Source organism: Pseudomonas corni (assembly GCF_057128765.1).
Genome location: NZ_JBSKHW010000003.1, coordinates 1 through 57671 on the forward strand (window position 1 = coordinate 1; position 57671 = coordinate 57671).

Annotated in this window: 51 protein-coding genes; 21 read left to right on the forward strand and 30 right to left on the reverse strand. The window is 58.8% G+C overall.

Translation table 11 applies throughout. The features are described from left to right. Both ACWKV9_RS07180 and ACWKV9_RS07185 read left to right on the forward strand, forming a co-directional pair. Positions 1-2188, forward strand: a 2188-nt coding sequence (locus tag ACWKV9_RS07180; RefSeq protein WP_483835401.1) for a glycoside hydrolase family 19 protein, incomplete at its 5' end; no start/stop codon positions are given. Continuing rightward, complete coding sequence (locus tag ACWKV9_RS07185; protein ID WP_483835402.1) at positions 2189-2968, forward strand: hypothetical protein; 780 nt, start codon at positions 2189-2191, stop codon at positions 2966-2968. Positions 2969-3382: 414 nt separating this feature from the next. On the opposite strand, the gene ACWKV9_RS07190 is transcribed toward ACWKV9_RS07185, so the two are convergent. The 6 genes from ACWKV9_RS07190 to ACWKV9_RS07215 form a co-directional block, all read right to left on the reverse strand. Continuing rightward, positions 3383-4102, reverse strand: coding sequence for an SDR family oxidoreductase (locus ACWKV9_RS07190; protein WP_483835403.1), 720 nt, complete (start codon positions 4100-4102; stop codon positions 3383-3385). A gap of 6 nt (positions 4103-4108) precedes the next feature. Then, positions 4109-4675, reverse strand: a complete 567-nt coding sequence (locus ACWKV9_RS07195) for a phosphoheptose isomerase family protein (RefSeq protein WP_483835404.1) — start codon at positions 4673-4675, stop codon at positions 4109-4111. Position 4676: 1 nt separating this feature from the next. Then, entirely contained in the window at positions 4677-5657 is a 981-nt protein-coding gene (locus ACWKV9_RS07200; protein ID WP_483835405.1) for a sugar-binding transcriptional regulator, read from the reverse strand. Positions 5658-5693: 36 nt separating this feature from the next. Next, the gene (locus tag ACWKV9_RS07205) at positions 5694-6557 is read right to left on the reverse strand and encodes a carbohydrate ABC transporter permease (RefSeq protein ID WP_483835406.1); all 864 of its coding nucleotides are present in this window, start codon (positions 6555-6557) and stop codon (positions 5694-5696) included. Between the two features lies 1 nt (position 6558). Next, the gene (locus tag ACWKV9_RS07210) at positions 6559-7464 is read right to left on the reverse strand and encodes a carbohydrate ABC transporter permease (RefSeq protein ID WP_483835407.1); all 906 of its coding nucleotides are present in this window, start codon (positions 7462-7464) and stop codon (positions 6559-6561) included. Between the two features lie 209 nt (positions 7465-7673). Then, a complete protein-coding gene (locus ACWKV9_RS07215) occupies positions 7674-9029 on the reverse strand; it encodes an ABC transporter substrate-binding protein (RefSeq protein WP_483835408.1) in 1356 nt (451 codons plus the stop codon). 214 nt (positions 9030-9243) lie between these two features. Here ACWKV9_RS07215 and ACWKV9_RS07220 point away from each other — a divergent pair, with 214 nt between their 5' ends. From ACWKV9_RS07220 to ACWKV9_RS07245, 6 genes are all read left to right on the forward strand, one after another. After that, positions 9244-10374, forward strand: coding sequence for an ABC transporter ATP-binding protein (locus tag ACWKV9_RS07220; RefSeq protein ID WP_483835409.1), 1131 nt, complete (start codon positions 9244-9246; stop codon positions 10372-10374). A gap of 155 nt (positions 10375-10529) precedes the next feature. Beyond that, entirely contained in the window at positions 10530-11576 is a 1047-nt protein-coding gene (locus ACWKV9_RS07225; RefSeq protein ID WP_483835410.1) for a class I SAM-dependent methyltransferase, read from the forward strand. A 327-nt stretch (positions 11577-11903) separates the two neighbouring features. After that, entirely contained in the window at positions 11904-14099 is a 2196-nt protein-coding gene (locus tag ACWKV9_RS07230; protein ID WP_483835411.1) for a TonB-dependent receptor, read from the forward strand. Between the two features lie 251 nt (positions 14100-14350). Continuing rightward, entirely contained in the window at positions 14351-15190 is an 840-nt protein-coding gene (yghU, locus tag ACWKV9_RS07235) for a glutathione-dependent disulfide-bond oxidoreductase (RefSeq protein WP_483835412.1), read from the forward strand. Between the two features lie 121 nt (positions 15191-15311). Continuing rightward, on the forward strand, positions 15312-15692 hold the full coding sequence (locus tag ACWKV9_RS07240) for a RidA family protein (RefSeq protein WP_483835413.1): 381 nt from the start codon (positions 15312-15314) through the stop codon (positions 15690-15692). A 64-nt stretch (positions 15693-15756) separates the two neighbouring features. After that, on the forward strand, positions 15757-16149 hold the full coding sequence (locus ACWKV9_RS07245) for an ester cyclase (RefSeq protein ID WP_483835414.1): 393 nt from the start codon (positions 15757-15759) through the stop codon (positions 16147-16149). 18 nt (positions 16150-16167) lie between these two features. Here ACWKV9_RS07245 and ACWKV9_RS07250 read toward each other — a convergent pair whose 3' ends face one another. Next, on the reverse strand, positions 16168-16392 hold the full coding sequence (locus ACWKV9_RS07250) for a DUF6555 family protein (RefSeq protein ID WP_483835699.1): 225 nt from the start codon (positions 16390-16392) through the stop codon (positions 16168-16170). Positions 16393-16949: 557 nt separating this feature from the next. Here ACWKV9_RS07250 and ACWKV9_RS07255 point away from each other — a divergent pair. Continuing rightward, positions 16950-17273: a helix-turn-helix domain-containing protein gene (locus ACWKV9_RS07255; RefSeq protein WP_483835415.1), complete on the forward strand. Its 324-nt coding sequence runs from the start codon at positions 16950-16952 to the stop codon at positions 17271-17273. 225 nt (positions 17274-17498) lie between these two features. Here the strand turns inward: ACWKV9_RS07255 and ACWKV9_RS07260 are convergent, their stop codons facing one another. Then, complete coding sequence (locus tag ACWKV9_RS07260; protein WP_483835416.1) at positions 17499-18800, reverse strand: Nramp family divalent metal transporter; 1302 nt, start codon at positions 18798-18800, stop codon at positions 17499-17501. Between the two features lie 346 nt (positions 18801-19146). On the opposite strand from ACWKV9_RS07260, the gene ACWKV9_RS07265 reads away from it, so the two are divergent. Continuing rightward, positions 19147-20139: an MBL fold metallo-hydrolase gene (locus ACWKV9_RS07265; protein WP_483835417.1), complete on the forward strand. Its 993-nt coding sequence runs from the start codon at positions 19147-19149 to the stop codon at positions 20137-20139. A 274-nt stretch (positions 20140-20413) separates the two neighbouring features. Here ACWKV9_RS07265 and ACWKV9_RS07270 read toward each other — a convergent pair whose 3' ends face one another. The 5 genes from ACWKV9_RS07270 to ACWKV9_RS07290 all read right to left on the reverse strand — a co-directional run bounded on the left by ACWKV9_RS07270 (position 20414) and on the right by ACWKV9_RS07290 (position 25785). Next, on the reverse strand, positions 20414-21832 hold the full coding sequence (locus ACWKV9_RS07270; RefSeq protein WP_483835418.1) for an alginate export family protein: 1419 nt from the start codon (positions 21830-21832) through the stop codon (positions 20414-20416). A 25-nt stretch (positions 21833-21857) separates the two neighbouring features. Next, positions 21858-22757, reverse strand: coding sequence for a glyoxalase (locus tag ACWKV9_RS07275; RefSeq protein WP_483835419.1), 900 nt, complete (start codon positions 22755-22757; stop codon positions 21858-21860). A 479-nt stretch (positions 22758-23236) separates the two neighbouring features. Further along, positions 23237-24325 (reverse strand): alkene reductase, encoded by a 1089-nt coding sequence (locus ACWKV9_RS07280; RefSeq protein ID WP_483835420.1) that lies wholly within the window; start codon positions 24323-24325, stop codon positions 23237-23239. Positions 24326-24475: 150 nt separating this feature from the next. After that, positions 24476-25159 (reverse strand): type 1 glutamine amidotransferase domain-containing protein, encoded by a 684-nt coding sequence (locus ACWKV9_RS07285; protein WP_483835421.1) that lies wholly within the window; start codon positions 25157-25159, stop codon positions 24476-24478. Between the two features lie 20 nt (positions 25160-25179). Continuing rightward, on the reverse strand, positions 25180-25785 hold the full coding sequence (locus ACWKV9_RS07290; RefSeq protein ID WP_483835700.1) for a TetR/AcrR family transcriptional regulator: 606 nt from the start codon (positions 25783-25785) through the stop codon (positions 25180-25182). Between the two features lie 223 nt (positions 25786-26008). Between ACWKV9_RS07290 and ACWKV9_RS07295 the strand changes: the two genes are divergently transcribed. From ACWKV9_RS07295 to ACWKV9_RS07305, 3 genes are all read left to right on the forward strand, one after another. Then, complete coding sequence (locus ACWKV9_RS07295; protein ID WP_483835422.1) at positions 26009-26956, forward strand: GlxA family transcriptional regulator; 948 nt, start codon at positions 26009-26011, stop codon at positions 26954-26956. Between the two features lie 191 nt (positions 26957-27147). Then, entirely contained in the window at positions 27148-27600 is a 453-nt protein-coding gene (locus ACWKV9_RS07300) for a DUF2231 domain-containing protein (protein ID WP_483835423.1), read from the forward strand. Then, on the forward strand, positions 27597-28898 hold the full coding sequence (locus ACWKV9_RS07305; RefSeq protein WP_483835424.1) for a PQQ-dependent sugar dehydrogenase: 1302 nt from the start codon (positions 27597-27599) through the stop codon (positions 28896-28898). The genes ACWKV9_RS07300 and ACWKV9_RS07305 overlap by 4 nt, the downstream gene beginning before the upstream one ends. 37 nt (positions 28899-28935) lie before the next feature. Here ACWKV9_RS07305 and ACWKV9_RS07310 read toward each other — a convergent pair whose 3' ends face one another. After that, the gene (locus ACWKV9_RS07310) at positions 28936-29340 is read right to left on the reverse strand and encodes a RidA family protein (RefSeq protein WP_483835425.1); all 405 of its coding nucleotides are present in this window, start codon (positions 29338-29340) and stop codon (positions 28936-28938) included. Positions 29341-29484: 144 nt separating this feature from the next. Between ACWKV9_RS07310 and ACWKV9_RS07315 the strand changes: the two genes are divergently transcribed. After that, positions 29485-30393: a LysR family transcriptional regulator gene (locus ACWKV9_RS07315; RefSeq protein WP_483835426.1), complete on the forward strand. Its 909-nt coding sequence runs from the start codon at positions 29485-29487 to the stop codon at positions 30391-30393. 238 nt (positions 30394-30631) lie between these two features. On the opposite strand, the gene ACWKV9_RS07320 is transcribed toward ACWKV9_RS07315, so the two are convergent. From ACWKV9_RS07320 to ACWKV9_RS07365, 10 genes are all read right to left on the reverse strand, one after another. Then, positions 30632-31594, reverse strand: a complete 963-nt coding sequence (locus ACWKV9_RS07320) for a GNAT family N-acetyltransferase (protein ID WP_483835427.1) — start codon at positions 31592-31594, stop codon at positions 30632-30634. Positions 31595-31819: 225 nt separating this feature from the next. Then, complete coding sequence (locus ACWKV9_RS07325) at positions 31820-32203, reverse strand: YkvA family protein (protein ID WP_483835428.1); 384 nt, start codon at positions 32201-32203, stop codon at positions 31820-31822. Positions 32204-32741: 538 nt separating this feature from the next. Continuing rightward, complete coding sequence (locus ACWKV9_RS07330) at positions 32742-33863, reverse strand: ABC transporter substrate-binding protein (protein ID WP_483835429.1); 1122 nt, start codon at positions 33861-33863, stop codon at positions 32742-32744. Further along, positions 33860-34642, reverse strand: coding sequence for an ABC transporter ATP-binding protein (locus ACWKV9_RS07335; RefSeq protein ID WP_483835430.1), 783 nt, complete (start codon positions 34640-34642; stop codon positions 33860-33862). Before ACWKV9_RS07335 ends, ACWKV9_RS07330 begins: the two co-directional genes overlap by 4 nt. Further along, the gene (locus ACWKV9_RS07340; protein ID WP_483835431.1) at positions 34639-35697 is read right to left on the reverse strand and encodes a FecCD family ABC transporter permease; all 1059 of its coding nucleotides are present in this window, start codon (positions 35695-35697) and stop codon (positions 34639-34641) included. The genes ACWKV9_RS07335 and ACWKV9_RS07340 overlap by 4 nt, the downstream gene beginning before the upstream one ends. Beyond that, entirely contained in the window at positions 35694-36536 is an 843-nt protein-coding gene (locus tag ACWKV9_RS07345; protein WP_483835701.1) for a TonB-dependent siderophore receptor, read from the reverse strand. The genes ACWKV9_RS07340 and ACWKV9_RS07345 overlap by 4 nt, the downstream gene beginning before the upstream one ends. Further along, positions 36537-38057 carry a TonB-dependent siderophore receptor gene (locus tag ACWKV9_RS07350; RefSeq protein ID WP_483835432.1) on the reverse strand — a complete coding sequence of 507 codons (1521 nt, stop codon included), beginning with the start codon at positions 38055-38057 and terminating at the stop codon, positions 36537-36539. Positions 38058-38162: 105 nt separating this feature from the next. Further along, positions 38163-39107 (reverse strand): FecR family protein, encoded by a 945-nt coding sequence (locus tag ACWKV9_RS07355; protein ID WP_483835433.1) that lies wholly within the window; start codon positions 39105-39107, stop codon positions 38163-38165. Continuing rightward, positions 39097-39642, reverse strand: coding sequence for a sigma-70 family RNA polymerase sigma factor (locus ACWKV9_RS07360; protein WP_483835434.1), 546 nt, complete (start codon positions 39640-39642; stop codon positions 39097-39099). The genes ACWKV9_RS07355 and ACWKV9_RS07360 overlap by 11 nt, the downstream gene beginning before the upstream one ends. A 138-nt stretch (positions 39643-39780) precedes the next feature. Continuing rightward, positions 39781-40977 carry an MFS transporter gene (locus tag ACWKV9_RS07365; protein WP_483835435.1) on the reverse strand — a complete coding sequence of 399 codons (1197 nt, stop codon included), beginning with the start codon at positions 40975-40977 and terminating at the stop codon, positions 39781-39783. A gap of 163 nt (positions 40978-41140) precedes the next feature. On the opposite strand from ACWKV9_RS07365, the gene ACWKV9_RS07370 reads away from it, so the two are divergent. From ACWKV9_RS07370 to ACWKV9_RS07380, 3 genes are all read left to right on the forward strand, one after another. Continuing rightward, a complete protein-coding gene (locus ACWKV9_RS07370) occupies positions 41141-42034 on the forward strand; it encodes a LysR family transcriptional regulator (RefSeq protein WP_483835436.1) in 894 nt (297 codons plus the stop codon). 319 nt (positions 42035-42353) lie between these two features. After that, entirely contained in the window at positions 42354-43724 is a 1371-nt protein-coding gene (locus tag ACWKV9_RS07375) for a hypothetical protein (RefSeq protein ID WP_483835437.1), read from the forward strand. A 78-nt stretch (positions 43725-43802) separates the two neighbouring features. Next, positions 43803-45152 carry a GntT/GntP/DsdX family permease gene (locus tag ACWKV9_RS07380; protein ID WP_483835438.1) on the forward strand — a complete coding sequence of 450 codons (1350 nt, stop codon included), beginning with the start codon at positions 43803-43805 and terminating at the stop codon, positions 45150-45152. Between the two features lie 365 nt (positions 45153-45517). Here ACWKV9_RS07380 and ACWKV9_RS07385 read toward each other — a convergent pair whose 3' ends face one another. Both ACWKV9_RS07385 and ACWKV9_RS07390 read right to left on the reverse strand, forming a co-directional pair. Continuing rightward, a complete protein-coding gene (locus ACWKV9_RS07385; protein WP_483835439.1) occupies positions 45518-45655 on the reverse strand; it encodes a hypothetical protein in 138 nt (45 codons plus the stop codon). A gap of 154 nt (positions 45656-45809) precedes the next feature. Then, positions 45810-46322, reverse strand: a complete 513-nt coding sequence (locus ACWKV9_RS07390; RefSeq protein ID WP_483835440.1) for a peptidylprolyl isomerase — start codon at positions 46320-46322, stop codon at positions 45810-45812. Positions 46323-46862: 540 nt separating this feature from the next. On the opposite strand from ACWKV9_RS07390, the gene ACWKV9_RS07395 reads away from it, so the two are divergent. The 4 genes from ACWKV9_RS07395 to ACWKV9_RS07410 all read left to right on the forward strand — a co-directional run bounded on the left by ACWKV9_RS07395 (position 46863) and on the right by ACWKV9_RS07410 (position 52193). Continuing rightward, the gene (locus ACWKV9_RS07395) at positions 46863-47915 is read left to right on the forward strand and encodes a LacI family DNA-binding transcriptional regulator (RefSeq protein WP_483835441.1); all 1053 of its coding nucleotides are present in this window, start codon (positions 46863-46865) and stop codon (positions 47913-47915) included. 263 nt (positions 47916-48178) lie between these two features. Beyond that, positions 48179-49495, forward strand: a complete 1317-nt coding sequence (locus ACWKV9_RS07400) for an MFS transporter (RefSeq protein ID WP_483835702.1) — start codon at positions 48179-48181, stop codon at positions 49493-49495. Positions 49496-49525: 30 nt separating this feature from the next. Then, on the forward strand, positions 49526-50686 hold the full coding sequence (locus ACWKV9_RS07405; RefSeq protein WP_483835442.1) for an L-talarate/galactarate dehydratase: 1161 nt from the start codon (positions 49526-49528) through the stop codon (positions 50684-50686). A gap of 238 nt (positions 50687-50924) precedes the next feature. Next, entirely contained in the window at positions 50925-52193 is a 1269-nt protein-coding gene (locus ACWKV9_RS07410; RefSeq protein WP_483835703.1) for an MFS transporter, read from the forward strand. A gap of 562 nt (positions 52194-52755) precedes the next feature. On the opposite strand, the gene ACWKV9_RS07415 is transcribed toward ACWKV9_RS07410, so the two are convergent. From ACWKV9_RS07415 to yghX, 4 genes are all read right to left on the reverse strand, one after another. Further along, entirely contained in the window at positions 52756-52962 is a 207-nt protein-coding gene (locus ACWKV9_RS07415) for a DUF6434 domain-containing protein (protein ID WP_483835443.1), read from the reverse strand. A gap of 199 nt (positions 52963-53161) precedes the next feature. Continuing rightward, positions 53162-54208: an alpha/beta hydrolase gene (locus ACWKV9_RS07420; protein ID WP_483835444.1), complete on the reverse strand. Its 1047-nt coding sequence runs from the start codon at positions 54206-54208 to the stop codon at positions 53162-53164. Positions 54209-54571: 363 nt separating this feature from the next. Continuing rightward, positions 54572-56383, reverse strand: coding sequence for an ABC transporter ATP-binding protein (locus ACWKV9_RS07425; protein WP_483835445.1), 1812 nt, complete (start codon positions 56381-56383; stop codon positions 54572-54574). Between the two features lie 121 nt (positions 56384-56504). Then, complete coding sequence (yghX, locus tag ACWKV9_RS07430; RefSeq protein ID WP_483835446.1) at positions 56505-57392, reverse strand: YghX family hydrolase; 888 nt, start codon at positions 57390-57392, stop codon at positions 56505-56507. Between the last annotated feature and the right edge of the window lie 279 nt (positions 57393-57671).

A 57671-nucleotide genomic window follows, 5' to 3' on the forward strand; every position in this document is an offset into this window, starting at 1 on the left:
CATACCACCGAGCCTGATCGTCTACAGCCTGTACATGCACCTGCAGGATTGGGCCGTTTATCAAGATAACCCGGAGATAGCGCGTCCCGGATTCTGGCCCGAGGGTGTGACGCGGCAGGTCAAGGCGAAGGTCAACGATGTCGATCTCGACAATCTCAATGACCGCGGCTTGAACATTCGCAATCTGGCGCACAAAGGCAAGATCAGTGGCTTTCTGCCACGGGGCGCGAAGGTAACCGTCAGCGGCAAAGGTGACTTCCGCAGGCTTGAAAACAACCTCGGCCCGGACAAACTCAAAAACACCGACGGCTCGTTAAAGGGCTATGTCGCCGTCAGTCATCTGCACCCCATCAACACGGGCGAATACCGCGTCGTCACGCAAAGCGGCCCACTGACCGTGCGCGCAGAAGCGAATCGGCAGAGTCCTTCGATTGGTGCGCTACAGCAAGGCACCGAGGTGAAAGTCAGCGGCGAAGGCGACTACCGCAAGCTGGAACTCGTCAATCAGTACGTGCATTTTGACTCTCTTGAAGGCGTGCCGGAGCCGTTGGTGCAAGATCGGGTGGTCGTGCTTGATCAGCCGGTGCCGATCAAGGCCGGGGACCTGATCGGCCACATCGGCTTGTATCAGGACAGCCACGACGACCCGGAAAGACGCCTGCATCTGGAAGTGTTCAGCGGCGACCGCCTGAAACCCTTCATCGAAGCCAGCCGCGCCTGGGCGCAGCGCCTACCTGCTTCCAGCAGGACCTGGCTGAAGCTGGTCAAAGGCACCCCGGTAGTGGCCCATCAAGAGGGGTTCAGTGACAAACAGCCACCGACGTTGAAAGCGGATTACACCCTGAGTGACGCTGATCTGCTGTTGCCCAAAAGCTTGCTCGATGGCTTGTCCGCGGCCAAGAAAATCAAAGTCGCCGCCGCCAGCGGACGCGCCGCCTGTATCTGGTACCGGATTGAGGGTCTGCTGCATGACGCCGAGCAGACGCTGCTCGACGGCTGGGTGTGTGAGGAGGTCGGCGTCACCCCCTGGGTCAGCCCCTGGTCGTGGGAAAACTATGACCTCATTTACAACAACGACGGTCCGCGACATTTGCTGACGTCGTATCTGCGGGCAACCGGCCAGTTCAATGACGCCCAACTCGAACGCTGGGGCCCCGTCGCTGACATGGCCGACACCGGCCCGCTGAAAAGTCGCCTCTTCGACATCCTCGACCGCAACCGTGACGGCGCCATCACCGCCAAAGAAATCCAGACCGCGATCAGCCTGCCCGCTCACGCGCAATCTATCGCGCAACTGATCATCTACGCCGAAAGCGAGTGGTGTTACACCCAACACAAATGGGACAGCCTCGACGAACCGTCCGGCCACACCTCATCAACGCCGCACCTGAACTGGTTCTCGGAGAAAGAGCGGATCAGGGAAATCAGCTGGTGGGGGGATGTGGCAGAAAAGCTAGGGTTAAGGGCGGATGGGAAGGTGTACCACTTTCATCCGGTGGGGTTGGTGGGAGCCTTCAAAAATAAAGAAAGAAGGATCAGTGTTGAGCTTTTAGAGAAGGTTACCGGTAAGTCAGGTGACTGGTTTACAGGTAAAGGAGGGGGCCGTAGATTCGCCAATGAGTTCGCAGAGAAATACCCGAATATATACAACTATGATAAGTTCGCATTTGTTGAGCAGCTAAACAACGCCCTCGACAGGTACGCAATACGAACCCCTTATCAGCAAGCGCATTTTATCGCTCAGTGTTTTCATGAGTCTGCTGCATTTGAGACTACTGTGGAATTTGGGTCGGGTGCGCAATACGATCCGGGGCGACATGCAGGTGCCATAGCTAACGGAAATACTGAGCAAGGAGACGGCGCTAAATACAAAGGCAAGGGACTAATACAGCTAACTTGGAAAAATAATTACTTTTCCTACTCCAAGTACCGAGGAGTTGACTTCGTCAAGTTTCCCGATGCTATTGCTGCTGATATGTTCAATGCCATAGATGTTTCGTGTTGGTATTGGCGTCACAATGGGGCCATAAGTAGAAAATATAACTCCCTTGGCGACATAAATGTTCTGATTGATAACGAGCCGTCTAATGTCAAGCTCGTAACCCTGGCAGTCAATGGAGGAGATAATGGTCTTCACGAGCGAGAGTCTGTGTACGACGCTCTGCGGAGAGAATGGGGGCTTGTATAAGTGAATACTGCCAATCGACTGCTCGCAGTTGCTTTGTTTTTTTTTAGTTGTTCGGAGTCAGCTCCAGCAACACAAAAGCTACCGTCTGTAATGTTAAAGGTGGATAGTAGCAACCCGCTTGAAGTGTCGGCCTCGGTGCAAGGGAAATCATATATGCTTTCTCTTCCTGTTGACTTCATGTCTCAGGTCTACGGGCTTTACAGTGATGTGTACGTAGATGACTTGAACGGCGATGGTAAGTGGGAGTTGGTGTTTGATCTAATTGGAAATGATGTAAATCACTGCTTCAAAGTTCTGCATTATAATGAGGATGATCGTTCGTTTTCAGAGTGGCTGTTTAAGGGGCTGGGTTTATGTAATCCCATAAGAAGAGGACGCTTCCTCATAAGTTCTTATCGAGAAGGGGCGAGTTGGACTGAAGATGTTTACGCTATGAAAAATGGCAAGCCTGAGATCCATATTACCGACCGCTGCGTAGGGTGTTATGAGGTCCGGCGGAAGATTTACATCCCAGGAAAACAGCCTGTAAAAGTGCTTGTATCAAACGATATTGAATTTGAGAGGCGTATCTCATTAAAGGCGAGTGTAACTTCGCTTCGCGCAAGGATATTTTCTTTTCCTGATTCAGGTTGGCCAACAGAAAAATATTTGATTCGGGGTGATGAAATTACGCTCGTCGATTTCGACAAGTCCAAAGATGGCCAAGACTGGGCTGAGTTCAATTTTATTGGTGATAATGTCAAAACTGACGGTTGGTTGAAGTACAGCGATTTGGAGTAGTGTGATTTTCATAAATCTGGATTTCAATACTGCCACATCTGGCGGCAATAAATTTAGTATCGGAAGTTTTGCAGGTAAGCATATTTAAGGGTATGACGGAGTCTTATGCATTAATCGATGTGCAATTGAACGAGTAGTATCGGCAAATGACAAAAAATTCAAGATTTTTATAGGAAATTGCTATTTGATTGAGCGCGATTGTCGATAAATATTGTGAGCTTACTTTTGCTCGATTTAAAAAGTCTCGGGAACACTGCCTTGCGTGACTCATGCTCAAAAATATGGAGTCTTAAATCAGTTCGGATTTACTGCAGGACCTTTATCATTCGCAGTAGTCATCCAGGTCGCGGGTTAAGTCATACCATCTCGCGAACAAGTTCGCTCCTACGTATACCCTGTGGCGAGAGAACCACTTCACCCCGCACTAAACCCCCCATCTACCGTCAGTGTAGTGCCGTGAATCATCGCCGCGTCGTCGCTCAACAAAAACGCAATCGCTGCCGCCACTTCGCCGGGTTGGGCGAAGCGGCCGAGGGGGATGCGAGCCAGCATCGGGGCGGCTTTGGCGGGGTCGCTCCAGGCTTTGTCGGCCATGGGCGTGAGGGTGACGATGGGGTTGACGCTGTTGACACGGATGCGGTGGGGGCCGAGTTCCAGGGCCATGACCTGGGTGATTGCGTCGAGCGCGGCTTTGGATGCGCAGTAGGCCACATGGTCACGGGTGGCGACTTTGGCGGCCAGACTGGAGACGTTCACAATCGCGCCTGGCTGGCCGCGTCGCACCAGATCCTGCGCCACCAGTTGCGCAACCAGCAACGGTGCGCGGGTATTGATGGCCAGGGTGCGATCGAATGTTTCCATGCTGGTTTCCAGCACCGATTCAAGCTCGACGATGCCCGCGCAGTTGACCAGCAGGTCGATTGGCAATACCGACGTGACGGCAGTGCGGGTGGCATCGATATCAGCCAGATCGACCATCAGGGGATTGTCGCTGTAACTCAGGTCGGCAGCGGTACGGCCCAGCGCAATGACATCGGCGCCGAAGCGGGTGAGCAGTTGTGCGGTTTCGCGACCGATGCCTTTTCCGGCCCCGGTGACCAATACGCGTTTGCCGCTGAAATCATGCACCGCCATCAGCAGTCACTCCAGGTTGGTGTGCCGGGCGCGCATGGCCTCGGCGCTGATGCCCAATCGCTCGCGCAGGCGCAGCAATAGGATTTCGAACAGCACGTATTGCGCGCCCTCATAAGCGCTGCCCATCGACAGCACTGTGCTGGCGGCGGGGCCGGTGTCGTTGAGCATGGTTTGCGCGGGGAGCGTCAGCACCAGATCGGCAAAAATCGTCGCTGCGCCATCAGGCTTGGCGGTGATGACTGCAACTTGAGCGCCAGCGGCTTTGGCCGTGCAGATCAACGCCGACACCGTCGAGAAATCCCCCGGCCCGGCGCTGGTCACGAACAGATCACCCGCTGCCAGCGGTGGGGTGCTCATGTCGCCCACCGGGTGCGCGTCGAGCCCTGCGTGATAGAGGCGCATGGTCAGCGCACGCATCATCAGGCCTTCGCGGCCGACTCCATACAGCGCAATGCGCCGGGCAGCGATCAAGGCGTCCACCAATGCGTTGACCTGGGTTTCATCGACGCGCGCAAACGTGGCGGCAATCTCGTCACAGGTCTGTTTCGCCAGTTGTGCGACAGATAAAGACATCTTAGATCCCCCGTTCATACAGTTGCTGGGCGGTGGCCTCATCGATCACCAGTTCATGCACGAAATTGCGCAGCAGCACGGCGCGAATGATCTCGGCCTTGTACGGGCCGCCTGAAACCAACACGACTTTCTTGATGCGTTTGAGATCGTTCAGCTCAAGGGAAATGGCCCGGTGATTGAGCGGGTGATTGACCTCCACGCCGTCGCGGTCGAGCCAGCGGCCCAACAGGTCACCCACGGCGCCCGCGGCCTTGAGGCTCTGCCGGTCTGCCGGGCTGACCATCCCCAGCTCGAAGATCAGCGAGCGCTCGGTCAGATCGCCCACGGTAACCAGCGCCAGATCGGCTTTTTTGGCTTTGCCCAGCACATCCTGCACCGTGGGTTCGGCGAGGATCATGTCGCGATACTGGGCGGAAGGGGCATAAATGGGCGCTGCCAGGTAGAAGTGCGAACCGCCGAACAGACCGGCGAAACTTGACGCGATCTCCACCGTATTGTTCGCCGAGCCGTAATGCATGCCCCCCAGAAGCGACACCACGGTCATGTTCTGCAGCGCGCGGCTTTGGGTTTCCAACACTGCCTGGCGCAAGGTGCGGCCCCAGCCGACGGCGACGATGCAGCCGTCGAACAGTTGCTCGTGAATGGTGGGTGCCACGCCGACACCCAGCACCCGGAAAATCAGCCGCGGGTCGTCCGGCGTTGGCACCACTGTTACGCGATCCAGGGCGAACAGTTCCTGCAGGCCGTGCTCCAGCTCAATGCAGGAGGTAAGTTTGGAGTTGATGCGGATCTGCACGATGCCGGTTTCACGGCTGCTGGCCAGCGCTTTGTTAACCCGCAATCGGGTGATGCCCAGGCGGTCGGCGATCTGCTGTTGGGTCATGCTGTTGACGTAGTAATACCAGGCGATGCGGACCGTCAGTTGGTGCTCCGCGGTCAGTCGTTCGTCATCGGCTTCAAGCTCTGGATGAAGGTCTTGCACGGTCTTTTTCCTTCACATTCATTGGCTTGCGCGGGTCTACTTCACCGCGCCCATGGTCAGACCTTGTACCAGATGCTTGGAAACCATCAACGCAAAAATAATCACCGGGAACACAATCAGCGTGCCAGTGGCCATGATCTCGCCCCAGGGCAGGTCGTAACCGCTCATGAAACTGGTGGCTGTCACGGGGGCGGTGCGCGCGACGTTGCGGGTCAACACCAGCGCATAGAGCAGTTCGTTCCACGAAAAGATGAATGAGAAAATCGCCGACACCGCGACCCCTGGCATCGCCAAGGGCAGGGCGATGCGCCAGAAAATCGTGAAGCGCGAAGCCCCGGAAAGCCGCGCCGCTTCGTCGAGGTCTTTGGGGACACCGCGAAACTGGTCAGTGCAAATCCACACCACGATGGGCAGGTTGAAGGTGAGGTACACCAGAATCAGCACCAGGCGCGTGTCGATCAAACCCAGGGTGCGGGCCATCAGGAAGATCGGCAGCGCGACGACAATCGGGCTAAGCATGCGGTTGGTGATGAACCAGAACCACAAATCTTCCTTGCCCTTGAACTCGAAGCGCGCCAACGCGTAGGCCGCCGGAGTGCCCAGCCCGACCGCAAGCGCCGTGGTAGACGCAGCGACGATCAGCGAGTTGCCGAGGCTGGACAGCACGTCACGGTTGAACAGTACCTGTACGTAGTTATCCAGATGGGGCGTGAACAACCAGATCGGCGGTGAAGCCAGGGCTTCGGCCTGGGTTTTCAGGCTGGTGGCGACCATCCAGTAGAACGGAAACACTGCGAACAGAAAGATCGCCAACAAGCCGACCAGATGCCAACCGTTGACTCTGCGGCGCCGCTTAACGATGACCGGCGTGGCGGCGGAAGTGACGCTCGGAGTGGCCATGTCAGATTTCCTTGTAAACGAATTTGATGTACAGCCGCGCCAGCACGATGGTCAGGATCAGCAGCAGGATGGCCTGAGCCGAAGCCACGCCCTGGTCGAACACGCGAAAGCCGATGCGCTGGATGTAGACGCTGACGAACTCAGTGGCAGCGCCCGGTCCGCCGCGGGTCATGGTGAACACGGTGTCGAACATCTTGAGCACGTCGGCGGTGCGCAGGATCAGAATCACTGTGACGCTTGGCAGCAGAAACGGCAGCTGCACATGGCGAATGATCTGCCAGCGGCTGCGGGTTTCAAGGCGCGCGGCTTCTTCGATTTCGGTGGGCACCATCGTCAGCCCCGCGAGCAACACCAGCGCGCAGAAGGGCGTCCACTGCCAGATGTCCATCAACGCCACGGCAATGAATGCGTTGGTGGTTTCGCCCAGCCATTCCACCGGGCCTGCATTGACCAGCGCGAGCAGGGCATTGGCGACGCCGAAGTCGCGGTTGAAGATCAACCGGCCAATCAAGCCCGCCACGGCAGGCGCGGTGGCCAGTGGCACCACCAGCGCCATCCGCGCCAGCAATTTGAAGCCGGACAGGCCCGGCTTATGCAGCATCAGCGCGATGATCAGCCCCAGCATCAGCTGGATCGGCACCACGCCGGCCAGAAACAGAAACGTGCGGCCCAACGAGGCCCAGAACGAAGGGTCGTTGAACACGCTGATGTAGTTGTCGAAACCAATGAATGGCGTGGCATCCCGAGGCCGTGCCAGGTTGTACTGGCGAAACGAATTGACCAGCGCGAACACCGTTGGAAAGATCCCGATCAGCGCCAGCGCAACGGTGGCCGGCGCGAGAAAGGCGAAGGCGACACGGGTGTTGTTCCACAGGGTGGGGAACACCGGTTTTTTGGGGGTGGACATGGTGGTCTGTCTCTTTTCAACGCAATGATAAACCGCTCGATTTCGGTGACCGGCACTATCTTGGGCCCCACAACTGTGGGAGCGGACCTGTCCGCGAAAGCTGTCTGTCAGGCGCCAGATATTTACTGAACACACCGGCCTTTTCGCGGACAGGTCCGCTCCCACGATCCGCCGTTTTATCAACGACGGCGTGGGGTTTAGATGGGGATCTACTTCAGCAACTTGGCCTTGCCGTCGTAGTAACCCGCTTTGCCCAGGATCTCCTCAACCCGTCCACCGATGGTCTTGGCCCCGGCTTCTACAGTGGTTTTGCCGAGCATGATCGCAGTGCCGTTTTCGCCCACTACTTCTGAAATTTCCGGCCATTGCGGGAACCGCGGACGGTAGTCAGGTACACCGCCGTCCCATGAAGTGACCATCGGCTGCACGAACGGGTACTTCTTCTGCACGTCCGCATCTTTGTAGACCGAAGTGCGACCACTCACGCCGCCAGCGTCCAGATACGTCTTGGCCATGGCTTCCGACGTCACCCACTGAATGAACAGCCACGCAGCGGCTTTTTTCTCATCCGTCGCGCTCGCATTGACGCCCAGCGAGAAACCGCCAAGGGCCGGTTTCAGCCCGGCAGGCCCTTTGGGCTCGGTGGCGACGGCCAGGCAATCGGTTATTTTCGATTTCTTCGGATCCGCCAGGGTGCTGTAGAACGCCGACCACTCGGTGATCATCGCCACGTTGCCCTGAGCCAGCGCGTTGACCGCTTCGTTGTGGTCGTAATCGACGATGCCCGGTGGCATGAACTTCATCAGGTCCTGACGGAATTTCAGCCCGGTCTGGGATTCCTTGGAATTGAGGTTGGACTTGAATTTGTCATCCAGCAACGAGCCGCCGAATGGCCAGAGGAAACGCATGAAGCTGTCGGCTGACTGGGTTTCGCCGCGCCGTGATTGCAACGCGTAGGCGTATTTGCCTTTGGCGGCATCGGTGAGCTTTGGCGCGTAGACGTTGAGGAGTTCGTCCCATGTGGCGGGCGGTTTGTCAAAGCCGGCGTCCTTGAGCGTGCACTTGTTGTAGAACAGCAGTCCTGAATAGTTATCGAACGGCAGCCCGTAAACCTGTTTGTCCCAGGTGCCAAAAGACTCCAGCAGAATCGGGAAGAAACCGTCGAGCTTGAGGTCCGGATCGGCCAGTTTCTTGTCGTCGGTGAAGGTTTTGATCGGTTCCAGCCAGCCATTGCCGGCAAACTCGCCCACCCACACCACGTCTGTCAGCACCACGTCTTGTTCTTCACCGGAGGTAAACGTCAGCACCTGACGCTCGCGGCTGTTTTCGTAGGGAATGGTTTCGTAACTGACTTTGATCCCGGTGCGTTTTTCAAAATCCGGGAGCATTTTGATGGCGGCGGCATAGCCCGGCCGATCAAGGAAAATAGCCTTGATGGTGGTGCCTTTGTAGGGCGCTGCGGCTTCTTCCAGGGTCCACGCTTGCGCAGCCCCTGAAGTGAACGCTGCCCCGGAGCCGAGGGCAACCGACAAGGCAAGCGCGTTCCATACCAGCTTCTTCTTCATTACGTGACCTCATTTGTTTTTGTTGGCGAGGAGTACGTCGTTTCGGCGCGTTGGATGTGCGCCTTGACATTTGTAATTCTTGAATTACAAATGATCGTAGAGCGAAAACGCTGACTGTCAAGCGTCACATGTCCTACTGTATTTGCACTCGTCACCCACATCCGGAACACCCCGTTGCTCCGGAACGCACAACAATAATCAAGGGGAAACGATTTTGACTGAGCTCAGATTGACCGGCGTCGAAAAGGCGTACGGCGACATCAAGGTGCTGCACGACATCCAGCTAGAGATCGAAAGCCGCGAGTTCGTGGTGTTCGTCGGGCCTTCGGGCTGCGGCAAGTCGACGCTGCTGCGCTCTATCGCCGGGCTGGAAAGCATTACCCAAGGGCAAATCCGCATCGGCTCGCGGGACGTGACCTACCTGGAGCCTGCCGATCGTGGTGTGGCCATGGTGTTTCAGTCCTACGCGCTGTACCCGCACATGTCGGTCTACGACAACATCGCCTTCGGCCTGAAGATGCAAAAGCTGCCCAAGGCCGAGATCGAGGCCAAGGTGCGCAACGCCGCACGTATTCTGCAGCTTGAGCCGTTGCTCGACCGTAAGCCCAAGGCCTTGTCTGGCGGCCAGCGTCAGCGGGTGGCGATTGGTCGGGCCATCGTCCACGAGCCGGAAGTTTTTCTGTTTGACGAACCGCTGTCCAACCTCGACGCCTCCCTGCGCGTGCAGATGCGCATCGAGATCGCCAAGCTGCATGCCGATCTGCAGGCGACGATGATTTACGTTACCCACGATCAGGTCGAGGCCATGACCCTGGCCGACAAGATCGTAGTGCTCAACAAAGGCCGGATCGAACAAGTGGGCTCGCCCCTAGAGCTGTATCACCACCCGCAGAACCGCTTTGTGGCCGGGTTTATCGGCTCGCCGCAGATGGGTTTTTTGCCCGTCCAGACCGTTGCAGTGGGGCCCGAGGGGGTACAAGTGAGTTTGCCGGGTGGCGAGCTGCTGTGGGTACCGGTCAAATCCGATGGCATCGCGGTTGGCACGCCGCTGACTCTGGGCTTGCGTCCCGAGCATCTGTCGGAACTGGGCCACGGCGAGGCGCGCATTCCGGCCAAAGCACTGGTCGTCGAGCATCTGGGCGGCGAAACCTTCACCCACGCGCAGACGGCCGAAGGGCATAACGTGATGGTCAAAGGCGAAGGGCATTCGCAAGTGAAGGCAGGGCAGACACTGGAGATCGGTGTGTCTGGCGCGCGATGCCATTTGTTCGATGAGCATGGCGCAGCGCTCCCCCACCTCACGCACTACAGTGCGGTGCCTTTCCAGGCGCGTGCGGCGGGCTGAAACCGACGCCGGGCACACATTTTCTCCGGCGCAGTACTAGACTTTTACAGTTCCCCAGGCTGGGGAGCTGATCAATGATCGATCTGACCACCGCCTACAGGTAGTGGGTTCGAGATGCCCTTGCGGACGGTGGCCTTCTGACAGGAGGACACGTAATGGACGAGGCCAGACTCAATCAATTCGTCGGCAAACTGGTTTCCGACGTCGGCGCCGCAGCGATGCTCGCCAACATCATCATCGGCGAGGAGACCGGTCTCTACCGGGCCATGGCCGATGGCAAACCCCTCACCCCGCAAGCGCTGGCTGACAAGACGGGCTGCAATGCGCGGCTGGTGCGTGAGTGGTTGAGTGCCAACGCGGCATCCGGCTACGTCGAACATCGGGATGGGCACTTCAGACTGCCGGAAGAGCACGCGCTGGCGCTGGCAGTGGAGGATTCCCCCGTGTACATCGCGGGCGGTGCCGGGCTGGTGGCGTCGCTGTTTCTCGACAAGGACAAACTGGTGGCCGCCCTGCGCGGCGATGGCGCCTTGGCTTGGGGCGATCACCATCCGTGCATGTTCAGCGGGACCGAACGGTTTTTCCGGCCGGGCTATAAAAACTACCTGGTGGCTCAATGGTTGCCGGCACTGGAAGGCGTGGTGGAGAAGCTTAGCCGCGGCGCTTCGGTAGCCGATATAGGCTGCGGGCATGGGGCTTCTACGGTGGTGATGGCGCAGGCGTTTCCGGCCTCGCGCTTCATTGGTTTCGACTGCCACGCTCCCTCGATCGAGACGGCCAATCAACGGGCAAAAGAGGGCGGCGTCGCGGATCGGGTCAGCTTTGCCGAAGGCTCTGCGAAGGACTACCCAGGCAATGATTATGATCTGATCTGCTACTTCGATTGCCTGCACGACATGGGCGATCCGGTGGGTGCTGCGCAGCATGCCTATCGAACGCTCAAACCCGATGGCACCGTGCTGCTGGTGGAGCCATTCGCCAACGACACGCTGGATGAAAACATCACTCCGGTGGGACGGCTGTTCTACGCCGCCTCGACGCTGATCTGCACGCCTAACTCGCTGTCTCAGGAGGTCGGGCTGGGGCTGGGGGCTCAGGCGGGAGAAGGGCGATTGCGGGAAGTATTCAAACAGGCCGGGTTCAGGCATTTCCGTCGCGCGGCTGAAACGCCGTTCAACCTCATCCTTGAGGCGCGTAAATAGCAAATTGCATTCGCCATGGTCGCGCGACTCCTTGATACGAGGCTCGCTGCGAAGAGGGCGGTGTGCCCATTAGATATCTGGCTCGAGAGATGGCCTTCGCGGACAGGTCCGCTCCCACAATGAAGAGAGGCGCCACGCAGCCTGTAGGAGCGCGCTTGCCCGCGAATGCAGTTGTCAGCCCGACCACTGAAAATGAATGTGAAAATTTTGTTATCTGCTGATAACAATTTGCAATCACGACTGCTAGTATTTCCTACTTATGAATGAGTCGTATTGCCAGGGAGGCATTTCATTATCCCTATGATGCCCGCTTAGGTAACTCGCCCCATGGTCTTCCCATTTCCGTCTCGCCCCACTTTGCTTGCACTGTGCTGCTCCGTCAGCTTCATGGCCCACGCCGCCGATCCGGTGCTTGAACTCGGTGCTACCGACGTCAACGCCGATGCTGTCAAAACCAACTCCAACACCTTACCGGATGCCTATGCGGGCGGTCAGGTCGCGCGCGGCGGGCAAATGGGCGTGCTGGGGAATCAGGACAGCATGGACGTGCCGTTCGTGATGACCAGCTACACCTCCAAACTGATCGAAGATCAGCAGGCGGAAGACGTCGGCGATGTACTGCTCAATGACCCGTCGGTGCGACAGTCCTATGGTTTCGGCAACCAGGCTCAGGTGTTCGTGATTCGTGGTTTGCCGCTGTCTGGCGACGACATTTCCTATAACGGCCTTTATGGCGTGTTGCCGCGGCAGATTCTCTCCACCGACGCTATTGAGCGAGTCGAAGTGTTCAAGGGACCGAACGCCTTCATCAACGGCGTCAGCCCGACCGGCACGGGCTTGGGCGGCAGCGTCAACCTGCAACCTAAACGCGCCGGGGACGTGCCGACACGTCGCTATACCCAAGACATCAGTACTGATGGCCGTATCGGCGAACATTTGGACCTTGGTCAACGTTTCGGCGAAGGCAACCGCTTCGGCGCGCGGGTCAACCTCAGCCAGCGTGAAGGCGAGACCGCCGTTAACGATCAGGATCAGCGCAGCAAGCTGTTCGTCGCAGGGCTGGATTACCGTGGCGACAATTTCCGCGTGTCCACCGACTTTGGCTACCAGAAGCAACGCGTCAACCACCTGCGCAACACGGTTCAACTGGGCTCTGCGACCAGCATTCCTACAGCTCCCGACGCTGACCATAACTACGGTCAGGACTGGACCTACACCGAAACCGAAGACACCTTCGGCATGATGCGCGGTGACTACGACTTGAATGACAGCTGGACCGCCTACCTGGCAGGTGGCGTCAAGCACACCCGGGAGACGGGCATATATGGCACGCCTGCGCTGGCGGGTAACTCCGGGGCCGCGACCATAGGCGGTTCGGAAATTCCGCATAACGAAGACAACAACAGCTTTGCTGCGGGCCTCAATGGTCGCTTCCAGACGGGTCCGATCAGTCATCAGATCGCGATTGGCGCGACGACCATCTGGACCCAGCAAGAAAACGCCTACACCTTCTATAGCTCCACGGTCGGCAACACCAACATCTACAACTCATCGAATCTGCCAAAACCGACCGCAGTATCGATTACTGGCGGCGACATGGGCGATCCAGGCGTAACCGGTAAAACCCGCAACCGCAGTCTGGCGATTTCTGACACATTCGGGCTGTTCGACGATCGCCTCTTGCTGACTTACGGCGTGCGTCGTCAGCAACTGCGTGTTGAAAACTACACCTACGACGGCACCACATCGGGCGGCGCTCCTTACGGCAATAACGACGGCAGCCGCAGCTCAATTTACGACGAAGCAATCACCACGCCGGTTTACGGCATCGTCTACAAGCCGGTAGAGATGGTCTCCATATACGCCAACCGCATCGAAGGCCTCGCGCAAGGACCCGTGGCGGGAGGTTCAGGCGTCATAAACATCGGCGAAGCGTTTCCACCGGGTCGCACCAAGCAATTGGAGGCCGGGATCAAGCTGGACATGCAGACCTTCGGCGCCAATCTGGCCGTGTTTCGGATCGAGCGGCCTACCGACGGCTACGTCCAGGGCAACGTCTTTCTGCGTGACGGCAAACAGGTCAACAAGGGTCTTGAGCTGAGTATCTTCGGTGAGCCAATCGAGGGGTTGCGTCTGATGGCGGGCGGTACTCGCATGACGTCCGACCTGAAAAACACTGCCGGTGGCCTGAATGACGGCAACCACGCCATCGGTGTACCAACCTTCCAGCTCAACGCAAGTGCCGATTGGGACATCCCGGGCTTGGAAGGCGCAGCCTTGAACGCACGGATGCTGCGCACGGGTGGCCAATACGCCGATCAGGCCAACAACCTCAGTCTGCCGACCTGGAACCGATTCGATGCCGGTGCGCGCTACAAGATCAAGATGCAAGACAAAGACCTGACCTTGCGCGTGAACGTCGAAAACATCACCGATAAAAACTACTGGGCATCCGCAAACGGCGGCTACCTGACCCAGGGCGATCCACGTCTGGTGAAGTTCTCGGGCACGATAGATTTTTAACGCCTGCTCCCGTGGCTTAACCCACACCAAACCTGCCGACGCAATGTCGGCAGGCTTGCCTGCAGCTATTTCAAAACCCCTTCTTACGACCGCGACTTTCCTCCGACAATCCTGATGATCCAGTCGATGCTGACGGTGTTACCGTGTGCGACAGCTGAACCGAGCCCCTTGATGGCCGGTCCCATCCAGTCTCAGGCATTGTCTTTTAAGCGGTCCTGATGACCGCATCGACTCAGTACGAGGTTTGTCCCATGAGCAAAGCACCGTATGTTCCCCCCAAGGTCTGGGTTCACGAAGCGCCGTCTGGCGGCCAGTTCGCCAGTATCAATCGGCCCACTGCGGGGCCTACCCACGACAAAACATTGCCGGTGGGCAAGCAACCGTTGCAGCTTTACTCGCTGGCCACGCCCAACGGCGTGAAAGTCACCATCCTGCTTGAAGAACTACTAGCGCAGGGGCACACCGGCGCCGAATACGATGCCTGGCTGATCCGTATCAATGAGGGCGATCAGTTCTCCAGCGGCTTTGTCGATATCAATCCCAACTCCAAGATTCCTGCGCTGGTAGACCATAGTGTGGAGCCCGCCATTAGAGTATTTGAGTCGGGCTCGATCTTGCTGTATCTGGCCGAGAAATTCGGGGGCTTCCTTCCCGCTGATCCGGCCGGCCGGACCGAAACCCTCAACTGGCTATTCTGGCAAATGGGAGCGGCGCCTTATCTGGGCGGTGGCTTCGGACATTTCTTTGCGTACGCGCCGGAAAAGCTCGAGTACCCGATCAACCGATTCACCATGGAAGCCAAGCGTCAGCTGGACGTCCTCGACCGCCGTCTGAGCGAGAGCGCTTATCTGGCGGGCGACGAATACACCATCGCCGATATCGCTGTCTGGCCTTGGTACGGGCAACTGGTGCGCGGCAATCTGTATTCGGCGGCGGAGTTTCTTGCGGTGGATGAATACACCCATGTGCAGCGCTGGGCTGAGGAGATCGCTAAGCGTCCTGCGGTCATTCGTGGCGGGCGAGTCAATCGGACCTGGGGCGATGAAGCCAGTCAGGTGCCTGAGCGGCATGAGGCGGCGGACCTGGACTGAACGCCGGGTTGCATGGCCGCGATCGAGCCGGATAATTGCCTGGCGCCCTGAGCGACGTTCGGCGCGCCCGCCGTCGCGATGTGCGCTGACTGACGTTAATCACTTCTACCAAGAGAGCCCCATGGCTAACCACGACATCACGTTCACCCCCGACCCTGATTCGGACTCCATCTCCTCAGACGTCGCCGCTTTCGGCGGTCTGCTGGTCTCGACTCAAGTACCAACCCATGCCGATGGCAGTCTGGAACTGGGCGATATCACGCTGCAAAGCGAATGCACGTTGCAGGCTCTCAAACTGGCGCTGGAAAAGGCCGGAAGTTCCATGGACCGTGTGCTCCACTTGACCATATACCTGACCGATATGGCCGATCGCGCGGCTTTCAACGAGGTGTACAAACGCTTCTTCGCCAAACCGTGGCCAGTGCGCGCGGCTGTCGGTGTGGCCGCCTTGGCGGTTGAGGGTATGCGCGTTGAAGTGACAGCGATGGCGGCCAAAGCCTGACTTTTCCGTTGCACTTGGCGGCCAGCCAGGGCGGTTGCCGCCTGCCAACACAGGACAAATGCCAATGAACCAGCAAGCGCTGTGCGAACGTTATCGTGGCTACATCGATTGTCTCAATCGGCAGGATTGGGCCAGCTTGGGAGAGTTCGTTGATCACGACGTGCACTACAACGGCGAGCGAGTCGGGTTGTCCGGTTACAGGGAGATGTTGGAAGCTGATTTCCGGGCCATTCCGGATCTGCGTTTCGTCATCGATCTACTGATCGCCGATGACGCACAAGTTGCTGCCCGCTTGTTGTTCGACTGCACGCCGGTAGGGGAGCTTTTTGGCTTGCCGGTAAACGGTCAACGCGTCAGCTTCAGCGAAAACGTGTTTTATGCCTTTAAAGACGGCAGGGTTTGCACGGTGTGGTCGGTCATCGACAAGGCAGCGATCAGCGCGCAGCTGACCTGCTGAAGGCTGCCGCTGGGCTGATCACGCCGCGCTCCACTCGACGTTCGACAGCCCCAGGTCTTCGGCCTTCGGTTTGCTGAGCTTGGGGATCTTGTCGGAGCGAAACTTGGGAATCTGGCTGAAGCCTGCGTCGACCGATGCCCAGTGCCAGGCTTCGGAATTGTCCATCTCGGCGGCGCTGATATAAAACGTCTTATAGCTGCCGTGCAGCAGATAGTCGATTCTGAAATGCTTGTGTCCGGCCATCATCCTTTCTCCCAATCAGTGTGTCTTGAAAGAACAGATTGCGCGGCCAGCAAAAAATTCAGCGAATTGGCACTCAACGGCAGAGTTCTGTTCGCCACCGGGTACGTCCAGCGGTGTGAGCAGCGCTTGATTTTAGTGCGCACCGCACGTACGCCCGTCTGATTACGCGTTCAAAATCATTACATCCAGCGTATTTTCGGAATGGTGAAGCCCGTGGAGGGTATCGCTATGAGTACCGAAGCACGAATGATTGCCTGGTGTTCGGCCTGGACACTGGCTGATGGACTGGTTGTTTGTCTCTTTTGCAAGCACAGTCAGCCAATGACTCTGGCGGATGAGCCATTTCAACATGCACTTGCGTGCACGGCTTGTGCGCAAAGTGACACCTATCCCTGGGCAACCCTGCACGATATTCTCGATCGAGAGCGAGGCTAATTAACATCAATAATCCAAACGGATGGCTACGCCGTTAAATCCATCTGAGCGAGGCTTGTCTGAAAAAAACCATCTGCCTAAGCTTGTCGATTGATATTCTTAGTCCGATAGGCACGACAAGTATGGACACGTTCGGCAGTAGGTTGAGAGAAGAGCGTATCCGCAACAAAATGACTCAGACAGCACTTGCAGAGCTCGGCGGTGTTCAACCCAATGCCCAGGGGCATTATGAAAGCGGCCAGCGCATGCCCCGTGTTGACTACCTGCTTGCAACTGCAAGCGTCATTGACATTGGCTATTTGATTACCGGGCTGCGCAGCTCAGAGGTCTTCGGTGAGATGACTCGGGAAGAGCACGACATACTCGCCGCACTCCGAAAGATGCCGCCAGAAGACAGAGAAGCTGTTAGTCATTTATTAAGGTCGTTAGTTCGTCATAACTACTAAGTTATAAGTTCTGCAATGCACTTTCCGGAACTAAGCATGAAGTTCATGGCACATAAAACATCACATTATCCGCTTGTCTGTTGTTAACTTGGAACTACTTCATTCAAGTGGTGTTAAGCGGATAGGGCCTCGGCGTGCCGACCGCATCGGCAATGAAAAACGGGTGAGGACGTGATCAGTCCCCACCCGTTTTTGTATCGGCACCAGGCTATAAAAGCCTATGGCTTACGCCAGCATTTCAACACCCAACTGGAAGGCTACCCACAGCGCCAGGCCGGTGGCGAAGGCCAATGCTATGTTCTCGAACCAGTTATTGCGGTACTCCTTGCCCAGCAGTGATTTCTGGTTGGACATGATCAGCAGGCCCAGGGAGATAACCGGAAGCCCCACAATGTTCAGCGCGTTGACGCCGATGGTCAGCGTGACGAAGTCCGGCATGCCTGGCAGCGACCACACCAGCGGCGTCACCAGAATGAACAGCATGAACCACTTGTGCAGCGGGTCCTTGTGGAACTCCTTGCCATAACGCTCGCGGCGTTTGGGGCGGATGTGCTGGAAAGCATCGGTAATCAGCATAGGGAAGGCCGTGGTTTTGCCAGCAATACTGGCGAACAGGGTGGCGAACACGCCGATGAAGAACACGAACCAGCCCAGAGGCCCGAAGAACATTTCCATCGCCTTGCCCAGGTCGCTCAAGGTCTTGACCTCTACCCCGTTGGGACGAAGGATTTCGGCGCCCACTACCCAGATCGCCAGGTTGATGATGATCCCCACCATTACCGCAAAGAGCAGATCGTTGCGTTGCATGCGCTTGTGTTGCGGGCCGGTCCAGCCTTTCTCGCGCATCACGTAGGGGTGGACGAAGTTGGCGATGGAGCCTGCGACCGCGCCGATCACCGACACCGCGACCAGGACGGCGCCATGCACGCCCTCATCCGGAGGAATGCTGAAGCCGATAGTGCCTTTGAGAATCCCAAACACATCCGGGCTGGACATCAGCGCCAGTGCCAGGAAGGCCAGGGTCATGACCGCCAGCAGCACCTTCATCACGCCTTCGATCAGGCTGTAGATGTTGCGTCCTACCAGCAACCAGACCGCAATCACTACCACCAGCGAACACAGCAACGGCTGGTCGATGTGCAGCAGCATAGCGAGCGATTCACCGGCGCCTTTGATCATGTAGGCGTTGATCAGGTGGCCCATGAGCAGGGCGTAGCCAAACATGAACCAGGCAAACAGCGGATGAAGTTGGGCGTAACCCTGGAGGATGGTCATGCCCTGGTTATTGCACAGCTGGAACCGCGCGATGATATTGACGATCAGGAACCGGAGCAGCAATGACACCGCCAGCACCCACATCATCGCGTATCCATAGCTGGCACCTGCCACGGAGGAGGTGATGAGGTCGCCTGCGCCCAGCCATGAAAGGACCGCAATAATGCCCGGCCCCAGCAGCTTGCCCAGTTGGGCCAGGCGCGATGCTGGCTTCCCTGCAGTTTTTTCTTCGACTGAACTGCCAATCGCCATGAGCGAAACCCTCGTTGTTATTTTTAGTTGGAGGTCGCAAGTTGAGCACTGGGATATGATGTCGTACAACTGCAAAACGACTGGTAAAGTGTTTTCAGATGTTGCGAATACGAATCTTGCAGCTGACGCGACCCCCGGTAGGAGCGAACTTGTTCGCGAGACGGGCTGCCTGATACACCTCGCAGGCCTCTCGCCAACAAGTTGGGTCCTACAGAAAAGTCGCGCCGTTTGCGTCCTGTTATCTGCCCAAACAAGCACATCCCTTCAATCCCGATCGCCTTCACGCCGTCATCCTCTATCGGTCCGACAACGCTCTTGTTGTCCCAACCTTGATGTGAGGAAACCCATGCGCCCATCTCCTGCCGCCATCGCCAGCGGCCTGTGCCTGACACTGGCGATTTTTTCCCCCCTGGCCAGCGCCGAGCCTGTGCCGCAGCAAAAAACTCAGGCGCCGGGCTATTTCCGTCTCGCCGTCGGCGATTACGAAGTGACGGCCTTGTTCGACGGCTACAACGACCTGTCTCCTCATTTGCTCAAAGGTCTTAGCGACGAGCAGATCCGCGCGTTGCTGGCGCGTCGGGACCTCGATGCGCCCGGCATGCAAACTGCGTTCAACGCGTTTCTGATTAATACCGGCAAGCGGCTGATTCTGGTGGATACCGGGGCAGGGCAGTGTATCGGCGAAACGGCGGGTAACCTCTCGGCCAATATTCGGGCCGCAGGCTATGCGCCCGAACAGATCGATACGATCCTGCTCACCCATTTGCACCTGGATCACGTCTGCGGACTGGTCGATGCCAAGCACCAGGCGATCTTCGCCAATGCGACAGTGTATGCGTCCAAACCAGAGGCCAATTATTGGCTGGACCCTGACGCCATCGCCCGCGCACCTGCGGGTGGCAAGGAAGGCTTCAAGATCGCCCAGGAATCTACGGCAGCTTACATCGCAGCGGCGCGGTTCAAGACGTTCAACCCCGGAGAATCCCCGGTTGAGGGTGTGAAAACCGCGCTTGAATCAGGGCACACACCGGGCAGCACGACCTATCAATTCACCTCCAACGGCCAAAGCATTCTGTTCATGGGCGATCTGATTCACAGCCTGGCCGTGCAGTTCGAGCACCCGGAAGTCTCGATCAGTTTCGACTCCAACGCCAAGGCTGCAATTGCCAGTCGAGAGCAGGTGTTCAGCGCGTCTGCGGCGAGCAAAACCTGGGTGGCCGCGGCGCATCTGCCATTCCCCGGCATCGGCCACATCACCCGCGTGGACAAGCACTTCAACTGGATACCCGTCGAATACGGCCCGTATCAACGCGCTGCACATGTGCCGTTGCTTGAGTGATTGATTGAGTGTAAGCCTGACCTGGATTTCAGCCGCGCCGCACATTCATCGTGGGAGCGGACCTGTCCGCGAAGGCTATGCGTCAGGCGCTGAATGCGTTTCTGATTCACTGGCCCCATCGCGGACAGGTCCGCTCCCACGGGGTTTGTGCCTTAGCGAAATCCTGGCGCTGTTGAGGGTCACTGTAGGGGCGAACTTGTTCGCGAGACGATCAGCCTGACACACCGGGTATCCGTCTCGCCAACCAGTGGGCTCCTACAGCAATCTGCCGAAGCTACCAACTCATCTTCAGCTCGACACCCAGGTAATTGCTGTCATGCCCACCCGCATCGCGCAGGGTCTGGCCGATGTCGTAATGCACGGCTTCGATAGCGCCGGTCAGGTTGGAGGTGAAGGCGTAATCGGTGCGAATCTGGCCGTATGCGCCGGTCCAGCGGTCGCCTTGCCCGGCAGTTCCGGCAGCGGCGATGTTGGGCTGGGTATAAACGGCATCTTCAGTGGTCTGCCGCCACAGCAAACCCACGGCCGTCTGCACACTGAGTTTGGAGATGGGTTTGACGGTGATCGACGGCTTGATGTGGATCAGGTTGCTGTAGCCGGTGTAGCCTGCCAGGGAAAAGTAGTAGCCGTTGGGGAACAGCGGATTGAACGTGCCGACCGTGCCGTCGCCTGCACTGCGGTCACCCGAGGCAATGTCCATTTGCAAGCCGATGCGCGGGGTCCAGGTCGTCGTCTCGAACGTATAGCCCAAACGACTGCCGCCAGCCCAGGCGCGGATGTCTTTGCCTCCCACCGAGCCCCGTTGCAGCATGCCCTCGACGTCCCAGTCATAGCCCATTGCCGCGCCCCCCAGACGCGCATCGAAAATGTGCCGGGTTTCGTTGCCTTCGGCGTCCAGATAGTTTGCATCGTTGCGCTCATACAAGCCGTAATAGGCCGACAGCTCATTTTTTCCGGCAATCAACCGCTCGACTCGCAGCATGTGAAACCGCAGGTCCCCGTTGGATTTGTCGTCGAAATTTTTGTCATCAAGGTACTGCACCGGATGGCTGGCGATGCCGATGAAACGCCAGTTCTCGGTCTCCCAGTCCGCCCACAGCGCATCGAACGACTGCCGCACGTTCGGGCCGTCCCGTGAAGAAATAAAGCGCTGCAAGTCGAAGGCGAAATCCTGCCGGCCGACCCGGCTCTTGAACGTGCCGGCGTCGAACGTCTTGATGTATTCGAGAAAGGCCAGACGCAGATCGACGCGGTTCTGATCGGCACCACCGACAGAGGTTTTATCAAAAGCGCGAGCGTCTTCGAACTGGGTAAACAGCCGCCAGTTCTCGTTGAAATGCAGGTCCGCGTGCACCTGAAAGCGTTGAATCAGGTACGCATCCCGGGCCACGTCACGCAGGCCGAAGGCACTGGCGTCGTTCATTTCAAAACGTTCGCGCAAGGTCGCGCCAAGCGAGAGATAAGTGAACGGATTGTCGCTGGACAGCGAAATGTACTTGAGGCTGTCCAGCGGATTGGTACGCAGCGCCGGGTCCTTGAGCACCGACCAGTCTTCCTGCCAGCGGTTGGCTTTGATGGCTGGGCGGCTGGGCTGATCGTCGGCGTGAGCGCTGCTGCTCATGAGCGGTCCGAGCAACGGCCAGAGCAGGGCCATTGTCCACCCCTTCACACGTACCCGGTCGCGTCGGCTCATGGATGACTTCCCCCGTGGTCAGCGATCACTTGGCTGCAACCAGCTGGTGGATCTCCGCGACATAACCGCCGGGGAATTGCACCATGGCCGAACTGCGGCCCTTGCTGGTGAATGGCTGAACCAGCACCTTGGCGCCCGAGCCCGTTGCTTTGGCCAGGGTCTGTGTCAGGTCGGTGACTTCGTAGCCCGTGGTGTCATGGCCAAACGGGTAGGGCAGCTGACCGTTGGTGACCAGCACGGTCATGCGCCCGAACGTGGACTCGATGCTGACGCGACGATAGGTTTCACCGCTGCGGCCAATATCGATGCCGGGGGCGTGTTTGTCGTCTGCAACGACTTTGCCGTGGGAGAAGCCGACGAAGGATTTGATGAACGCGTCGGCACGGTCTGCCGAGACGTAAATGCGATTTTCCGGAACGCTCTTGAACGCGGCGTAATTGGGGGTCGTGGTGTGCCAGTAAAGCTGCATATTGATGCCGCCCGGCCACTGGACGACCACGTCACGACCGATGGGATCGGGGAAGTCGCTGACGATCACATCCGCGCCGTTTTGCCGGGCAGCTTTGATCGCAACGTCCATGTCCTTGACCAGATAACCGTTGCGCTCTTGTCCGAAGGGATGCGGAACCGGCGTCGTGAACCCAAACAGCGAGACCGTCCCAACCGGCGTTTGCAGCAGTTGCGACGTGGTGCTGCTGGGCACTGACAGGACGTTGACCACCACTTGCTTGGTGCTCTGCCCGCCGAAGGTGGCGATGAAGCTCTGAACGAAACCATCGACGTCGGCAGGGGCGACATAGACGTGGCTGGTGTCGTACTGCGGCGCGACTGCGACCATGGGTGACTGGGCAGCCTGAACGCTGCTCATCATCTGCGCGGCCAGCAAAGTGAGGGCCAGGGATGTCCCGATCAAACCGTTACGCATGCATACCTCCAACGCTCATGAACGACCCGTCATCGCCTTGAACTGACCGATGCAGTCAGCCCGTTGCACGGATGTCGACGGGATAGAAGCCGCGAGGTTAAGGGCGCACTGGCGCAAGGAATTGAACAGACGTGCTATTGAGTGCCGGATGCGCAGCTTGTCGCGCCCGAAACTGCAGGGACGTCAGCAGCGCCGCGAGTCCAATGTGGGAGCGGACCTGTCCGCGAATACTATTTATCCGACGCTGAAAACCCACCAGACGCACCGGCCCCTTCGCGAACAGGTCCGCTCCCACAGGATTTGTGCCCGGCTCAAATCTCAACAGCGCTGCGGATCTGTTGGAGCGAGGCTTGCCCGCGAAGCTAACACCTGGGCTCTAACTGACACTCCACGTCGCGAGCTTCGCCTGGGTTTCAACTGACACTCCACGGCTCCCTCCCGCAAGGGCCCAGCATTGGGCCGGCTCAAGCGGACTCGTTTTAAACCGGCTCGCAAACCTCAGCCAGCACGGGGTAGTCGGTATAGCCCACCTCACCACCCACGTAAAAATGCTCGCGGCGCACGTCGTTGAGCGACGCGTTCACCCTGAAACGCTCAGGCAGATCCGGTGTTGCAATGAACGGTACGCCGAAAGCGATGGCGTCCGCTTTACCCGTCGCGAGCCAGGTGTTTGCGGTGTCCTTACTGAACTCTTCGTTGGCAATATAAGGGCCGCCGAACACTTCCTTGAGCATCGGGCCAATGCTGTCCGGGCCTTCTTTTTCACGGGTGCTGATGAACGCGATCTTGCGCTCGCCCAGTTCCTTGGCAACGTGCTTGAAGGTCTCGACCGGGTTGTCATCGCCCATGCCGTGATCGACATAACTGCCGACGCCGCCGTCGCCCCGTGGTGCCAGATGGACTCCGACCCGGCCTGCGCCCCAGACGCTGATCGCCGCGTCCGTCACTTCCAGTAGCAGACGGGCGCGATTGGCGTGGGAGCCGCCATAGACATCAGTGCGCGTATTGCTCGCGCTTTGCAGGAACTGGTCCAGCAAATAGCCATTCGCACCGTGGATGAGCACGCCGTCAAAACCTGCGCGTTTAGCGTTCTCGGCGCCTTTGCGGTAGGCCTCGATAATCCCTGGCATTTCCTCAAGCTCCAGCGCCCGTGGCGTCGGAAAAGGCACCTTGGGCCGCAGATGGCTCACATGGCCGCCGGGCTGAATGGCGCTGGGTGCAACCGGCAGTTCGCCGTCGAGGAACACCGGGTGAGAAATCCGCCCGACGTGCCACAGTTGCAGAACGATTTTCCCGCCCGCCTGATGCACGGCGTCCGTCACCAGGGACCAGCCTTGAACCTGCTCTTCGGACCAGATGCCAGGCGTGTCTGCGTAACCGACACCCATGGGCGTGACTGACGTGGCTTCGCTCAGGATCAAACCGGCCGAGGCACGTTGGGCGTAATAGCGCGCCATCAGTGCGTTGGGGGTGCGGTCAATGGCGCGACTGCGGGTCAAGGGCGCCATGACGATGCGATTTGCAAGTTCGATATCACCGAACCTGACGGGGTCAAAAAGAGTGGTCATCAAGTGTTCCTGTTTCTATGTTTCTGAAATTTGCGCGAGCCCGCCCGACCCTCTGAACCAGAGGGCAACAAAATGAGCGGGTTCAAATGCGCGAGATAAGCATCCGGGCGCCGTGTTCAGGCTCCCGAATCAGTGACGGCGGAGCGGATTTCAGCCCTTGCCCAACTTGACCAGCAGCGCTTTGGCGGCTGCTTCGGATGAGGCCGGGTTTTGCCCGGTGATCAGCAAGCCATCCTCGACCACGTAAGACTGCCAGTCGCCGATTTTCGAGTACTGGCCGCCGTTCTGCTTGAGCATGTCTTCGACCAGAAAAGGCACCACGTTGGTCAGGCCCACAGCCTCTTCTTCGGTGTTGGTGAAGCCCGTTACCGATTTGCCGGAAACCAGCGGCTTGCCGTCGGCGGCTTTGGTGTGGCGGAAAATGCCCGGCGCGTGGCACACCGCAGCCAATGGCTTGCCGGCCGCCAGGGTGCCTTCGATCAAGGCGATGGAATCGGCGTCTTCTGCCAGATCCCACAGGGGGCCATGGCCGCCTGGGTAGAACACGGCGTCGAAGTCAGCATGAACGACGTCTTTCAACAGCAGGGTGGTGGACAGTTGCGATTTGGCGCTGCTGTCGGCTTCAAAGCGTTGAGTGGCCTCGGTCTGGAAGTCTGGCTCGTTGCTTTTCGGATCGAGCGGCGGCTGACCGCCTTTAGGGGAGGCCAGGACGATGTCCGCGCCAGCGTCCTTGAACACGTAATACGGCGCCGCCAATTCTTCCAGCCAGAAGCCGGTTTTCTTGCCGGTGTTGCCCAGCTCTTCGTGGGAAGTCAGAACCATCAGAATCTTCATGGGTGTTACCTCTGGTTTGATTAGATAAGTGTTGTCGAGCAATCAAGCACCTGCCGTGTGGCTGACATCGCCTCATCGAACGGCGCGGTGGTACGCGTTATCTTTGCCATCACGCTGGCACCCAGCCACATCTGATACAGCCTGAGCGCCAGCGTCTGCGGCGTATCGGAGAAGACAAAAGATCCGTCCTCCAACCCTCGTGAAAGCGCAGCGGTCAGACGTTTTATGACCTGCGCGGTGCCGCGTTCAAGTTCCAACCTCATGGACTCGGAAAGATCAGCGACTTCCGCGCCCAGCTTCACCACCAGGCATTTGCCGAAGTCGTGATGGCGGGTCTGGCTGTCCAGCCAGCGCTGGCAGTAGGTCATCAGTTTCTGAGCCTCGCTGCCGGTGACGGGTTGAAAAATCTGATCCATCTCCGCCAGGTAGGTTTGAAAGTACGATTCGAGCAGCGCTTGGCCGAACGCGTCCTTTGAGCTGAAGTAATGGTAGAACGAGCCCTTGGGCACCTTCGCCGACAACAGCACTTCGTTCAGGCCCACGGCAGCAAATCCCTTTTTACCGATGATCTGCGCGGCGGCGTCGAGAATGCGTTGTCTGGAATCAGTGTTGGCGGGGCTGCTCATCATTGCGTCTCTCTCAGTAGACCAGTCGTCTAGTGGCTGAGTGAATGGTAGGCATTGGGGTCAGCCCCAACAATGTCGTATCCGCAAGGATTTCGGACACGACCACAAAGATGCGTGCGCCCAAGGCTCCTGGCGAGATAGCATCGCCCCGAGTTAAAGCGCGGCGGGCTGCTCGCCTGCACCGACACTCATCGATACCCGCGCAATTGCCGAAGAGGACGTGATGCATACCGTTGCTTTGATCGTTTATCCCAACTTTCAGTCGCTGAGCCTGTCCGTGGGCTCGGTGTTCGAATGCGCGAACATGATGCGTGGTGAGCCTGCCTACGCGTTCCGCCTGGTGTCGGAATCGGGCGGGGCGGTGATGTCGTCCCAAGGCTTTTCGGTGCTGACCGAGCCGGTTAATCCTGACGGCTACGACACGGTGATCATCAGCGGCCACATGGAATTCGAACTGCCAACCTTGAGCCTGCTGCAATTTGTGCAGGCTGCCTCGGCGCACTCACGCCGGATCGTATCGCTGTGTACTGGCAGCTTCGTGCTGGCAGAGGCGGGATTGCTGGACGGCAAGCGCGCCACCACTCACTGGATTTACGCCCCGGCGTTCAAAAAGCGCTACCCCGACATCCAGCTGGAAGAAGATCGGTTGTTCGTGGTGGACGGTCAGATCTGGACGGGGGCGGGTATGAGCGCTGGCGTTGATCTGGCGCTGGCGATGGTCGAGAACGATCTGGGCAGCGACATCGCCCGCCGCGTGGCGCGCAAACTGGTCATCTACCAGCGGCGTGGCAGCGAACAGTCGCAGCTGTCGGCACTGTTGGAGCTCGATCCGAAATCCGACCGGGTGCAACTGGCCCTGGTCTACGCCCGGGAAAACCTGAAAAACGATTTGTCAGTCGAGGCGTTGGCTGCCGTCGCGCGCCTGAGCCCTCGTCAGTTCAGCCGGGTGTTTCGCGAAGAGACCGGGCAGACGCCCGCCAAAGCCATCGAATGCCTTCGCGTCGAGGCCGCAAGGGTCATGATGGAAACCAGCCGCCATCCGATAGAAGTCGTCGCACGCGAAGCAGGTTTTGCTAATCGCGAGCAGATGCGCCAAGCGTTTTTGCGCACCTTCGGCCAACACCCTCAGGCAATGCAGCGCGCATTGGCCTACAGCGAGCGCGCAGGATAAATACAGTGAGTAGCTCAAGGTTTCGAGTTGCTCTGGTGTTCGGCAGTTGCTGCAAAACATTTCGTCACGAAACACGCTGAACTAACGCTCTACAACAAGGCTCCTCTCTTGTGCGCAGTCAGCGCGACCCTGAAAAGCCAGTGCATTCGTGCTGAGTCGTGTCCAGGTTCGCCGAACATTAAGGAGCTACCGTGACCTCAACCGCCTATCCCGTCTACCGAAGCACGCCGAGCCCGCTTCACGCGATCTTGCTTGCCGGTACCGTGCCGCTGTTTCTCGGCGCACTGCTCAGCGATATCACCTACTACAACACCTACCAGATCCAGTGGGCCAACTTTGCGTCATGGCTCATTGCGGGTGGTCTGGTGTTTTGCGGCTTTGCCCTATTGTTCGCGCTGGTCAATCTGATCCGTGCCGACCACAAGGCTGGCCGCCCCGTGCTGTATTTCCTGCTGTTGCTGGTGACGTGGGTGGTGGGCTTGGTCAACGCCTTCGAACACGCCAAAGACGCCTGGGCCGCCATGCCAATGGGGCTGGTGCTGTCAGTCGTCGTGTTCGTGCTGACTTTGGTTTCAGCCTGGATTGGCCTGAGCAATCTGCATTCGCAGCCCCATTCAAGCGTGCGCACGGGAGAAGCGAAATGAAGCATTCCAACGCACTGACTGCCCTGACAGCCTTGAGCATGGCGCTGCTGCTGAGCGCTTGCGGTAGCGAAGCCGACAGTACTCAAGCACGCGGGCCCGACCCGAAAATGCCCCAGCCTCAAGGCGGCTTGCTGCCCAGCATGAAGATCGCTGAACCTGTGGCCTGGGGCGATCAGAAGCCCACGGTGCCCCAGGGTTACAGCATCACCGCGATTGCATCGGACCTGAAGATCCCGCGCCAGACCCTGGTGCTGCCTAATGGCGACATCATCGTGGCGGAAGGTCGTGGCGGCAGCGCTGCCAAACTCAAGCCTAAGGATGTGATCGCCAGCTACATCAAGGCCCAAGGCAACACGCAGGTCAAAGGCGGCAATCGCCTGACCTTGCTGCGCGACGCTGATGGTGATGGCACTTACGAAACCAAGACCGTATTCGCCGAAAACCTCAACGCGCCCTATGGCCTGGCGTTCGCCAACGGCAAGCTGTACGTCGCCAACCAAGACGCGTTGGTTAGCTTCGATTATCAAGACGGCCAGACAAAAGCCAGCGGTGCGCCGACCACTATTACCGACCTGCCGTCGAAGATTAACCACCATTGGACCAAGTCGTTGACCGTCAGCCCTGACGGCCGCTTCCTGTATGTCGGCATTGGCTCCAACAGCAACGTCACCGAACGCGGGATGGAAGTCGAGATTGATCGGGCGATGATTTGGCAGATCGATGCCGCAACCGGTGCGCACAAGCCCTACGCCACGGGCGTGCGTAACCCGACCGCACTGACCATCGAGCCTGAAACCGGCCAGTTGTGGGCCGTCGCCAACGAGCGCGATGAGCTAGGGCCTGATCTGGTACCGGATTACCTGACGTCTATCCGCGAGGGCTCGTTCTACGGCTGGCCCTACAGCTATTGGGGCCAGAACGTCGACACTCGCGCGCAGCCGCAAAATCCGGAACGCGTCGCCGCTGCGATCAAACCCGATTACAGCCTCGGTTCCCACGTGGCCGCGCTGGGGGTTGATTTCTCCCTGCCGGCCATGGGCGACAAGTTCGCCGAAGGGGCCTTCGTCGGTGAGCACGGCAGCTGGAACCGGGATAATCCGGTGGGCTACAAAGTGATCTTCGTGCCGTTCAAGCAAGGACGTCCGGCCGGTGAGCCCGTCGATTTCGCGACGGGCTTCCGCGGTGACGATGGCAAGACTCGCGGCCGACCGGTCGGTGTCACGGTCGACCCGAAAGGCGCACTGATCATCGCCGACGACCTGGCCAACACGGTTTGGCGCGTCACTCGCAACAAGTAAACGCGCTACACAGCACGGGGCGGGCAGTCGCCCTGTGTTACCCCTCGATGACGCCCGGAATTTTAGCGACCACCTTGATCTCGAACTGAAACCCGTACAGCCACGTCACCCCCACGCAGGTGATCGTCGGGTGAGGCGCCTCGCCCCAGAACTCCGGCACGACCTTCCAGATTTTCTCGAACGTCGCTTCCGGGTCGACGATGAACACGGTGACGTCCTGCACGTCGTCGAATGTACAACCTGCAGCGCCCAGCACTGCGTTCAGATTAGTGAACGCCAGGCGCACCTGCGCCTGCAGATCGGGCTCCGGAGATCCGTCCTCTCGGCTGCCCACCTGTCCGGAAACAAACAACAGGCCATTGGAAATTACAGCCGGTGAGTAGCGATTGCGCTCATACAGCGCGTGGCGGCCGGGCGGGAATACGACTTCACGTTTGCTCATGGGATGGCTCCTTCGTCGGGTCAGGGGCGACCCGCAATTAACGATGAGCTGACTTTAAGTACTTGTGGCGCTGCGATAAACGCGCAACTCTGCCCATCACTGTTTGCCAATCTCAAACAATCGCGCAATGACCGGAGGCTGGACGTGGACCGTTTCGATGCGATGCAGGCCTTTGCCCGAGTGGTGGAAACCGGCAGCTTCACCAAAGCCGCTGACACGCTGCACATGAGCAAGACCACCGTCACGCAACTGGTGCAGCAACTGGAAGCGCGGCTGCGAGTCAAGCTGCTCAACCGCACCACGCGCAAGGTCAACATTACTGCCGACGGCGCCGCTTATTACGAGCGGGTCATCAAGCTGCTGGCTGACATGGACGACGCCGAGACCAGTCTGTCCAGCGCCGCAGCCTTGCCCCGCGGCCGCTTGCGGGTAGATGTGCCCAGCCCGTTCGCTACCTTGATTCTGATGCCTGCGCTGCCAGACTTTCACGCGCGTTACCCCGACATCCAGATCGACATGGGCGTCAGTGATCGTGTGGTGGATATGATCCGCGAGAACGTGGACTGTGTGGTGCGCGGCGGCGAGCTGACGGATCAATCGCTGATGGCGCGGCGTATCGGCGATCTGCAACTGGGGGTTTATGCCGCACCCGATTATCTTCAACGCCTTGGCACTCCGACCCATCCTCAGGACCTGGAAAACTCCCACCACCGCATCGTCGGCTATCTCTGGGCGCGCACCGGCAAGGCGCTGCCCTATGCGATGCACCGCGATGGCGAGAGTCTGAATGTGCACGGTCGTTACGTGTTGTCGGTTGACGATGGCAACGCCTACATGGCGGCGGGTTTGGCCGGAATGGGGGTTTTATGGCTGCCCGAATACATGGCCAAGGCGTGCATGGCGCGGGGCGAATTGGTGCCGCTGTTCGAGGATTGGAGTTTCGAGCCAATGCCGATGTTCGTCGCGTTTCCGCCCAACCGGCATATCAGCATCAAGCTGCGGGTGTTCATCGACTGGGTCATCGAGCTGATGGAAAAACATGCGCCCGTTTAGGGCGCGCATCGAGCGATGCGGTGTATCAGGTGTCACTCAATCGGCCGGGTTCTTAGGGCCGCTTCGCCCCCTGATGATCTCATGAGCACCAACCGCACTCCTGTAGGAGCGAACTTGTTCGCGAGGCGGTATGCCTGATACCCCGCGCTGATCGCTTCGCCAACAAGTTGGCTCCTACAGAACCCACTCGTCGGCAAGCCGACTCCTACGCGCTCCGCGCAGAAGCGGGCCTGGGTGCTCAACGCCAGTCGTCAAGCACCCAGGCGTTGGGGTGATCGTAGCCCGCGCGCCCCCGGTGCATCGAAATGCCCAGAATGTCGGTACGAAATCCTTCGTTGACCAACCATTGATAGGCGCCCTGACGCGCCGTATTCACGCCAACCGTCAGCGTTGTCTGACCTGCTTGCTGTGCAGCGGCATCGCAGGCGGCGATCAGTTTTTCAAACAGGATGGGCGCCTGCGGGCCCGGCGCCACAGCGGCGAACTTGACGTAGAAAACCCCATCACCGGCTTCACTGTGGGGGCCGAAATGACAGATGGCGAAGGCATGCGGCTGAGCGGTTTCATCTAGCAAAATAAGACTCGTGCCAAGCTTCTGCTGCAGCACCGCGTCCATCTCTCCACTCACATCCAGTCCCGGCATGATGCTGTCAGTGATGCCAATGCATGCCGCTTTTTGCCCTTTCGAGTCGCTGCCGGGCTGGCCGTAATGCACCACGGTCTGAGCTTGATGCCAGAACTTGACCGGGCGCTGCAGGATGGCGATCAGTGCGGCAGGCCAGAAGCCAAAACGCTGATACAGGCCGATGTGTTTGGGGCTGTCAGGGAAGGTCATCAAACCTGCGTGAGTGACTTCCCATTCATTGAGCTGCTTGACGGCTGTCGTCATCAAACCTCTGGCGATTCCTTGATCCCAATAATCAGGATGCACGGCGACCGGCCCGACGACGGCATTGCTCCCCCAGCGTGAAACGCACAGCACCCCGACCATGCGATCGTCGATCAAGGCCTTGAACCAGCGGCCGTGAGGGGCGTTCCAGCGGTTATGCACGTAGTCGCGATCGTTCCAGAACTCACCCGGTTCCACAGCGCCGATGTAGGTCGCGAAGGCGAGCCTGACCAGTTCGGATGCCTGGCGCAAATCCCCTTTGCTCAGCGGCACTACCTGGGGAGTTTCGGCTTGTTTTGACGATGTGGGCATGGCTCGTTCTCGGCAGTGGGCGCGATGGCCTTGGAATCACTTGCGCACATTCTGATACAGCAACAAGCCCGAAGTTTCATGCATTCGGCACGTGGCCCCACCCGGCATTTGAACGCTGTCGGGTTCTGCCCGGCGACGTCATCCAGTGGCGGCGTCTGGGCCTTACGGGCTAGCCATTATTTGCAGCCCTTTGCACGAGACGCTGTGCGACAAGCGGCGAGCTGATTAATCAGCAATCGCCCGTATCGCGCCCCACATCAGCAATCCCCAGATCAGAACGAACACCCCGGCCATGATCCAGCGGCCCTTGAGACTCACGCGTTGCCCAGCCATTGCCTCGGCTTGGGGGCGGCAGCGCAGCAGCAGCAGGGCGTCTGGAACAAGCCGCATGGCCAGAGCAATGCCCAGTGGCAGCAGGATCACGTCGTCCAGATAACCCAGTACCGGGATGAAATCCGGAATCAGGTCGATGGGGCTGATCGCATACGCCACCGTGATCATTGCCACAACCTTCGGCAGCCAAGGCATGTCCGGTTCGCGGCAGCACAGCCATAGCAGAGTCAGGTTGGCTTTGAGGCGCTTGGCCCAGGCTTTGAGGCGTTGAATCATCGGTTGTCGCTCGTTTGGTCAGGGTGGGAGGTAGCTTGCTCGCGATTAGGCCAGCCCGTTCAACGCATGTGTTCTGGTGCCTTGAATCTGATCGTTCCCGCATCTGCCGATGGGCGAACGGTCACAATTTATGTCACGCCGCCGTTTCGCTTCTGCCCGGAGGGCAAACGATCGCAATTTATGCCGCGCGGCCGTTTCGCTTCTGCCGAAGGCGTAGGAGTCCGGCTTGCCGACGATGGCTCCGGGGTCGCGTCCGACCGAAGCGGCCCTAAAACCTGTCACCACAATTTCAACTGACACACCGCATGCTCAGGTTTTACTGCCGCTACGCGCCAGATCGCGGGACAAGCCACGCTCCTACGGCCTCCGGCCAGAATCAACAGCGGGCTGCGGTCGTTTCTATGCTCCGCGGCACACGCAACTGATCGCATCTATGCCGCGCGGCCGTTTCGCTTCTGCCGAAGGCGTAGGAGTCTGGCTTGCCGACGATGGCTCCGGGGTCGCGTCCGACCGAAGCGGCCCTAAAACCTGTCACTGCTCACAAACTGCCGCCAAAACAAACCTGCGCGTGAAATACGAACGGCACGTCGGGCAGGGTGGTGAATTCGCTTATCAGCCGTCGATACTCGGCATCCGGGTCGAGGTCAGCGAACACCTCAGGCCAGAACAGCTTGGCCAGCCACTGCGCGCCAACGATGTTGAACACGCTGTTGTAGAACTGATGACTGAGCCCCTGAACGCAGCTGTTCGGCGACTGAGCAATGGCCGAAAACCCAGCCCGAGCCATCAAGCGCTGCATCTCGCTGTTGACTCGCTCCACACTGGCGCCATAGCCGAACGGGATGGCACCGACGCCATTGCGCAGGCGCTGTGTGCCGGTCATCAGGTAGATATCCGGCTTGCTCAGGATCAGGGTTTCCAGCGCCACATCCGCCGATTCGCTGCGCAAATAACGCGAGCCCAGATTGATCGCGCCGATGTTTTCACTCAACAATCCCCAGCCGCTATGACCCTGTGTATGACAGCAACCCCCCGCACCAGCCTGACCTGCCCGCGCCTCGACGAACACCTTCGGCGCCTTAAGCCCGGCCGCGCGTTGTTTGAGCTGCGCCAGTTGCGCGCGGTACACGTCCAGATAAGCCTGAGCCTGCGGCTCGCGATCCAGCACTTGCCCCAGCAATTCCAGACTGCGCGGCACATTGACCAGCGGGTCCAGCTCGTTATCGACGTAGATCAGCGCAATACCCAGGTGCTGCAGCACGCTGTCCAGCACTGTATTTTCAATCGCAGCGCGGGCACCCAGACGCGCGATGATCAGGTCAGGTCGGGTGCGCAACAGGCTTTCGATGTCCAGTTGTCCACTTTGCGGAAAGTCGATTTCGCGGATGCGTTCCGCCTCGGGCCAGCGCTGGCTAACCACGGTCCAAAGCCCCGGATCGGAACTGGCCAGGTTGTTGTCCCAGGCGACGATTCGGGCCAATGGTTTTTCACGCTCCAGTAGCGCAATCGACAGCAGATCATTGCTGTCCTGCAGGACGATGCGCTGCGGTGCATGGCGCAGGGTGACACTGCGCCCGGCCAGATCAGTCACCGTCATTGGGTAGTCTGCCGCTTGCAATGACGTGCAGAACAGCCATAACAGGCACACCAGCCGGATCATGAAACAGACCCGTCAACATGGATCTGCACCCGGCCGAGGCTGCAACGCTCGACCCGCGCCTGCACCCGATAAACCTGTTCCAGCATCGTCGGCGTCAAGGTCTGTTCTGGTGTGCCAGCGGCGTGCAGCAGTCCGCGCTCAAGGACCATGATCATATCCGCCCAACGCGCCGCCAACCCTAGATCGTGCAGCACCACCACCACAATGCGGCCCTCATCGGCGAGCTGGCGGACCATGCTCATCACATCATTCTGATAACGCAGATCCAGAGCGCTGGTGGGCTCGTCGAGCAACAGCAAACGCGGCTGACGAATCACCGCCTGCGCCAGGCTGACCATCTGCCGTTGCCCACCGGAGAGACTGTCCAGCGGTTGTAGCGCCAAGTGCTGAACGCCCAATTGCTCCAGCACGGCGAACGCTCGTTCCTGCTGTTGCCGGGCGCTGCCTTGCGCGCGCAACGGGTCGCCGCCCCGCAGGGCGCCGAGCAGGGTTTCCAGCACGCTTAACGCGATACCCTCGGGCAGCGTTTGCGGCATGAAACCGAGTACTGCCGCACGTTCGCGACGGTTGCAACGCAGTAAATCCAGTTCGCCCAGGCGCAGATCGCCGGTCGCCGGTAACAGCCCGGCCAGGGTGCGCAACAGCGTGGATTTGCCCGCGCCATTGGGGCCGACCAGTGCCACCACCTGACCCGGCGCGACGTCCGGCAGATCGATGCCGTGCAGCACGGTCTTGCGCTTGTAGCCCACGGTCAGTTGGCGCACATGCAGCAGGCTCATGCCCGGCCTCGCTTGAGGATCAGGCTCATGAACAGCGGCACGCCGACCACCGCCGTGACAATGCCGATCGGCAGAACCACGCCAGGGATCAGCTGTTTGCTGACGATGGCTGACAGCGACATGATCAGCGCGCCCATCAATGCGCTGACCGGCAGGAAGAAACGGTGATCTTCGCCAATTAACATCCGCGCGATGTGCGGGCCGACCAAGCCGATGAAACCGATGGTGCCGACAAACGCTACGGCGGTGGCAGCCAGCAAGCTGATACGTAGCAGGGCGCCCAGGCGCAAGCGCGCCACGTCGATGCCCAAGGTGGCGGCACGCTCGTCACCCAGGCGCAGGGTGGTCATCTGCCACGCCGCGCGCAGGCTGAACGGCAGGACAACGAAGAACACGATGGCCAGGGTTTGCACTGCCGGCCAACTGGCGCGGCTCAAACTGCCCATGCTCCAGAACACCAATTGCTGGAGGGCATCGGCGGATGCCAGGTACTGCAACAGCGCAACCATCGCGTTGAAGCTGAACACCAGCGCGATCCCAAACAGCACCAGCGATTGCACCCCACCCGTCATGCTCGCCACCGCCTGCAACAGCAGCACCGAGGCAAACGCAAAGACGAAGGCATTGGCGGTGATCAGCCAACTGGCGGGCACCCCCGGAATGCCGAGGTCGAGCACGATCGCTAGCGCCGCACCCAGCGAAGCCGCCGACGACACGCCAAGGGTGAACGGGCTGGCCAGCGGGTTGTTGAGGATGGTCTGCATCTCAGCGCCAGCCAGTGACAGCGCTGCGCCCACCAACACTGCCATCAGCGCGAAAGGCAGGCGCAATTCACGCACGATCACCTGCGTGTCGGGATCGACGCTGGCCGGCGTGAAGATGGCCTTGAGCACATCGCTTGCAGCGAAAGACGTGCTGCCCAATGTGATATCGGCCAGCAGACAGATCAGCAGCGCCAGCACCAACGCGCCGCAGATCAGCAGGCGTTTACGCAGGATTTTGGCGTAAGCGAGGTGCAGCGTTTCGGCGTTGAGGGTCGGTTGTGAATGGCTCAAAACTTCATGCTCAACGTCGCGACGACTTCGGCCGGATCACCGGCGTAGTTGCCGTCGGTACTGGCCACGGTTTCGATGTATTTGCGATCTGTCAGATTGCGCCCGTTCAGCGACACCCGGGTCTTGTCGTTGATGTCGTAGAACACGCTGGCGTCGATCCGCGCATAGCCGCTCACGTCGTAGGTGTTGTCGATATCACCCTGGCGCTCGCCGACTGCGATCACTCCGGCACCGAAACCCAGGCCGCGCAGCGGGCCTTCCTGCAACTGATAACTGGACCACAGCGAACCGCTCATGATCGGCACGCCTTCGAGCCGGTTGCCGGTCTGGATCACGGTATCTTTTGTGACTTCAGCGTTCAGCGCGCTGATGTTGCCGATGATTTCCCAGCCTTCCAGTGGAGTGCCGCTGACGTCCAGTTCGATGCCACGAACGCGTTGCTCGCCGGTTTGCACTGAGTAATTGTCGTCGGTCGGGTCCGGCGCTGCGACGTTCTTGCGGGTGATCTGGAACACCGACAGGGTGGCGCTGAGTTTGTCCGGAATCACATCGAACTTGGCGCCGACTTCGTACTGATCGCCTTCCTCCGGGTCCAGCGTGCTGCCGTTGCTCTGGATATCGCTCTGCGGTGCAAACGAGGTGCTGTAACTGGCATAAAGCGCCAGCCAGTGGGTCGGCTGATACACCAGACCGATGCGTGGCGAGACTTTGCTCGGGTCCACGTCGGTGCGTGCCACTTCATAGTCGGCGTTGGTGGTCGCGTTCTTTTGTCGCGTGTCGTCGTAACGAGCGCCCACGATCAGCTTCCATTGCTCACTCAGGTCGATCTGGTCTTGCAGTTAAAAGCTGTAGGCTTCCAGGTCGTAGCTGGTTTTTTCGTTGAACGCGAAAGGGCCGGGGGTGGCGCCGTATACCGGATTGAAGATGTCGATGGACGCCAGCGATGCGCGGTCACTGGTCACCCGACGCTTGCCGTCGATGTACTCGAAACCGGCCAGGGCGGTGTGGTTAAGGCCGCCGGTAGTGAAGCGGGCGATGGCTTCGAACTGCATGTCCAGGGTCTTGATGCGCTCATCACCATCGGTCGCCCGACGCGACAAGGTGCGGCCATCGCTGCCGATACCACGCAGGTCGACCACGTAGCGATCCTTGTGCGACTGATCCCAGCGGGTCATTTGGCGCACTGTCAGCCAGTCATTGACGTCGTGTTCGGCGCGATACCAGACCGAGAATTTGTCGGCCTTGTCCCGTGACCAGGGCTCGCCGAGATAGCGATCGGCGTTCATGTTGATCTTGCCGTTTTGCGGCAGCAAACCACGGTCGAAAGGGCTGGTCTGGTTGATGTATTCCATACCGCCATCGACCCGCGTCGAATCGCTCGGCTCCCAGCGCAAAGTCGGGGCGATGTAGGTGCGATTGCTGTCGCGGAACGTGTCGCGAAACCCGCGATCAGTTTGCGTGGCGACGGTCATGCGCCCGGCCAAGGTTTTAGCTTCATCCAGAGGGCCGCTGGCGTTGGCTTCCAGTCGATAAAAGTCGTAAGAACCGGCTTGCGCCTTGACCTGCGCCTCAGGGATAAAACTCGGCTGACGCGTGACCAGATTGATCAGGCCTCCGGGGTTGCCGCGCCCGTACAGCACCGATGCCGGGCCTTTGAGCACTTCGACGCGCTCGACGTTGGCCAGATCGCGCAGGGCTTCGGGCCGCGACACCAGGGGATTGATCAACATACCGTCGACGGCGTAAGTGTTGGCCTTGAAGCCGCGAATCACGAAGCTCTCCGATGAGCCACCGTGGGTGTTGCCGCGCTGCACGCTGCTGACGTTAGTCAGTGCATCGCCCAGGTTGTTGACCTGTTGATCTTCCAGCACCTGACGCGAAACCACTTGAATCGACTGCGGGATGTCGCGCAGGGCAGTGTCGGTCTTGCTGCCGGTGGCGCTGCGGGTGGCGCGATAGCCCTGCACCGGGCCGTCGGCGCGTTCGATGAATTCGCTGGAGGTGATCACCGAAGGCGCCAGGTTCAGCGAACCACTGGCGGGCTGAGCGAACAGCAGCAGCGTGCGCTCGGGAGTCAATGACCAGCCCAACCCGGAATTGCTCAGCAGCTGTGCCAAAGCCTCCTGCTCGCTCAACTCGCCGCCAATGGCGGGGGCCATTTTGCCTTGGGCCAGCGCAGCGTCGAAGCTCAGTTGCAGACCGTTCTGCCGGGCGAACTGAGCCAGCGCGGAGGCCAGTGGCTGGGCGGCGATGGCGTAATGTTCAGTGCGATGAGGCGCTGAAGAATCGGCCGCCCAACTGCTGCCCATGGGCAACATGCACAGCAGGGCCAGCGAGGGCAATGAACGGAAGCGTGGCATGGATACGATCCTTCATACGACTTAATTGCGTTTGAGAGGATTTCTCAAACCGACTATGAAAGACGTAGTGCTCGGGGATTTTTTCCACCTGACGGCGAAAATAATTCAAAAATTGCCTAATGCATGCACCCAAGGGGTCATTTGCCGGCTCTGCACCGACAGCGATTGCGCCAGTGCCGAGAGCGCGCGATCAGGGTTTTGCAGGTCGAAGACGCCGGTGATGCGCCGTTGTTTCAACGCCTCGTCAGTGATGATGATCCAGCCGGGTGTGTAGCGCTGCAGGTGACCAACGATGTCGGCCACGGTCTGGTTCTCGACGAACAGCGAACCGCTGCGCCAGGAGGCCACTTGCGAAGGGTCGAGCTGCGAGCGCTCGACGTTGCCCGACGGCCACGAGAGTTTCAGCCGTTGGCCCGGCATCAATCGTTCACTGAGTGGCGGCTGGGTGTTTTCGGCCTGCACCTGGCCGTGTTCCAGCGCCACTTCGGCCGAGCCTTCTTGCAGCTCAAGATCAAACGCGGTGCCCAACACTCTGACCGACAGTTCGCCAGCTCGGGCAACAAACGGGTGCTGCGCATCGGGCGCCACTTGGAAGTAAGCCTGGCCCTGCATCAACTCCACCTGACGCGCATCGCCGCTGACCAATCGCAATGCACTTTGAGGGCTCAGGGTGATCGTGGAGCCGTCGGCCAGTTGCACGGCGCGGGTTTCGCCGACGCCGGTTTGATAATCGGAACGCAACGCCAGAGTGGCATCAGGCGCGATGATCACTGCGACCGCGCAAACCCCTGCAGCGAGCGACAGGCTGAGCCAGCGGCGTCGCGTTGGCCTGATGGCTGACCCCGACGATGGACGCGGAGGAGGTTGGGCAACCCTGGGTGGGGTGATTTCCCCCAGCGCGCCCCAGAGTTTTTCCATGGTCTGCCATGCCACCCGATGTTCGTCGCTGGCCTGCAACCATCGCTCGAAGGCGGGCTGCGCCAGTGGGTCCTCCTGAAGACGCAGCCGCCAGTCGGCGGCTTGCTCCAGAGCATCTTGGTCAGGTTTCACGGGAGGCGTTCCGGTTGTCGTTGTCGTCATCGGGTTCGTCGACTTCCCGGGCCAGCTTGACCAGCGCATCGCGCAACAGCCGGTGCGCGGTGGTCAACGACACGTCCAGCTGACGGGCGATTTCAGCCAGCGTGCAACCGCCAAAACGATGCAATTCCAGCGCACGTCGGCTGGCTTCCGGCAGGGCTTGAAGGGCATTTGAAACACGGTCCAGGGTCATGCTGTGCTGGCAGGTTTCCGCCGGGTCGCTGCCATGGGTCGGCAATAACCACACCGGTGGCGCGGCCTCATGGGCCTGTTCGCGCAGGCGGCTGCGTTTGAGGTCCAGCGCCAGGTTGCGCACGATGCGATACAGATACGCGACGGGCTGTTCGATGGCTGGTGCGTTTGACGTCTGAGCGGGGATGAAACGAATCCAGGCTTCCTGCACCACGTCCTCGGCTTGCGTGTGGTCGCCAGTGATTTTCGCCGCATAACTGACCAGCTCCCGGCGAACGCCGAGGAACAGATGCAGGTGTGCGGTGGGTTCGGTCATGGAAAATGGGCTCGGGCGTTGTGCCCGCTCGAATATCGATTCGGGATGGCCCGCAGTTTAGGCCTGAACGATAAACGTTTTCAATTGCGTTGTGGGGGAAGCTTAGGTGCAATGCTCCCGCCTCACTGCGTTGTTTTTCTAGTGCTGAGCGTTGTTGCGAAGGGCGGCCCACGCGAACGCAGCAGAGCCAATGAGAACCGCCACGCCAAAGGCAAACGGACTCCACCAGCCCATGGCATCGAACATGAATCCGCCAAGGCCAGCGCCCATGGTTATTGCCATCTGGATGGTCGCGACCATCAGCCCGCCGCCCGCCTCAGCATCATCTGGTAGGGTTTTGCTCAGCCACAGACCCCAGGCAACCGGTGCCGGAGTTGCGACGAGGCCCCAAGCGGCGAGCAGAAAACCGGTGGCCAGGCTCGAACTGCCCATGGCGATAAGGATCGCGGCGACGATGGCCATCGATAACGGAATACCGATCAGGTACGCATACATGCGCTGTTGCAATAGCGACCCGATGAAGTAAGTACCGATGACTCCGAAAACGCCGATCAGCAGCAACATCAGAGACAAGGTGTTGACGCTTACATGCGTGACTGTTTCAAGGAACGGGCGCAGATAAGTGAAGACAGCAAATTGCCCCATGAACAACAGCATGATTGCCAGCATTCCAAGTGCTACCTGAGGATTACCGAGGAGCCGGAAGGGGTTGCTGGAGCGCGTGCCGGGTTCACTGCGCATCGCGGGGATGCTTGCCCACTGCCAGGCAAATGCCAGGACCGCTAACGGCACGACAAGGAAGAACGAGCCCCTCCATCCAATGTACTGGCCCAGAAAGCTGCCCAACGGGGCCGCAATAGTCGCGGCTAATGCGTTGCCACCGTTGATGAGTGCCAATCCTTTTGCCACAGAGTCTTTAGGGACGAGCTTCATGACCGTGGCAGTCGACATCGACCAGAACCCGCCGATGGATATGCCCAACAACGCCCGACCTGTCATAAACATCGGCCCGTTGTGCGCGAAGGTGACCACCAGCCCAGACAACGTCAACAGCAAGCTGAAGCCGAGTAGGACTTTCTTGCGATCCAACCGTCCCGTCAGCGGCGTGTTCAGAAGGCTGGCAAGTACTGCGAAAAATCCAGAAATCGAGATGGCTTGGCCTGCCTGGCCCTGGCTGATACCAAGATCCTGGGCGATAGGTGTCAGCAGGCTGACCGGTATGAACTCCGATGCGATCAGAACAACGACACATAGCGCCATTGAAAATACTGCTCCCCATGCAGGGGGATGCTCGGTGGCTGTGGCTCGGCCAAGCGTAGCGTCAAATGTGCTCATATCACTGTGTACCTAGTGGCTCTGCACCTGTCCGGGGCAAGGTTCTTACCCAAGGCATATCGGCGCTGACAAGTAGATTTCGAAGTTGAGTGACAGCTTATAGCGCAAGCATTACGCTGATTAGCCTCTCCAATTTCCATGCGGTGATGAGAAAATTTCAGCAATGAACACCCAAAAAGTTAACGATCTCCAAGCCTTCCTGGCGGTGGCCCGTGAACAAAGCTTCACCAAAGCGGCTGCGAAACTCGGTGTTACGCCTTCGGCTCTGAGTCATACGATAAGGGGTTTGGAAGCTCGCTTGGGCGTGCGATTGCTTGCGCGAACGACAAGGAATGTGGCGCCAACCGAAGCAGGCGAAAAGCTGATGGGTTCGATAGGGCCGCTGTTCGACCAGATCACCGCTGAACTGGAGATGCTCGGTGAGTTGCGCGATAAACCAGCGGGGAGAATTCGTGTGACGTGCTCGGACGATGCGGCCGAAAGCATCCTCAGGCCGATGCTCACCGGATTCCTTGCGCAATACCCTGATGTTACGGTGGAAATCAGCATCGACTATGGCTTCACGAACATAGTCACCAACCGATTTGATGCGGGCATACGCTTGGGCGAATCAATCAGCAAGGACATGATTGCCGTGCGGGTCAGCCCGGACTGGCGTCTGGTAGTCGTGGGGTCACCTGCGTACTTCGCGCGCCATCGAGTTCCTATCAATCCCCAGGATCTCACGCAGCATAACTGCATCAATATTCGTCACTCGATGGATGGCGGGTGTTATGCGTGGGAGTTCGAAAAAGGGAATCGCAAGCTCAATATTCGGGTGACGGGTCAGCTCACGGCCAACAGTATGATTCATGTGGTCAATGGCGCGCTCGATGGCATCGGGCTGGCCTATGTACCTGATTTCATAGCCAAACCTTACCTCGCTGATGGACGGCTAATCGAAGCGATGCCGCAGTGGTGCCCCTATTTTCAGGGCTTTCATCTCTATTACCCAAACCGGCGACAGGCCTCATCAGCCTTCACCGCGTTCGTGGAAGCGGTCAGGTATCGCGGTTAAACCGACTGAGCTTGTCGTTTGCTGTGGACCTGCACCCGACGCACGTCGAAAAAAATCAGCAGGCGCGATCCAATCCACCCGCAGTTCTGCCAACCGCCAATGTGCATGCAATGTTAAAAAATGATAATTCGCCCGTGAATCGCTCCGCAGCGGTCCGAGCGTATGCGGCCACACTGATGTCAATGTTAATCCTTGTTAAATAAATTGACGTTTCTGTGAAAATCGCTCTATGGTGGTATCACGCGGTAACAACAAATCCAATAACAATGCTTGTCATCCGGTGGTCGTTACCGTCCTACGCCTTCACCGAGGACGATCCATGAATTTCGAATTACTGTTTGCAGACCAGTCTCAGCCCGTTCGTTACGCATTGACCGGCGCCAAGGGTGGATTCTCGCGCACGTTGCTTGCGCAAACCCTGAGAATGCCGCGCATCAGCGCAGCAGCGTTGTGTGACCTGGATGTGCCGGGCCTGCGTGCGCTGTGCCTGGAACTGGGTTTCGCCGCAGATCGCCTGGTCGAATGCGCCGACGCCGCCGCTGTTGCTGCAGCCCCCGCAGACGCCATCGTGCTGGTCGCCGATGTTGAGCTGTTGGCGGCGGCCACCTACGACATCCTCGTCGAAGCCACCGGTAACCCGGCCATTGGCTATCGCACCGCCAAACGTGACATCGAAGCCGGCCGCCATGTCGCCATGGTCAGCAAGGAAGTCGATGCGGTATCCGGCATCAGCCTGTCTCGTCTCGCTGCCAAACATAGCGTGGTCTACACCACCGCCGACGGCGACCAGCCAGCCAACCTGATTGGTTGGGTCAGTTGGGCGCGGGTCTTGGGGCTGGACATCGTGGCCGCTGGTAAATCCAGTGAGTACGATTTGGTATTCGATCCGAAAACCGGCGTCATCACCCAACTCGATCAAACCATTTCCGCACCGGCCATGGGCGAGTTGATGTCTTTGGGCGACGACATTCCCGCGACCTTGGCGGCCCGGCGTGCGGTGCTCAATGGCCTGAAGACATCGGCAACTGCGGACTACTGCGAAATGTCGGTGGTAGCCACCAATACTGGTTTGATCCCCGACGTCGAACTGCTGCATTACCCGATCGCCCGCACCGCCGAACTGGCGGACATCTACGCCCTGCGCGAAGACGGCGGCGTGCTCAGCCAGACCGGCGTGATCGAGGTGTTCAACGTCCTGCGCCTGCCGGATGAAGCCAGTTTCGCTGGCGGCGTGTTCGTCATCGTGCGCACCCACGACCAGGAAACCTGGCAACTGCTGGCGCAGAAAGGTCACGTGGTCAGCCGCAATGGTCGCTATGCGTGCATGTACCTGCCGTACCACTTCATGGGTGTGGAAACACCGATCACGCTGCTCAATGCGGTCTTGCACAAGCGCGCGTCAGGCAGCGACAAACCGACCCAATGCACCGTGCTTTCAGGCCGTGCAACGGTGGATATCGCCGCAGGCACTGTGTTGAAAATGGGCGGTCACCACCACGACGTCACGGGCGTGCAGGCTGTTCTGCTGGCGGCCAAGGATGCCGACGATGATGTGGCGCCGTTGTATCTGGCAGCCCATGCCACTGCGGCGCGGGACATCAAGGCCGGTTCGTTGCTGCGCATCTCCGATCTGAGCGGCTACAGCGCGGACCTGCATCAGGCATGGATCGCGGGTCGCCAGAATGCCTGAAACGTGGCGCCCGCCCAGCGGGCGCCGCTGACGGCGCAGTGCATCACCTTATTAGCGTAAAACAGGCTCAATACAACAATGAATAGCGAACTGTTTACCTTCTCGATGGCGGCGGGCGCCATCGTTGTGCTCATCGTTCTGATTACCAAACTCAAGCTCAATCCTTTCCTGGCCTTGACGCTCACAGCGCTTGGTCTGGGCGTCCTTAGCGGCGTCAGCTCGGCGGATACCGTCGACAGCTTTGCCAAAGGTTTTGGCGGCGCTTTGGCCAAGACCGGTCCGGTGATCGGTCTGGGCACGTTGCTCGGCGGTATTCTGCTGGGTTCGGGCGGGGCAGACCGCATTGCCAACGCTTTTATCGGCAAGCGGCCGGTGCAGTACGCACCTTGGGCTATCTGCGCGGCGGCCTTGCTGATCGGCATGCCGCACCTGTTTGACGTCAGTTTCATCATGCTGGCGCCTCTGGTCTACACGGTCGCCAAACGCACCAACAGTCACTTGCTCTACATTGGTCTGCCGTTGGCGGCGGGCTTGTATGTGTCCCACGGCCTGCTGCCACCACACCCGGCGCCCACCCTGGCCGTTGCAGCGTTTCACGCCAACACAGGGCTGACGATTTTCTACGGTTTGCTGATTGCCATTCCGGTCGCGGTGATTTGCGGGCCGGTGTTCACCAAAGTGATCAGCCCCTGGTTCGGCCCGGCGCCTGATTTGACCGCAGGGCCGGTCGGTGCGCGGGAAGTCGTGGAAGGGCAGCCGCAAGCGTCGCTGGCGGCTTCGATCATCGCTGTATTGCTGCCGCCCGGCCTGATGCTGATCGGTACGCTGGGCATCGCGTTCTCCGTCAAAGGCACGGCGATGTACGGCTTCTTCAACGCGTTGAACAACCCGATTCTGTCGTTGCTCGCCGCGGTAATTTTTGCCTTTTTCGCCTTGGGCCTGCGCTCTGGTTTCAACCTGGGTCAGGTGCAGAAAATGGCCGGGCAGGGCTTGGCACCTTTGGGCGCAATCGTGATGATTCTGGGGGCGGGTGGTGGCTTCAAGGAGATGCTCACCACCACCCACGTGGATGTGCTGATTACTCATCACGCGTCAGGCTGGGCGATCAATCCGTTGATTCTCAGTTGGGGCATAGCCGCGCTGCTGCGCATTTGCCTGGGGTCGGCGACCGTGGCGACCGTGGCTGCAACCGGCATCGTCGCACCTCTGGCGCTTGCACATCCGGGCTTGTCGCCGGAACTGTTAGTGCTTGCGACGGCTTCCGGCGCGGTGATGCTGTCCCACGTCAACGACTCAGGGTTCTGGCTGTTCAAGGAGTACTTCCAGCTCACCGTGGCGCAGACCTTCCGCACCTGGACGCTGATGCTCAGCCTGCAATCGTTGCTGGGTCTGATCGGAGTATTGTTGATCGAGGCGGTTATTCGCTGAAGTGTTGATCGTTCTCTCGATCTGCGGGGAAACGCTGCTGCGGATGCTTCCCGTCTATACCGATGCGGCTTTTGCGATTGATAGAAACGAAAAATCCGGGCACTGGGCCCGGATTTTTTGCTCCGCAGAACGCGTTTCACGATTCCTTGAGCAGCGTATCGGAGATTCTGATGCTTGCCTTCACTGATCAGTCCGTTACCAAGGTAGCTGATTCTACTCCAGAGCGTAACTCAAAGAGTCGGAAGTCAAATTTACATGATCTAATCTGCTAATCCCAACTAGAGCACTCCTTGTTTTTAGAAAGAGCAATACCATAAGATTTTTATTCGGCAGAAAACGAGCGTAGGTTTGGCGACCGGAAACTCTTATGGGTTAAAACGCTTGGGCTTGGAGTCCGCATCTGTATTTGGAGAAATAGACTCGGAAGCATTACCTCTATCAAATCTGGCTTTCTCAATACCTGATCCGTAATCAACTATGGGTGCAGCAACTTCGTCGTCCATGATCCTTCACCAAGATCTAGTGTCTTGAGTAAATTGGTGTAGTGATTGGCGTTTTAACTGCAAAGGCTCTGCGCGCCTGCAGGGCGTGACTGTCGCGTCGAAACGCATAAAGCATTGTCATATCTCGATTTGCGGCAAGTGCGAACGCCGTCTGTTAGCAGATTTTCAGCTCACCACAGTTATAGATAACGATTTTTTTGCTGGGGCGTTCGTTCGGCAAGGCTAATGTTTCAATGTAATTTAACACTTCCATTCCCTTGACGACCTTGCCAAAAGCTACATTTTTTCCATCCAGCCATGAAGTCGCAACTGTTGTGATCAGAAATTGGCTGCCGTTAGTGTTCTTCCCTGTATTAAACATTGTTAACGTGCCTGCATCGGAGTGTTTAAGTTTGAAGTTTTCGTCTTCGAATAATCCCCCGTAGATAGATTTGTTGCCGGTGCCATCATTGTTTACGATATCACCGCCTCGTAGGCAAAACTTAGGGATGATCCTAAAAAAATCTGAGCCTTTATAGGTTAGGCCATTCACCTGGCCAGTACATAGCGCGCGGAAGTTTTCAGCGGTGCTTCTTACATCCCCACCATACAATTCCATGATAATCGTGCCACAGGGCGCGCCATCGGCAGAGATGTCAAAAAAAACCTGTGAAGTTGCAATGGCCATTTTGTTCGCCTCGTTCTGTGGGTTGCATAACCCGATAGTTAAACAAAAGTTCAGTTACCTATAAAAGCTTAGATGTCGCGAATTAACTCTGTGCGTTTTCTGATGGACTGAATCGCTATTGGTTGACTGCCTTTTCGGAATAAAAAAAGCGGCACTGCAAGTGCAGGATGTCAAGATGGCTATAGAGGGCTTAGTCTGCAATGAGACCGTAATCCAACGTAAGTACACATTTGCGTTCACTTTACTGGCTAACGTTGTTTGGCAAAACGAGTTAACAGCGTCACTTTTGGGTGGGCGCGCGGTTTAACCCGGATTTGCGGCAAAGCGTCGAGCAGCACCACCGATCACCGCGGTAGTGCAAGCGCGCTACAAGTTCTGGCTTAGTGATTTACCGGCAGGGCGGCGGCACGGCAGCGGTTTGCGGGAAAATACGGGCCCGACAGGGTATCGTGCGCACTTGGCTGGGGTTTGGTAGATTCTGCCGGCCCTTCGTTGGCTGCAAACAAGCAGTTCCCTGTCGCGCTTGAACCCGGAAACATCATGGCAAAACCACCTGCAAAGCCCTCGATCTCGGCGGCTTCATCTCAGCCGAAAAAGGCGTCCAGCCTGACGCTGATCGACGTCGCGAAGGTTGCGGGCGTATCGCCCATGACCGTTTCCAGGGCGCTGCATCGTCCCGAACTGGTCAGTGAAGAAACCCGCGACAAGGTTCGCGAAGCGGTGCGCACCACCGGGTATGTATCGAACATGCTGGCGGGGGGGTTGGCGAGCAACAAGAGCCGGTTGGTGGCGATCTTTCTGCCGACCATTGCCAACTCGATCTTTGCCGACACCGTGCAGGCGCTGATGGATCGCCTGACCGAAGCGGGTTACCAGACCCTGCTCGGCCTGACCGGCTATTCCGCCGAGCAGGAAGAAAAGCTGCTGGAGGCGGTACTCGGTCGGCGTCCGGACGGCATTGTCCTGACCGGTACGCTGCACACCGAATCCAGCCGCCTGCGTCTGGCGCAATCGGGCATTCCGGTGGTGGAAGCCTGGGATCTCAGCGAACAGCCCCTCGACATGCTGGTGGGCTTTTCCCATGAGCACGTCGGCGAGGAAACCGCCCGCCATCTGCTGAACAAAGGCTATAAGCGCTTTTCGGTGGTGACCATCGGTGACCCCCGTGGCCTGCGCCGTTGCAACAGCCTGATCGCCGAATTGAAGCAGCAGGGCATCAAGAAAATCCCCATGGAAGTCATGACGCCACCGGCCACCCTCGAGGTCGGCAGGGAAGGGCTCCGGCGTCTGCTCGATCAAAAGCATCGCCCCGACGTAGTGGTTTGCAGTTCGGACACCATTGCCCAAGGTGTGTTGGCAGAAGCGGCCAGTCGCGGGTTGCAGGTTCCGGCAGATCTGGCGGTCATGGGTTTTGGTGATTTGAGCAGCGCCTCCCAAGTGTACCCGGCGTTATCTACCGTTCGAGTGGACGGCAAGCACATCGGACAGCAAGTGGCGCAAGCGCTTCTGGACCGTTTCGCCTATCCCCAAGGCAGCCATGATCCCGTGCGGATCGACACCGGCTTCACACTGATCGATCGCGAAAGTACCTGATCCTCCCTTCTGCAAAAACCTCGAATGTGCCGTTGAATGATTGCGCAATCAGTGTAAGATCAGGCCCAAGTTGATCTGCTCTGCGCGCAGGCGCTTTTTTTTGATTTAGCTATGATTGCGCAATCATTAGATCGATTCACACCTTTTGCCAGGACCAGCAACGCAGCTAAACGACACCGCGACACCACACAATAAGGACAATAAAAGTGAACGACACCACACAATCGATAGCGAAGACCAACGTCCGCTATCTCATCCTCGCGATGATTTTCATCGTCACCGTTTTCAATTACGTCGATCGGGCAACGTTGTCGATCGCAGCGCCGAGCATGCGTGCTGATCTGGGTTTCGACGCCATTACCATGGGCATCGCGTTCTCGGCGTTCGGCTGGGCCTACACCAGTATGCAAATCCCCGGCGGCATCGTGCTTGACCGGTTCGGATCGCGGCTGGTGCTGGGTATGAGTCTGATCATCTGGTCGGCGCTGACCTTTCTGCAGGGTTACGTTGACCTGTTCAGCTCCGCATTCCTCGCGCTGTTCGTGCTGCGTTTTCTGATGGGCGTGGCTGAATCCCCGGCATTCCCGGCCAACAACCGCCTGACGGTGATGTGGTTCCCGCGCCATGAACGTGGCCTTGCCACAGCGATTTTCCAGTCGGCCCAGTATTTTGCGCTGGCCGCGTTCACACCCTTGATGGTGCTGCTGCTCAACAGCTTCGGCTGGCAGCATGTGTTCTTCTGGACCGGCGGGGCAGGGATATTGATTGGCCTGTTGTGGTTCAAAATGGTCCATGAGCCACGCAAGGACAAACGCGCCAATCAGGCAGAAATCGATTACATCGAGGCCGGTGGTGGCCTGCCCAACATGGGCGACGTAAAAACCCCTTTCAGCTGGAAACGTGTTCGCGCCATTGGCGGCAACCGCATGATGCTGGGCATATATCTGGGGCAGTTCTGCCTGACGTCGATCACTTGGTTCTTCCTGACCTGGTTCCCGACTTACCTGATTGAAGCCAAGGGCATGACCATGCTCAAAGTGGGATTGGTGGCGGCGATTCCGCCGATTGCCGGCTGCCTGGGCGGCATGATCGGCGGCGTCTGGTCGGACTGGATGCTCAAAAAGGGCTTCAGCCTGACGGCCGCGCGCAAGACACCCATCATCTGCGGCCTGCTGCTTTCCAGCTCGATCGTCGTCGCTAACTACACCCAGTCGATCACGCTGGTGATCGCCGTGATGTCGCTGGCGTTCTTCGCCAAGGGCGTGGGCAATCTGGGCTGGTGCATCGTCGGCGACGTCTCGCCCAAACGTGCCATGGGCATCAGCGGCGCGATGTTCAATTTCTGCGGGAACATCGCCAGCATCGTCACCCCGATCGCCATTGGTGTTCTGGTCAATCAGCTTGGCTCGTTCGACTCAGCCTTGATCTACGTGGCGGCCATGGGGTTGCTCGGCGCCTTCGCATACTTGTTCATAGTCGGGCCACTCAAACGCCTCGAAATCGACGACGCCGACGAGTTGCCTGCCCCGGCAGTTCGTGCTGGAGCCACTGACGGCCAGGTACCTGGCCGCTCGCTGTAAATACAATTTCTGTGTTCCAAGGAGAACCTCATGCTCGCACAACAACAAAACCTCAAATCCTCCGATGACGACCGTATTGCCTGGGTTCGGGTGTCGTCTGTTTTTCTGCCGCTGGCTAACCCGATCAGCGACGCCAAGGTGCTGACCGGCCGGCAAAAGCCGATGACCGAAATCGCCATCCTGTTCGCTGAAATCGAAACGGTCGATGGCCATCGCGGTCTGGGTTTCAGTTACTCGAAACGGGCAGGGGGCCCTGGTCAGTTTGCCCACGCCAAGGAAATCGCCCCGGCCTTGATCGGCGAGAACCCCAGCGACATTTCCAAACTGTGGACCAAGTTGTGCTGGGCCGGGGCGTCTGTCGGCCGCAGCGGTATGTCCACCCAGGCCATCGGCGCATTCGACGTGGCGTTGTGGGACCTCAAGGCCAAGCGCGCCAATCTGTCGCTGGCCCGGTTGCTGGGCGCCGAGCGGGATTCGGTGCGCTGCTACAACACCTCCGGCGGTTTCCTGCATACGCCGCTGGACCAGTTGATGAAGAACACCGACCTGTCCCGGGAAAAGGGAATCGGCGGTATCAAGCTGAAAGTCGGCCAACCGGATTGCGCCATCGACATTCACCGCGTCAGCACCGTGCGCAAACACTTGGGCGACAACTTCCCGCTGATGGTCGACGCCAACCAGCAATGGGATCGCCCGACCGCTCAACGCATGTGCCGACGCTTTGAAGAATTCAACCTGATCTGGATCGAAGAGCCGCTCGACTGCTACGACGCCGAAGGCCATGCCGCCCTCGCGCAGCAATTCGATACGCCGATTGCCACCGGCGAAATGCTAACCAGCGTTTCCGAACACGCTGAGTTCATCCGCTTGCGCGGCGCCGATTTTCTGATGCCCGACGCCCCGCGCGTGGGTGGCATCACGCCTTACCTGAAAGTGGCGGCCATGGCCGAACAGGCCGGGGTGATGCTGGCGCCGCACTTCGCCATGGAATTGCATGTTCACCTGGCGGCGGCGTACCCGACCGAGCCTTGGGTGGAGCATTTCGAGTGGCTGGAGCCGTTGTTCAACGAGCGTCTGGAAACCCGCGACGGCCGCATGCTGGTGCCGACGCGTCCGGGCCTGGGCTTATCGATGAGTGAACAGGTCAAAGCCTGGACCGCGCAACACGCCGAAGTCGGCACTCGCCCTTAATCGTTTTGACCGTGCAGCACGCAGGTGCTGTTCGGTCGTTTTTTTACCGCCGTGTGAAACCTGTCTGACCGCTTTTTTTACATGAGAAAGCGCGCGTACTTTTGCGCCCGCTTTTTGACCCGAACGATAAAAAATACAAGAAGAGGACTTTCATGTGGACCATTCCAACGTTGCAGATTCCGCTCCTTCCGCCGTTGCCACCGCAGCGCGCAGCCGGGTGCGTTACTACATTCTGGCGATGCTGTTTATCGTCACTGCCATCAACGTAGGCGACCGCGCAACGCTGTCGATAACCGGCACCGCGCTCACTCAGGTGCTGGGGATCAACTCGATCACGCTGGGCTATATCTTCTCGGCGTTTGCCTGGGCCTATGTGCTGGGCCAGTTGCCGGGTGGCTGGCTATTGGACAAGTTCGGCTCGGCGCGGGTGTATGGCGTTTCGTTGTTTCTGTGGTCAACGATCACGGTAGCGCAAGGGATGATTGGCTTTCTGTCGGTGCCCATTGCGGTGACGACTTTGTTTGTCCTGCGTTTTTTATTGGGGCTGATTGAGGCACCGGTCTACCCGGCCAATAACCGCATCGTCGCGGCGTGGTTTCCGTTGCAGGAAAGGGGGTTGGCAACGGTCATCTATAACTCGTCGATGTACCTGTCGGTGGTGATGCTGGCGCCGTTGATGGGTTTTATCGCCCACACCTATGGCTGGGAGCACGTGTATTGGTTCATGGGTGGCCTTGGGATATTGGTCAGCTTCATCTGGTTCAAACTGGTCAAAGGCCCGACGGATCACCCGATGGTGAACGCGGCCGAGCTTGAGCATATTCGCAGCGGCGGCGCTGAAGTTGATATGGACAAACCCAAGGCGGCGGGTGCTTTCAAGCCACGGTTTGCTGACCTGAAAGTACTGTTGCGCAGCCCGATGATGTGGTCGATTTATCTGGGCAAATACTGCGACACCTCACTGCAGTATTTCTTCCTGACGTGGTTCCCGATTTACCTGGTGAAGGGCCGGGGTTTGAACATCATGGAAGCGGGGGCGATTGCGGCGATTCCGGGCATTTGCGGACTTTTGGGGGCTTTGTTTGGTGGGGCGGTCTGCGACTTCCTGCTGCGACGGGGCTTTTCGCTGACGGTTGCGCGCAAGATTCCGCTGGTGTGTGGGATGAGCATGGGCGCGACGTTGGTGCTGTGCAATTTCACTGATTCGGTGTGGGTGGTGACGTTGCTGATGTCGCTGGCGATCTTCGGCAAGGGCATCGTTGCCGTGGACTGGACGCTCGTTTCTGACACCGCGCCCAAGCAGATCACCGGCATGGCGGGTGGTTTGTTCAATATGTTCGGCAATATCTCCGGGATCATCACGCCGGTCATCATCGGCTACATCGTGCAGACCACCGGATCGTTCGAGGGCGCGCTGTACGTAGTGGCGGGCCATGCGTTGCTGGGCGCATTGGCGTTCCTGAGCATGGGTACGTTGCGCAAGCTGGAACTGACGCGAGCGGTTTGACTGAGGGACATCATGTTGCTGTAGGTGCCAACTTGTTGGCGAGAAGGCTGGTGCGGTGTGTCAGGCGGGTCGTCTCGCGAACAAGTTCGCTCCTACAGATGTTGAGTCCTGCGAAGGATGTGCGTCAGGTATTCGAATGTTCATGGTTGTTCGCGGGTGATGCGGGAGATCGGATCTGCTGTAGGAGCCAACTTGTTGGCGAGAGGGATGACGCGGGGTGTCAGGCAGGTTGTCTCGCGAACAAGTTCGCTCCTACAGGTTTTGAGTCCTGCGCAGGATGTGCGTCAGGTATCCGAAGGTTCATGGTTGTTCGCGGGTAATGCGGGAGATCGGATCTGCTGTAGGAGCCAACTTGTTGGCGAGAGGGATGGCGCGGGGTGTCAGGCAGGTTGTCTCGCGAACAAGTTCGCTCCTACAGATGTTGAGTCCTGCGCAGGATGTGCGTCACCCATCCGGACTGTAGGAGCGCGCTTGCCCGCGATTGCAATCTGTCGGCCGACGAAACTGGCGACTGGAAAAAAGTCTTCGCGGGCAAGCGCGCTCCTACAGGTTCAGGTTTCGATTATGGGTTTCGGCGTTTCCACTCGTTGACTACATCGCCCATGGCCTTGGGCGTTCCGTCTTTTATCCAGGCCATGAACTCTCGATCAAACCGAAACGTGGCGCCGCATTGCTCAAGCATGAAACGGCGCACGTTCTGGGTGTTTTTGTACTGTTGATCAACGGGGGTGGTGGCGGTGATGGGGTTGCTGTGCCAATCGAATGTCATGCTGTCCTCTGTCGCAAACATCGGGTCGTTAACGTGGAGGCAGTGTAGATGCTCGCCGCCCAAATGCCTGCGCAAGATACACACAAAACCTATAGGAGCTGACGAGCCCGAGCGAGGCTCCGGGGTCGCGCCCGACCGATGCGGTATGTCTGACACACCATATTCGCAACCTCGCCCGGGCTTTGCGATTTCTACTCCATCAATTGAGGTGCGCTTTGAGCTCCCCGGCCGCCTGACGCATGGCTGCTTTGACTTCAGGAATCTGGCTCAGCGGGTTGAGCAAACCGTAGTCATGGACCATGCCGTTGTAGCGCACGGCGGTCACATCGACGCCAGCCGCGTCCAGCTTGCGGGCATAGGCTTCGCCTTCATCGCGCAACACGTCCAGGCCCGCAGTTTGAATCAGCACAGGTGGCAGGCCTTTGAGCTGCTCGACCGTGGCACGCAGCGGGGAGGCATGAATGTCGGAGCGCTGCGCAGCGTCGGTGGTGTAGCTGTCCCAAAACCACGTCATCATGTTTTTGGTGAGGAAGTGCCCCTCGGCATATTGCTGGTAAGAACCGGTGTCGAAATTCGCGTCAGTCACCGGCCACAACAGCAACTGGAAGCGCAGTTTCGGCGTGTTCTGCTCCTTGGCCATCAGCGCCACAACGGCTGCCATGTTGCCGCCGACACTGTTGCCCGCCACCGCCAGACGCTTGCCATCGACGTTGATATCCTTGCCGTGCTCAGCCACCCACTTCGTTGCGGCATAAGCCTGATTGATCGCGGTCGGGTAATGGGCTTCCGGCGACGGGGTGTAGTCCACATAAACCGCCACAGCGCCCGAACCCACTACCAGATCGCGAATCAAGCGGGCGTGCGTCGGGTAATCGCCGAGCACCCAGCCGCCACCGTGGAAGAACATGAACACCGGCAACTGGCCTTTGACGTTGGCCGGTCGCACGATGGTCAGCTTGATGTCCTGGCCGGCAGCGCTGATGGTCTTTTGAGTCACTTCAGTCCCGGACAAATCCACCTTCACCGAGTTCTGCGCGCCGGTCAGCACGGCGCGTGCATCTTTCGGGCTCATCTGCTCCAGAGGCTTGCCGCCGCCAGCCGCCAATGCATTGAGAAACCCTTGAGTCTGGTGTTCCGGTACGGCGTTTTCAGCGGCGAAAGCAGTGCTGATGGACAACGCCAGCAGGGTGGCGGTCAGGGTTTTTTTGACGGACTTGGCTGGGTTGAGCAGTGTACGGATAGACATGGCGTGTTCCTTTTGATGTCGATAGTCGAGTCGTAGATGAGTGAGCCAGCGTGCCGGTATGAGCGTCGCTGGCTGGCTTGGGAGTGAATCTACGGACTAATCGATATCGGAACAATTACCCTAAATGGAGACTCATTGTTTCCATTTTGGGGACGTGCCAAATGTATGGGAAATGCAGCGCAATCCCGAACGACAGGCAGAAAAAAGCCCGCTGGGGCGGCGGGCTTAAAGAGGATCAAAAGGAGTAATTGGAAGATGCGCCGACGGCCGTGAAGATTTTGTGAAAAAGGTTATTGGAAATGATTCCTCTTTGAATAGACCGATGAACGGTCATTACCACTGCCGTACAACAGGATATTTACGCTAGCGATAGCCCCGAGCCTGCAAGTCAAACAGCTGCGCATATCGCCCCGCTTGCGCCATCAGGCTGGCATGGTTTCCGCGCTCCAGAATGCTGCCCTTGTCCAGCACCACAATGTGTTCGGCGTTGCGTACGCTTGAAAATCGATGAGAAATCAGCAGGCTCATCCGGCCTTTGGCGTATTCACGAAAGTGCTCGAATACAGCGGCCTCCGCCCCGGCATCCAGTGCGGCAGTCGGCTCATCAAGGATCAGAATGTCGGCGTCCCGGCGCATGTAAGCGCGCGAGAGGGCGATTTTCTGCCATTGCCCGCCGGATAATTCCTGGCCGCCGGCAAACCATTTTCCGAGCTGGGTCTGGTAGCCGTTGTCCAGGCCGTCAATAAAGGTCGCCGCCATGCCCTGAGCAGCGGCTTCGCGCCAACGTGTCTCATCGTCAAAAGCTCGCACATCACCGACGCCGAGGTTTTCCCCGACCTTCATTTGATAGCGCAGATAATCCTGAAAAATGACCCCGATGCGTCGGTGCAGCGTGCTCTGGTCCCAGTCCTGAAGGTCGCTGCCGTCCAGCAGGATGCGGCCCTCGCTGGGGCTGTAAAGCCGGGTGAGCAGTTTGATCAGCGTGGTTTTCCCCGAGCCGTTTTCGCCCACCAGCGCCAGACTTTGGCCGGGCTGCACATGCAGGTCGATGGCCCGCAGCACTGGATTGGATGCGCCGGGATAGGTGAAGCCGACGCCCTCGAAACGCAGGCCGTCACCCGGTTGTACGCCGGTAGTGAGGTGTCCGGTCTCGGCGTTGACCGGTTGGCCGAGATACTCATGCAAGTGCGTCAGGTAGAGCCCGTCTTCATACAGCCCGCCGATGGCACTGAGGCTGGAGCTGATCGCCGATTGCCCTTGCTTGAATAGCACCAGATACATGGTCATCTGGCCCAGGGTGGTGTTGCCATTGACCGTGTCGAGCACGACCCAGGCGTAGGCCAGATAAAACCCCAGAGTGCCGAGCAACCCCAAGGCAAAACCCCAACCGTCGCGGCGCAGGGTCAGGCGGCGGTCTTCTGCGTACAGGCGGGTGAAGGTTTCCCGGTAGCGCGCAAGCAACAGCGGCGCGAAGCCGAACAGCTTTACTTCCTTGATGTGGCCTTCTTGAGAGAGCAGGGCTTCGATGTAATTCTGCTGGCGGGTTTCCGGCGCGCGACGCGTGAACAGCCGAAAGGCATCGCCCGAGAAGTGCGTCTCGGAGAAGAACACCGGCAGTGCGCCGATCACCAGGATCGCCAGCGCCCAGGGCGAAAAATGCACCAGCAACACGGCAAAGCTCACCAGCAAGATCAGGTTTTGCACCAGCCCCAACGACTTGATGACCAGCCCCAGTGGCCGGGTGGAAGCGTCGCGGCGCACGCGCACCAGTTTGTCGTAGAAATCCGAGTCCTCGAACTGCAGCAGCGACAGCGTCTGGGCTTTTTCGAGTATCAGCAGATTGACCTTCTGCCCCAGCTGCACCCGCAACAGTGATTGCTGCACCGACAGCGCTCGCTGTGCCGCTGCCAGCAACGCCAGCACACCGGCTTCGGCAAGAACGAAACGCAACACCGGCCATAACGGCGCGTGGCCTTGAGTAGCGTGAAGCTGCATCCCTTCGAGCACGGCATCGACGATGCGCTGCCCCAGCCAGGCGGCCAGCGCGGGCAGCACCCCGGCGACCAATGTCGCCACAATCAAACCGATGAACAGCCCTTTGGACGTGCTCCACACCAGACCGAGCGCGAGCCGGGTTTGATCCAGAAACGTCCTGAGACGGGTGAATGACGTCATGTATCGGCAAGCTCCAAGTGGTATCGCGGGTACTATTTTCAGGTTTCGTGAGGCGTAAAGGTAAAGGGAACTCGTTGAAAAGGGTTAAAGGGCAGATTTTTGATCCGACAATGATCGAGGGCTAAACCAGGTACTTACGAAACCAGCCCAGCGTCCGGTCCCAGGCCAGCGTGGCGGCGGCTTCGTCGTAGCGCGGGGTCGAGTCGTTGTGGAAACCGTGGTTGGCGCCGGGGTAGATATAGGCTTCATAGGTTTTGCCCGCGGCTTTCAGCGCCTGCTCGTAAGCGGGCCAGCCTTCGTTGATGCTCTTGTCCAGTTCGCCGTAGTGCAGCAACAGCGGGGCTTTGATGTGCGCAACGTCTTCAGCCTTGGGCTGGCGACCGTAAAACGGAACGGCGGCGGCCAGTTCCGGATAGGCCACGGCCGCAGCATTGGATACGCCGCCGCCATAACAAAATCCAGTGATCCCGACTTTGCCGGTGCTGGTGTCGTGGTTCATCAGCCACTCGATGGCGGCGAAAAAATCGTTCATCAGTTTGGTCGGATCGACCTTTTGTTGCAGCTCGCGGCCCTTGTCGTCGTTTCCGGGATAACCGCCCACCGATGTCAGGCCGTCCGGGGCGAGGGCGATAAAGCCAGCCTTGCCCAACCGCCGGGCGACGTCTTCGATATAAGGATTGAGCCCACGGTTTTCATGGGCCACCACTACACCAGGCAGCTTGCCGCTGACCTTCGCCGGTTGCACTCGGTAAGCCCGCACCGTGCCGTTACCTTTGGGCGAGGGGTAGGTGATGTATTCGGCGACGATGTCCGGATCGGTGAAGGACACCTGTTCGGCCAAGGCGTAATTTGGGCTTAGGGATGCCAGCATTGCCGATGCTGTCAGCCCACACAGCGTGAACGCTGCCGCGCGGTCCAGAAACTCACGCCGGTTGATCCTGCCGTGGGCGTAATAGTCATAGAGTTCGAGCAGTTCAGGGGCAAAGTCTTTGGCGGTGAGGCGAGTCATCGGCGCTTCCTTTTCGATTCGTTCGGGCTGGGCTGGCACTGCGACCTTGGACAGTAGGCATGATCGGATGACTGCGCAAATTTAAGCGGCTCTCGGTAGGAGCGAACTTGTTCGCGAGGCGTCCTGCCTGACACACCGCGTTGCCCGGCTCGCCAACAAGTTGGCTCCTACAGAGGAAGCATCTGCCGAGCCGGAAGGATGCTCGGTAGGAGCGAACTTGTTCGCGAGGCGTCGTGTCTGACACACCGCGTTGCCTGGTTCGCCAACAAGTTGGCTCCT

Coding starts and splice junctions, on each gene's coding strand:
- ACWKV9_RS07190 (WP_483835403.1), bottom strand. CDS start 4,102: ATGGCGGTGCATGATTTCAGCGGCAAACGCGTATTGGTCACCGGGGCC.
- ACWKV9_RS07195 (WP_483835404.1), bottom strand. CDS start 4,675: ATGTCTTTATCTGTCGCACAACTGGCGAAACAGACCTGTGACGAGATT.
- ACWKV9_RS07205 (WP_483835406.1), bottom strand. CDS start 6,557: ATGGCCACTCCGAGCGTCACTTCCGCCGCCACGCCGGTCATCGTTAAG.
- ACWKV9_RS07210 (WP_483835407.1), bottom strand. CDS start 7,464: ATGTCCACCCCCAAAAAACCGGTGTTCCCCACCCTGTGGAACAACACC.
- ACWKV9_RS07215 (WP_483835408.1), bottom strand. CDS start 9,029: ATGAAGAAGAAGCTGGTATGGAACGCGCTTGCCTTGTCGGTTGCCCTC.
- ACWKV9_RS07225 (WP_483835410.1), top strand. CDS start 10,530: ATGGACGAGGCCAGACTCAATCAATTCGTCGGCAAACTGGTTTCCGAC.
- ACWKV9_RS07230 (WP_483835411.1), top strand. CDS start 11,904: ATGGTCTTCCCATTTCCGTCTCGCCCCACTTTGCTTGCACTGTGCTGC.
- yghU (WP_483835412.1), top strand. CDS start 14,351: ATGAGCAAAGCACCGTATGTTCCCCCCAAGGTCTGGGTTCACGAAGCG.
- ACWKV9_RS07240 (WP_483835413.1), top strand. CDS start 15,312: ATGGCTAACCACGACATCACGTTCACCCCCGACCCTGATTCGGACTCC.
- ACWKV9_RS07245 (WP_483835414.1), top strand. CDS start 15,757: ATGAACCAGCAAGCGCTGTGCGAACGTTATCGTGGCTACATCGATTGT.
- ACWKV9_RS07250 (WP_483835699.1), bottom strand. CDS start 16,392: ATGGCCGGACACAAGCATTTCAGAATCGACTATCTGCTGCACGGCAGC.
- ACWKV9_RS07255 (WP_483835415.1), top strand. CDS start 16,950: ATGGACACGTTCGGCAGTAGGTTGAGAGAAGAGCGTATCCGCAACAAA.
- ACWKV9_RS07260 (WP_483835416.1), bottom strand. CDS start 18,800: ATGGCGATTGGCAGTTCAGTCGAAGAAAAAACTGCAGGGAAGCCAGCA.
- ACWKV9_RS07265 (WP_483835417.1), top strand. CDS start 19,147: ATGCGCCCATCTCCTGCCGCCATCGCCAGCGGCCTGTGCCTGACACTG.
- ACWKV9_RS07270 (WP_483835418.1), bottom strand. CDS start 21,832: ATGAGCCGACGCGACCGGGTACGTGTGAAGGGGTGGACAATGGCCCTG.
- ACWKV9_RS07275 (WP_483835419.1), bottom strand. CDS start 22,757: ATGCGTAACGGTTTGATCGGGACATCCCTGGCCCTCACTTTGCTGGCC.
- ACWKV9_RS07280 (WP_483835420.1), bottom strand. CDS start 24,325: ATGACCACTCTTTTTGACCCCGTCAGGTTCGGTGATATCGAACTTGCA.
- ACWKV9_RS07285 (WP_483835421.1), bottom strand. CDS start 25,159: ATGAAGATTCTGATGGTTCTGACTTCCCACGAAGAGCTGGGCAACACC.
- ACWKV9_RS07290 (WP_483835700.1), bottom strand. CDS start 25,785: ATGAGCAGCCCCGCCAACACTGATTCCAGACAACGCATTCTCGACGCC.
- ACWKV9_RS07295 (WP_483835422.1), top strand. CDS start 26,009: ATGCATACCGTTGCTTTGATCGTTTATCCCAACTTTCAGTCGCTGAGC.
- ACWKV9_RS07305 (WP_483835424.1), top strand. CDS start 27,597: ATGAAGCATTCCAACGCACTGACTGCCCTGACAGCCTTGAGCATGGCG.
- ACWKV9_RS07310 (WP_483835425.1), bottom strand. CDS start 29,340: ATGAGCAAACGTGAAGTCGTATTCCCGCCCGGCCGCCACGCGCTGTAT.
- ACWKV9_RS07320 (WP_483835427.1), bottom strand. CDS start 31,594: ATGCCCACATCGTCAAAACAAGCCGAAACTCCCCAGGTAGTGCCGCTG.
- ACWKV9_RS07325 (WP_483835428.1), bottom strand. CDS start 32,203: ATGATTCAACGCCTCAAAGCCTGGGCCAAGCGCCTCAAAGCCAACCTG.
- ACWKV9_RS07330 (WP_483835429.1), bottom strand. CDS start 33,863: ATGATCCGGCTGGTGTGCCTGTTATGGCTGTTCTGCACGTCATTGCAA.
- ACWKV9_RS07335 (WP_483835430.1), bottom strand. CDS start 34,642: ATGAGCCTGCTGCATGTGCGCCAACTGACCGTGGGCTACAAGCGCAAG.
- ACWKV9_RS07350 (WP_483835432.1), bottom strand. CDS start 38,057: ATGCCACGCTTCCGTTCATTGCCCTCGCTGGCCCTGCTGTGCATGTTG.
- ACWKV9_RS07360 (WP_483835434.1), bottom strand. CDS start 39,642: ATGACCGAACCCACCGCACACCTGCATCTGTTCCTCGGCGTTCGCCGG.
- ACWKV9_RS07365 (WP_483835435.1), bottom strand. CDS start 40,977: ATGAGCACATTTGACGCTACGCTTGGCCGAGCCACAGCCACCGAGCAT.
- ACWKV9_RS07370 (WP_483835436.1), top strand. CDS start 41,141: ATGAACACCCAAAAAGTTAACGATCTCCAAGCCTTCCTGGCGGTGGCC.
- ACWKV9_RS07375 (WP_483835437.1), top strand. CDS start 42,354: ATGAATTTCGAATTACTGTTTGCAGACCAGTCTCAGCCCGTTCGTTAC.
- ACWKV9_RS07380 (WP_483835438.1), top strand. CDS start 43,803: ATGAATAGCGAACTGTTTACCTTCTCGATGGCGGCGGGCGCCATCGTT.
- ACWKV9_RS07385 (WP_483835439.1), bottom strand. CDS start 45,655: ATGGACGACGAAGTTGCTGCACCCATAGTTGATTACGGATCAGGTATT.
- ACWKV9_RS07390 (WP_483835440.1), bottom strand. CDS start 46,322: ATGGCCATTGCAACTTCACAGGTTTTTTTTGACATCTCTGCCGATGGC.
- ACWKV9_RS07395 (WP_483835441.1), top strand. CDS start 46,863: ATGGCAAAACCACCTGCAAAGCCCTCGATCTCGGCGGCTTCATCTCAG.
- ACWKV9_RS07400 (WP_483835702.1), top strand. CDS start 48,179: ATGATTTTCATCGTCACCGTTTTCAATTACGTCGATCGGGCAACGTTG.
- ACWKV9_RS07405 (WP_483835442.1), top strand. CDS start 49,526: ATGCTCGCACAACAACAAAACCTCAAATCCTCCGATGACGACCGTATT.
- ACWKV9_RS07410 (WP_483835703.1), top strand. CDS start 50,925: ATGCTGTTTATCGTCACTGCCATCAACGTAGGCGACCGCGCAACGCTG.
- ACWKV9_RS07415 (WP_483835443.1), bottom strand. CDS start 52,962: ATGACATTCGATTGGCACAGCAACCCCATCACCGCCACCACCCCCGTT.
- ACWKV9_RS07420 (WP_483835444.1), bottom strand. CDS start 54,208: ATGTCTATCCGTACACTGCTCAACCCAGCCAAGTCCGTCAAAAAAACC.
- ACWKV9_RS07425 (WP_483835445.1), bottom strand. CDS start 56,383: ATGACGTCATTCACCCGTCTCAGGACGTTTCTGGATCAAACCCGGCTC.
- yghX (WP_483835446.1), bottom strand. CDS start 57,392: ATGACTCGCCTCACCGCCAAAGACTTTGCCCCTGAACTGCTCGAACTC.